Origin of the sequence: Sphingomonas sp. CCH5-D11 (assembly GCF_001557395.1) — a bacterium.
Taxonomy (GTDB): domain Bacteria; phylum Pseudomonadota; class Alphaproteobacteria; order Sphingomonadales; family Sphingomonadaceae; genus Sphingomonas.
Genome location: NZ_LSKH01000081.1, coordinates 1 through 54,862 on the forward strand (window position 1 = coordinate 1; position 54,862 = coordinate 54,862).

Genomic DNA, 54,862 nt, shown 5'->3' on the forward strand with positions numbered 1-54,862 from the left:
GTGGCGACATGCTCAAGCTGGCCGAGCATGATCCTGATTTCCGCCGGAGAGAGAGACCTGTCCTTTGGCACGAAGGTCGCGATCGACGCCGGGCCGACCTCGTCGGCCGGATTAGCGACCTTCTCGCCATGCAGGATGGCGAAGGCGAACACCAGTTTCACGATGTCCCTGACGTGGACCGCCGTCGCCGGCGCTCCTCGCTCCTTCACTTTCGCGCACAGCGCGCGCAAATCTTCGGGCAGGATCTCGTGCAGCAGCCGCTTGCGGAACACCGGAAGAATATCACGTTCGAAGATCGATCGACGCATGGCGCGGGTGCTGTCCGCCATCCGCGCTTCCTGAAGCCAGCGCTCGCCGAACTCACCAAAGCTCTTCGCCTCTTGGAGGCGGCGCTTTTCGCGCTGCTTCTCCTGTGCCGGTGAACGGCCCTCGGAAATGGCACGCCGGGCATCAATCAGTTTTTCCCGCGCTCGGGCGAGCGACAGGCCGGCCGGACCATAGCGGCCCAACGTCACCGTCTCGCGTCGACCGTTCAGCCGGTAGTCGAGCCGAAACACGATCACGCCCGACGGTTGGACGACAATGTACATACCGTCACGGTCGACAACCTTGTATAATTTATCTCGCGGTCTCAATGCCTTAATGGCGGCGTCGGTCAGCATAAGCGCCCTCCAGACTGATCAAAAAATGCCGGAGAGCAGCCAATTATACCGTCAGGCCAAAACAGGCCCAATATTTTGGTTTTTCCCTAGCAATTACAGCGCATTGTAGGAAAAAATATACCGTCAGGCGCTCTCACACGCCTGACGGTATCGGGGATTTCGAGAGGAGACAAGATGAGCCATACCGTCAGCCATGCCGCCACCCCGGAGGCTTACCCCGCGATAGATGGCGAAACACGTCGAGACGTTTATTCAGTAATTTCAGTTAGTTATGTCGAATTGTAGCGTGGTGCCGGATACCCTGGGACGGGCCTGAATCATTCCCACTCGATCGTGCCCGGCGGCTTGGACGTATAATCGTAGGTCACGCGGTTGATGCCCTTGACCTCGTTGACGATGCGCGTCGCCACCCGCGGCAGGAAACCACCGGGAAACTCAAACGCCTGCGCCGTCATGCCGTCCGTCGATGTCACGGCCCGCAACGCCAGCACGCTGTCATAGGTCCGGCCGTCGCCCATCACGCCGACCGACCGAACGGGGAGCAGCACGGCGAAGGCCTGCCAGATGGCATCGTACAGGCCGGCGTTGCGGATCTCTTCGAGATAGATCGCGTCCGCCTTGCGGAGAATGTCGCAACGTTCGCGCGTCACCTCGCCGGGAATGCGGATCGCAAGGCCGGGCCCGGGGAACGGATGGCGGCCGACGAAAACATCGGGCAGTCCGAGCTCGCGCCCGAGTTCGCGGACCTCATCCTTGAACAGCTCGCGCAGCGGCTCGACGAGCTTCATGTTCATGCGCTCGGGCAGCCCGCCCACATTGTGGTGGCTCTTGATCGTCACCGAAGGCCCGCCGGTGAAGCTGACGCTTTCGATCACATCCGGGTAAAGCGTCCCCTGCGCGAGGAACTCTGCACCACCGATCTTGCGCGCTTCGTCCTCGAACACTTCGATGAATGTCTTGCCGATGAACTTCCGCTTGGCCTCGGGATCGGTCACGCCGGCAAGGCCGCTCAGGAACAACGTCTCGGCGTTCACGTGGACCAGCGGAATGTTGTAATGACCGCGGAAGAGGCTGACGACCTGCTCGGCCTCACCACTGCGCATCAGGCCGTGATCGACAAATACGCAAGTCAGCTGATCGCCGATCGCCTCATGGATCAGCACCGCGGCCACGGCCGAGTCGACCCCGCCGGACAAGCCGCAGATCACCCTGCCCTTGCCAACCTGCGCGCGGATCTCGGCGATCTTGGTCTCGCGGAACTCGGCCATGGTCCAGTCACCGGTCAGCCCGCAGACATGGCGCGCAAAGTTCTTGATCAGCTTCGCGCCGTCCGGCGTGTGGACCACCTCAGGATGGAACTGCATGCCATAATACCGACGCTGCTCATCGGCCGTGATGGCAAAGGGCGCGCCCGCCGAGGATGCAACGGGAGCGAAACCGGGCGCCAGCTGGGCCACATGATCCCCGTGGCTCATCCACACCTGGTGCCGTTCACCTTCGCGCCACAGGCCGTCGAACAAGCCGCAGGCCGTATCCACCTGGACGAACGCTTCACCGAACTCGCCGGAATAACCCTTCTCAACCCGCCCGCCGAGCTGAGTGTTCATCACCTGCTGGCCGTAACAGATGCCGAGCAGGGGCACACCGCTGTCGAACACCGCCTGCGGCGCGCGCGGGCTTCCTTCGTCAACCACCGAAGCTGGGCCGCCGGAGAGAATCACGCCTTTTGGCTGCATCCGCTCGAAGGCCTCGGCGGCGGACTGGAACGGCGCGATCTCGCTGTACACGCCTGCTTCGCGCACGCGCCGGGCGATCAGCTGCGTGACCTGGCTGCCGAAATCGATGATGAGGATGCTGTCGGGGTGTTCCATGGCGGGCCTGTAGCGGCGCGGAGCGATTCCCGGAAGGGGCAGCGTGCGCCTTCCTCACCGCCGCCTGTGAAGCCAGACATGCGAAAGGGGCCGCCTCGTTTCCGAAGCGACCCCTTTCCTGTTTACGACGCGACGCTCAGGCGGCTTCGTCGAAATCCTCGTCGTTCATCACCGGACCGGAGTCCTGACCCTTGGCGGCCACGTCGCGATCCACGAACTCGATGATCGCCATCGGCGACGCGTCCGACGCGCGGATGCCGGCCTTGATGACGCGGGTGTAACCACCGTTGCGATCGGCGTAGCGCGGCGCCAGCACGTCGAACAGCTTCACCAGCTGTGCATCGTCAAGCAGACGGGCATGGGCGAGACGGCGGTTCGACAGGCCGCCCTTCTTGCCCAAAGTGATCAGCTTCTCGATGTACGGGCGAAGCTCCTTCGCCTTGGCGAGCGTGGTGGTGATCTGCTCATGCTTGATGAGCGCGGCCGACATGTTGCGGAACAGGGCGGCGCGATGCGCGGAAGTACGCTGAAGCTTACGACCGCCTACACGATGGCGCATGGTATTTCCTTCTCGTTCGTCAGGGGGCCGTTTGACGGAACCCCAAGCCGGGTGGGACGCGCGGGCCACCCAAATATCGTCATTCCGGTCTTGATCCGGAGTCCCGCTTAACCGTTAGCCGGGTGGCACCGCGACCAAGCCGCGCCGCCAATCAGGCTCGACATCGCCGAGTCACCGGCCAGGCCAGCTTCGCCCCCGGCGCAGCATTGCTGCACCGGGGATGAAATCAGCCCATGATTTCCTGCTCGAGCTTCTTGGCCATTTCCTCGATGTTTTCCGGCGGCCAGCCCGGGATTTCCATCCCCAGCCGCAGCCCCATCGAAGACAGCACTTCCTTGATCTCGTTCAAGGACTTGCGGCCGAAGTTCGGTGTACGCAGCATCTCGGCCTCGGTCTTGCCGACCAGATCGCCGATATAGATGATGTTGTCGTTCTTGAGGCAGTTCGCCGAACGGACCGACAGCTCCAGCTCGTCAACCTTCTTGAGCAGGTAACGATTGATCTGCTGCGTGTCGCTCGCCGGCTCGGCTCCTGCCGCGGGAGCAGCAACGCCAACCGGCGCAGAACGCGTGACGGCCGAGTCGTCGAAGTGCACGAACAGCGCCAGCTGGTCCTGAAGAATCCGGCCGGCATAGCCAAGAGCGTCTTCCGGCGTCACTGTGCCGTCGGTCTCGACCGTCAGCGTCAGCTTGTCATAGTCGAGGTCCTGGCCAACGCGGGTCGGATCGACCTTGTAGCTGACCTGGCGCACCGGCGAATACAGTGCGTCGACCGGGATGAGGCCGATCGGTGCGTCTGCCGGACGGTTCACCGTCGCGGGCACATAACCCTTGCCGGTGTCGGCGGTCAGTTCCATGTTGAACGTCGCGCCCTCGTCGAGGTGGCAGATCACCAGCTCCGGGTTCATCACTTCGATGTCGCCAGAGACTGCGATATCGCCAGCCTTCACCTCTGCCGGGCCAGTAGCCGACAGCTGCAGACGCTTCGGGCCCTCGCCCTGCATCTTGAGCGCAATCTGCTTCACGTTCAGGACGATGTCGGTGACGTCCTCGCGAACACCCGCCAGGCTCGAGAACTCGTGCAGCACGTTCTCGATCTTGATCGACGTGACGGCCGCGCCCTGCAGGCTCGACAGCAGCACGCGACGCAGCGCGTTGCCGAGCGTCAGGCCGAAGCCACGCTCCAGCGGCTCGGCAACGAAGGTCGCCTTGCGCTTGCCATCGCCGCCCTTCTTCTCGAGCGCGTTGGGCTTCTTAAGTTCCTGCCAGTTCTTTGCGTTGACGGACAAGGCTCGTGTCCCCTGATGTTGGGCCAGTCGTGGGGCGCGACCAGCCGGGAAAATAAAGGGCACCCCGACTCGTCAGCCGGGGGCCAGAAATCATCAGACGCGGCGGCGCTTCGACGGACGCACACCATTGTGCGGGATCGAGGTCACGTCGCGGATCGACGTGATCTGAAAACCAACCGCCTGCAGCGCGCGAAGCGCCGACTCGCGGCCCAAACCCGGACCCTTCACCTCGACCTCAAGGGTACGAACGCCGTGCTCGGCGGCCTTCTTGCCGGCGTCCTCGGCGGCGACCTGGGCGGCATAAGGGGTCGACTTACGCGAACCCTTGAAGCCCATCATGCCGGCCGACGACCAGCTGATCGCATTGCCCTGCGCGTCGGTGATCGTGATCATGGTGTTGTTGAAGCTGGCGTTGACGTGCGCCACGCCTGCGGTGATGTTCTTGCGCTCGCGACGGCGAATACGCTGCGGTGCCTGTGCCATTTGGTAATCCTGACCTTTGTTTCAAGCGGAGGCCGGGAGGCGTGACGCCTGCGACCGGCCCTCGACCGAAGAGAAAGCGTGAACGCTTACTTCTTCTTGCCTGCGATCGGCTTCGCCTTGCCCTTGCGGGTGCGCGCGTTGGTATGCGTGCGCTGGCCGCGGACCGGCAGGCCCTTGCGGTGGCGCAGGCCACGATAGCAGGCGAGGTCCATCAGACGCTTGATGTTCATCGCGGTTTCGCGACGCAGGTCACCCTCAACGGTGTAGCCGGCGTCGATCGCTTCACGAATCTGCAGCACTTCCTGATCGGTCAGGTCCTGCACGCGGCGCTCCGGCGCGATCGAAAGCTTCTCGGTGAGTTCCTTGGCCTTTGCCGGGCCAATGCCGTGAATGTACTGCAGCGCAATCAGGACGCGCTTGTTGGTCGGGATGTTGACACCCGCGATACGTGCCATGAAACTTTTCTCCTCGTGCTCCACGGGGTGCGGCATGGTTCACGCACCCCATCTCCTCGCAAGATTTCCACCACGCAGGAAAGCGGCAAGCGCGCAAGACGCTGCCGGTACCCGATTGATGGAAGGGCGGTCAACTAAGCAGGCGCAAACGCGATGTCAAGCGTCCGGTTCCGTCTCGCTGTCGGACATTTGCCTCACCGCAACGACTTGAGCGCGGCCGTCTTCAACCGCTGCAACTGCAAGGTCAGAACCTGATCTACGAGCGGCACCAGCTTCTCCGATCCGGCGCGCAGATGTCCGCTGACGAGATAGGTCATCTTGACCTGCGTGGTCCCCGCCTCCTGGGCAAGCAGCTCGAACGTGAGCACGCCCGTGACGGCCTCGGCCTGGAGCGGACCCAATCCGCCTTGCAATCGCAGAACCTGGGAGGGCTGGATATAGATGACCCGGGCGTGCTCGACACTTCCACTGCCCGGCAGCCGCTCGCAAAAACAGCCGCCGGCTTGCGCGCCCAGACTGAGGTTTGCCGAGTCGCCGGAATAGGTGTGCTCGGGCTCCCACCAGAGCGCCGGCGACTGCAATGTCGCCCACACCCGCTCCGCAGGGGCGGCAATGGACACGACAGCGGCCGTCTCAAAGCCGCCCGGATGAACCGCGATCACATCGCCTCGCGCCTGCCCCGCGGCCGTGGACAGCGCCGCGGCCGCGATCGCGCGTTCGAGTCTCGTCAGCATCCTCGTCCCTCCCGACGCACGGGATATATGGGACGACGTTACCTACCGTCGAGGATCGCCTCGATCGACCGGGTCACTTCGGCAATGTCCGCCATGCCGTCAACGCGGCGCACCAGCCCGCGCGCCTCGTAGATCGGCAGAATCGGCGCGGTCTTGGCGCGATATTCCGCCATGCGGGTGCGGACCGTTTCCTCATTGTCGTCGGGGCGACGCTTGAACTCATGCGCGCCACATATGTCGCAAGTGTCCGCGACCTTCGGCTGCTTGAACGTGTCGTGATAGCCCGCGCCGCAATTGGCGCAGGTAAAGCGGCCAACAATCCGCTCCACCAGCGCATCTTCGTCGACGGCGAGCTCGATCACATGGTCGAGCGTACGGGACCGCTCCTCGAGCAGAAGGTCAAGCGCATCGGCCTGCGCTGCCGTGCGCGGATAGCCATCGAAGATCGCGCCTTCACCCTGCACCAGGCGATCGAGATTCTCCCCGATCAACGCCGAGACGATCGCGTCGGAGACAAGCTCGCCCGCATCCATCACGGCCTTCGCCTGGAGACCCACCGGCGTGCCGGCCTTCACCGCAGCCCGCAACATGTCCCCGGTCGACAGCTGAACCATGCCGCGCTCCGCGACCAACCGTTCGGACTGAGTCCCCTTGCCCGCCCCCGGCGGCCCCAGAAGAATGATGTTCACGCGAAAACGCCTCCCCTGTGTGTGTTGTCGGCCCGCCTCAGCGCAGCCGGCCACCCTTCAGTTTCGCCTTCTTGATGAGATCGCCATATTGATGCGCCAGCAGATGCGACTGGATCTGCGTGACCGTGTCCATGGTGACGTTCACGACGATCAGCAGGCTCGTCCCGCCGAGATAGAACGGGATGGACAGCGCCGACACCAGATATTCCGGCAGCAGACAGATCACCGCCAGATACGCCGCGCCGATCACCGTGATACGGGTGAGGACGTAATCGAAATACTGCTCGGTGTTCTTGCCCGGACGGATGCCAGGGATGAACCCGCCGTAGCGCTTCAGATTCTCCGCCGTCTCTTCCGGGTTGAACACGACCGCGGTGTAGAAGAACGAGAAGAAGATGATGCCGGCACCGTACAGCAGCATGTACAGCGGGCTGCCGTGCTGGAGCCATTGGTTCAGCATGATGATCGTATCGCCCCACCAGCTCTCGCCCGACACGCGATTGCCGGCGAACTGCGTGATCGTCAGCGGAAGCAGCAGCAGCGAGGAGGCGAAGATCGGCGGGATCACGCCGGCCGTGTTGATCTTCAGCGGCAGGTGGCTCCGGTCCGCCTGCACCCCGCGCGCAGTCTGACGCTTGGGATATTGAATCAGGATGCGGCGCTGAGCGCGCTCCATGAAGCAGATGAAGAGGATCAGGCCGACCACCGCCAGGATGATCGCGATCACCACCGCCGGGCTCATCGAGCCGGTGCGGCCACCTTCGAGGAGGTTGACGAGCGTCGTGGGCAGGTGCGCAACGATGCCGGCCATGATGATCAGCGAAATGCCGTTGCCGATCCCGCGGCTGGTGATCTGCTCACCGATCCACATCAGGAACATGGTGCCGCCGATCAGCGAGATCACCGCAGCAACGCGGAACAGCATGCCTGGCTCGACAACCGCGCCCCCAGCCTCAAGACCGGTCGCGATCACATAACCCTGGATCGCCGTCAGCAGCACCGTGCCATAGCGCGTATATTGGTTCAGCTTCTTGCGCCCGCTCTCGCCTTCCTTCTTGATCGCGGCGAGCTGCGGCGACAGCGAGGTCGCGAGCTGCACGACGATCGACGCCGTGATGTACGGCATCACGCCGAGCGCGATCAGCGAGGCACGCTCCAGCGCGCCGCCCGAGAAGGTGTTGAAGAAATCAAGCACGCCGCCCTTGGTCTGCTGCGCCAGCGCGGCAAGCCCGGTCGGGTCGATGCCGGGCAACGGCACGTAGCTGAGCAGACGGAAGACGATCAGCGCACCGATCGTGAACCACAGCCTCTTCTTGAGATCGGTGGCCTGCGCGAACTTCGCGAGGCTGAGATTTTGCGCCATCTGGTCGGCTGCGGATGCCATAATAGCCTTGGGCCTTGGTCTGAAACAGAAACGGCGGAGAAGGTGCTGATGCCCCCGCCCCGCCGCTCATATAGTCGCGCTCGAAGGCTTGTCTAACCCACCGAGCAATTTCCGCTCCGGCAATGCCAGGAGCCCAGTCGCGAGCGGCCCGTAACTGGACCCCGGCCGTGGCCGGGGTGGCAGCTACGATTACTTGCCCTGCTTGGCAGCCTTGTCGGCGAGCCGCGCCTCGCGCGCCTTGCCCTTCTTCGCGGCAGCCTTTTCGGCAGCAGGAACAACCTCGATCACTGAGACGGAGCCACCCGCCTTCTCGATCGCCTCACGGGCGCTGGCAGACACGCCGGCGACGGTGAAGTTCAGCTTGGCCGTCAGCTCGCCCTTGCCGAGCACGCGCACGCCATCCTTGCCACCGCGTGCGAGGCCAGCGGCCTTCAGCGCTGCGTGATCGACGTCGGTTGCCGTCAGCTTGCCCGAATCGACAGCCTTCTGGATCGCGACGAGGTTCACCTCGGCATAATCCTTGGCGAAGATGTTGTTGAAGCCACGCTTCGGCAGGCGCATGTGAAGCGGCATCTGGCCACCCTCGAAGCCCGCGATGGACACGCCCTCACGGCTCTTCTGGCCCTTCTGGCCGCGACCACCGGTCTTGCCCTTGCCAGAGCCGATACCGCGACCGACGCGGATCTTGCGATGACGGGCGCCTTCGTTGTCCCGCAGTTCGTTCAGTTTCATGTGTGCACTCGCTTTCGCTGTTTTCGCGCTGGATAAAGGAAGGGGGGCCGATAGCCCCCCATCCGCATTTTGTCACTAGTCAGGTGAGGACGTTCAGTCCTGAACCTCGACCATGTGCTGCACCTTCCGGATCATGCCACGAACCTCGGGGGAATCCTCGAGCTCCGCAACCCGGTGCATCTTGTTGAGGCCCAGGCCGATCAGCGTCGCGCGCTGATCCTTGGTACGACGGATCGGCGATCCGGTCTGCTTGACCTTGATGGTTGCCATGTCGGCTTACTCCGTGACGGCCGCGGCTTCGGCAGCGGCGGTCTGCGCATCAGCGCCATGGCCGCGACCGAGCAGGTCGGCGATCTTCTTGCCACGACGCTGCGCAACCGACTTCGGCGAAGTTTGGCTGTTCAGCGCCTCGAAGGTGGCGCGGATCATGTTGTACGGGTTCGACGTGCCGATCGACTTGGTCACCACGTCGGCGACGCCCAGCGATTCGAAAATCGCGCGCATCGGACCGCCGGCGATGATGCCGGTACCCTGCGGCGCCGAGCGAACGGTCACGCGGCCTGCACCGAAATGGCCATTGCCATCATGGTGCAGCGTGCGGCCTTCCTTCAGCGGAACGCGAACCATTGCCTTCTTGGCAGCAGCCGTGGCCTTGGAAATCGCTTCCGGCACTTCGCGCGCCTTGCCATGGCCAAAGCCCACGCGGCCCTTGCCGTCGCCAACGACGACCAGCGCTGCGAAGCCGAAGCGCTTACCGCCCTTCACCGTCTTGGACACGCGGTTGATGTGAACGAGCTTCTCGATCAGCTCTTCACCGCCCTCGTCCCGGTTGCGGTCATCACGACGGCCACGGCCGCCATCACGTCCGCCGCGACCACCACGGTCACCGCCACGGCCGCGACCACCGCGACCGCGCGGAGCCTCACCGGCACCGGCATTCGCCTCAGGCGCTGCCGCCTGCACTTCGGTGTTGTTCTCGTCAGCCATGTCTTAGAACTCCAGTCCGGCTTCGCGCGCGGCTTCCGCCAGCGCCTTCACCCGGCCGTGAAAGAGGAAGCCGCCACGATCGAACACGACCTGCGTGACGCCAGCCGCCTTCGCGGCCTCGGCGATACGCTTGCCCACGGCCGAGGCCGCATCGACGTTCGACGTCGCGCCCTCGTGGCCCTGCAGGGTCGAGGCGGAAGCGACGGTGCGACCCTGCGCATCGTCGATCACCTGGGCATAGATGTGCTTGCCCGAACGATGAACCGACAGGCGCGGACGCCCACCGCTGCGCGCACGAAGCGCCGTACGGTTGCGGCGACGCCGCTTCTCGAAAAGCGAAAGGCCCTTGCTCACTTCTTCTTTCCTTCCTTACGGAAGATGAACTCGCCGTCGTACTTGATGCCCTTGCCCTTGTACGGCTCGGGCTTGCGCCAGCGGCGGATCTCGGCGGCCAGCTGGCCCACCTTCTGCTTGTCGGCGCCCGAAATCTCGACCGTGGTCTGATCCGGGGTCTTCACCTCAATGCCTTCCGGCACGTCGATGTCGACATCGTGGCTGTAGCCGAGCTGAAGCTTCAGCTTCCGGCCCTGCGCCGAGGCGCGATAGCCGACGCCGGTGATGACCAGCTTCTTGGTGAAGCCCTCGGTCACGCCGGTAACCAGGTTCTGCACCAGCGTGCGCTGCATGCCCCAGAAGGAGCGCGCCTGCTTGGAGTCGTTCGCCGGCTGAACCGAAATACCATCGGACTGGATGTCGTAGGTGATCAGGTCCGACATGGTCAGCGAAAGGGCGCCCTTGGGCCCCTTCACCGACAGCTGGTTGCCAGAAACGGTGGCGGTGACGCCAGCCGGAACCGGAACCGCCTTTTTACCAATGCGGCTCATCAGAACACCTCCGCCAGCACTTCGCCGCCGACGTTCTGCTCACGTGCTTCCGCATCGGAAAGCACGCCGCGCGGCGTCGAGACGATGGTGATGCCCAGGCCGTTCATCACGCGCGGCAGGTCCTGCGACCCGCTGTAGATGCGACGACCAGGCTTCGAGACGCGGGCGACATGCTTGATCGCCGGCTGGCCCTCAAAATACTTCAGCTCGATACGGACGCCCTTCACGGGGCCCAGATCTTCCTCGCTATAGCCACGGATGTAGCCTTCGCGCTGAAGCACGTCGAGCACGCGGGTCCGCAGCTTGGAAGCCGGCGATACGACGCTGTCCTTGCGCGCGCGCTGGCCATTGCGGATGCGGGTGAGCAGGTCACCCAGGGGATCGGTCACTGCCATCTTCGTGATCCTTACCAGCTCGACTTCGTCAGACCCGGGATCAGGCCCTTGTTGGCCAGATCACGCAGCATCACGCGGGCGAGGCGGAACTTGCGGTAGTAAGCGCGCGGACGACCGGTGATCTCGCAACGGTTGCGGACGCGGGTCGGGTTCGCGTTGCGGGGCAGCTCGGCCATCTTGAGCCGCGCGATGAGACGCTCGGTCTCATCCAGCGACTTGTCGTTCGCCTGCGCTTTCAGCTTCGCATACTTGCCGGCATATTGCTTCACGAGCTTCTTGCGACGCTCGTTCTTGTTCACGGAACTCAGTTTCGCCATGGACTTAAGCTCTCTCGTTCAATTCGTTGCCAAGGGGCTCACGCCGCCTTCTTCTCTTCATCCGCCTCATCCCGCGGGAACGGGAAGCCGAACAGACGAAGCAGCTCGCGCGCTTCCTCGTCGGTCTTGGCGGTCGTGGTGACGATCACGTCCATGCCGCGCACCTTGTCGATGCGGTCATAGTTGATCTCCGGGAACACGATCTGTTCCTTCAGGCCGCAGGCATAATTGCCACGACCATCGAAGCTCTTCGGGTTCAGGCCGCGGAAGTCGCGAACACGCGGCAGCGCGATCGTGATGAAGCGGTCGAGGAACTCGTACATGCGCTCGCGGCGAAGGGTTACCTTCACGCCGATCGGCATGCCTTCACGCAACTTGAACTGCGCGATCGACTTCTTCGCCTTGGTGATCACCGGCTTCTGACCAGCGATCAGCTCCATCTCGGACGCAGCCTGCTCGACGCGCTTCTTGTCCTGGGTCGCCTCACCGACGCCCATGTTCAGCACGATCTTCTCAATCCGCGGGATCTCGAGCACGTTCTTGTAGCCGAACTTCTCGACCATCGCCTTGACGATCGTCTCGTCATACTGCTTGCGCAGGCGGGGCGTGTAGCCATCAGCCATCGATCTTCTCCCCGGTCTTGACCGCAACACGAACCTTCTTGCCGTCCTGCGTCTCGAAACGGACGCGCGTCGGCTTGCCATCGGCAGTGACGTGAGCGACCTTCGAGATGTGCAGCGGCGCTTCAAAGCGGTTGAGGCCGCCCTGCGGGTTCATCTGCGACGGCTTGGTGTGACGGGTCGCGACGTTCACGCCGGCGACGACAACCTTGCCGTCCTTCGGCATGGCAGCGGTCACGGTGCCGGTCTTGCCCTTGTCCTTGCCGGACAGAACGATGACCTGATCACCCTTCTTGATCTTTGCGGCGGCCATTACAGCACCTCCGGAGCCAGCGAGATGATCTTCATGTGCTTCTTGCCGCGAAGCTCACGCACCACCGGGCCAAAGATACGGGTGCCGATCGGCTCCTCGTTCTTGTTGACCAGCACGGCGGCGTTCGAATCGAAACGGATGGTCGAACCGTCCGCACGATGAATGTCCTTGGCGGTGCGAACGATGACGGCGCGGTGCACGTCACCCTTCTTCACCTTGCCGCGCGGCTGCGCTTCCTTGATCGACACGACAATGATGTCGCCGACGCTGGCCGTGCGGCGCTTGGAACCACCAAGCACCTTGATGCACTGAACCCGCTTCGCACCGCTGTTGTCAGCGACGTCGAGATTGGACTGCATCTGGATCATTGATCCGCTTCCTTCTCGCTATGGGGTGGATACCGACCCAACCCCGCCTTAAAAAAATGACCCCGGCCGCGGCTCAGCGCGTCCAGGGGGAGCGGCCCGTTAGCCGCTCCACAGGAAAAAGGCAAGGCCCCGCGGGGCTGCACCTTTACCTGCTCTCGATCGCCCCTGCCCCTCGACTGGTCTCCGGCTTTACCCGGACCCTGGCCGATACTGACAAAGGCGCCCTGGTCTTCGACCCGGGCCTGCGGCTTACGCCGAGGCCGGCTCGTCGATCTCGACCCGCTCCGGCGTCGCATGGGTGTTGACCCGATCGACGACCTTCCAGGTCTTCAGCTTGGAGATCGGCGCGGTCTCTTCGATGCGCACGGTCTCGCCCTGCTTGTACTCGTTCGCCTCGTCATGGGCGTGGTACTTCTTCGAACGGCGGATGATCTTGCCGTAGAGCGGGTGCTTCACCTTACGCTCAACGTTCACCACCACCGTCTTGTCGCCCTTGTCGGAGACGATCAGCCCGGTCAGCACGCGCTTCGGCATGGCTGTGGTCCTCTTACTTGCCGGCGGCAGCGGAACGCTGCGCCTGCAGGGTCTTGATGCGGGCGATGTCCTTGCGGACCTCGCGCACGCGGCTCGGCTTCTCGAGCTGGTTGGTCGCCGCCTGGAAGCGCAGGTTGAACTGCTCGCGCTTCAGGTTGCCCAGCTGTTCGGACAGTTGGTCGTCCGACTGGCCGTTGAAATCGGTCTTGTTTGCCATCTCACTCGCCTCCGAGGTGCGACGTGTCGCCGAGGCGCGCCACGACCTTGGTCTTGATGGGGAGCTTCATTGCCGCGCGCTCGAACGCCTCGGCAGCGAGCGGCCCCGGAACGCCGTCCAGCTCGAACAGGATACGGCCCGGCTTGACGCGTGCCGCCCAGAATTCCGGCGAGCCCTTACCCGAGCCCATGCGGACTTCGGCCGGCTTGCCCGACACGGGCACGTCCGGGAACACGCGGATCCAGAGGCGACCCTGACGCTTGATGTGACGCGTGATCGCGCGGCGAGCCGCCTCGATCTGACGCGCGGTGATGCGCTCCGGCTCCATTGCCTTCAGGCCATAGGACCCGAAGTTGAGCGCGGTACCGCCCTTGGCGTCGCCGCTGATGCGGCCCTTGAACGCCTTGCGGAACTTGGTGCGCTTTGGTTGCAGCACTTCTTCTACTCCTTAGCGGCGGTCATCGCGCGCAGGGCGCACGCCGGAGGTCTGGGCCTCCATCATCAGGCGATCGGTCGCCGTCGGATCATGGCCCAGGATCTCACCCTTGAAGATCCAGACCTTGACGCCGCACACGCCATAAGCGGTGTGGGCCTGCGCCTCGGCATAGTCCATGTTCGCGCGCAGCGTGTGCAACGGAACGCGGCCTTCGCGATAGCTTTCCGAGCGCGCGATCTCGGCGCCGCCGAGACGGCCACCGCAAGCAACGCGGATGCCATCGGCACCCAGGCGCATCGCGGACTGAACCGCGCGCTTCATCGCACGACGGAACGCGATACGGCGCTCCAGCTGATCGGCAATGCCCTGCGCGACGAGCTTCGCGTCGACTTCCGGCTTGCGGATCTCGACAATGTTCAGCGACACGTCCGAGCTGGTCATCGCGCCGAGCGTCTTGCGCAGCTTCTCGATGTCCGAGCCCTTCTTGCCGATGATCACGCCCGGGCGCGCGGCGAAGATGGAGATGCGGCACAGCTTGGCCGGACGCTCGATCACTACCTTGGAGATCGCGGCCTGCGGCAGCGTCTTCAGGATGTACTGGCGGATCTTCAGATCCTCCAGCAGCAGGCGACCATAGTCGGCGCCGTCGGCGTACCAGCGGCTGTCCCAGGTGCGGTTGATCTGCAGGCGCAGACCGATCGGGTTGCTCTTGTGACCCATTAGGCTTCTTCCTGCTCGCGCACGACGATCCGCAGCCGCGAGAACGGCTTCAGGATACGGGTGGACTTGCCGCGGCCGCGCGTGGCGAACCGCTTCATGGTGATCGACTTGCCGACCGAGGCCTCGGCGACGACGAGTGCGTCAACGTCGAGGTTGTGGTTGTTCTCGGCGTTGGCAATGGCCGAAGCCAGCACCTTGCGCGCGTCAACCGCCATCGCCTTCTTGGAGAAGGCGAGGATGTTCATCGCGTCAGCAGCCGAACGACCGCGGATCAGGCCAGCGACCAGGTTCAGCTTCTGCGCCGAACCACGGATCTGCGTGCCGACCGAGAGCGCTTCCTTCTCGCCGACCTTGCGGGGGGACTGAGGCTTGCTCATCAGCGCTTGCCCTTCTTGTCAGCGGCGTGACCCGGGAAGTAGCGCGTCGGCGCAAACTCACCCAGCTTCATGCCAACCATCTCTTCGTTCACCGACACCGGCACGAACTTGCGGCCATTGTAGACATTGAACGTCAGGCCGACGAACTGCGGGAGGATCGTCGAACGACGCGACCAGGTCTTGATCGGACCTGCGCGGGTGCCCTGATCCTGCGCCACCTCTGCCTTCTTCAGCAGATGAAGGTCCACGAACGGACCCTTCCAGACGGAGCGAGCCATTACTTCTTCCTCGCGTGACGGCTGCGGATGATCATCTTGTCCGTCGCCTTGTTGTGGCGGGTGCGCGCACCCTTCGTCGGCTTGCCCCACGGGGTGACCGGGTGACGGCCGCCCGAGGTGCGGCCTTCACCGCCGCCGTGCGGGTGGTCGACCGGGTTCTTCGCGACGCCACGGGTCAGCGGACGCTTGCCCATCCAGCGGGTACGACCCGCCTTGCCGAAGTTCTGGTTCTGGTTGTCGGGGTTCGACACCGCGCCAACCGTGGCCATGCAATCGCTGCGGATGTAGCGCTGCTCGCCCGAGTTCAGGCGAACGATCACCAGCCCGCGATCACGACCAACGACCTGCACATAGGTACCAGCCGAACGCGCGATCTGACCGCCCTTGCCCGGCTTCATCTCCACGTTGTGGACGATGGTGCCGACCGGCACCTGGCCCAGCTCCATGGCATTGCCCGGCTTCACGTCGGTCTTCTTGCCGGCAACGATCTTGTCACCGACACCAAGGCGCTGCGGCGCGATGATATAGGCCTGCTCGCCATCGGCATAGCTCACCAGCGCGATGAACGCGGTGCGGTTCGGGTCATACTCGAGCCGCTCCACCGTCGCCTCGGCGTCCCACTTGCGACGCTTGAAGTCGATGTAGCGATACTTCTGCTTGTGGCCGCCCGCGATGCCGCGGCTGGTCACGTGACCCTTGTTGTTGCGACCGCCGCTCTTGCGCTTGCCCTCGGTCAGCGCCTTTACCGGCGCGCCCTTGTGCAGACCCGAACGGTCGATCAGCACCAGCCCGCGCATGGCGGGGCTGGTCGGGTTATAATGCTTGAGTGCCATCTTACTTGGCCCCCTCGGTGACGTCGATCGACTGCCCGTCCTTGAGCGTGACGATCGCCTTCTTCATGTCCGACCGGAAATAGGGCTTGCCCTTCCAGCGCTTCGTCTTGCCCTTCTGGACGATGGTGTTCACGCCCACGACGCTGACGTCGAAGATCGCTTCAACCGCCGCCTTGATCTCCGGCTTGGACGCGCCCGGCGCGACCTTGAACACAACCGCGTTCTGCTCGGAGAGAAGGGTCGACTTCTCGGTGATGTGCGGCGCGACGATCACGTCATAGTGACGGTTGTCGATCGCCTTCTGCTGCTTAGCCATTGAAGCGAGCCTCCAGCTTCTCGACCGCAGCGCGGGTCAGCACCAGCGTATCGGCCTTGATGATGTCATAGACATTGGCGCCAACCGCCGGCAGCAGGTCCACGCCCGGCAGGTTGTAGCCTGCGCGGAAACCCTCAGCCGTCTCGGCGTCGATGACGAGCGTGCGCTTGCCAACGTTCAGCGTCTCGAAATGGCCCTTCAGCTCCTTGGTCTTGGAGACCTGGAAGCCGTCCAAAACGATCAGCGAGCCAGCCTTGGCATGGCTCGAGAGAGCCATCTTGAGGCCGAGCGCACGAACCTTCTTGTTCAGACCCGGGTTGAAGTCACGAACGCGCGCACCGTGAGCCTTACCACCGCCGATGAAGACGGGAGCGCGGCGATCACCGTGACGGGCCACACCGCCGCCCTTCTGGCGACCAAGCTTCTTGCCCGAGCGGGCGACGTCCGAGCGCTCGCGCGTGCCACGGGCAGTGCCGCGACGCTTCTCGAGCTGCCAGGTTACGACGCGGTGCAGGATGTCGGCGCGCGGCTCGAGGCCGAAGACCTCGTCCGACAGCTCGACGTCCGCCGCTTCATTCCCGGCGAAGGAGGAAACCTTGACCTTCACGTTCAGCCCTCCTGGCCGTCGGTCGCTTCGGGTGCCGGAGCAGCCGCTGCGTTGTTGCTATTGGCAGCCTTCAGGCCGGCCGGACGCGGCGCGTCGGCATGCGGCTTCAGCTTCACGGCGTCCTTGACGAACAGCCAGCCGCCCTTCGAGCCAGGGACCGAGCCCTTGACGAAGATCAGGCCGCGCTCGACGTCGGTGCCGACGATCTCGAGGTTCTGCTGGGTGCGGTTCTTGTCACCCATGTGGCCGGCCATCTTCTTGTTCTTGAAGACGCGACCCGGATCCTGGCGGTTACCGGTCGAACCGTGCGAACGGTGGGACACCGACACGCCGTGCGTTGCACGCAGACCGCCGAAGTTCCAGCGCTTCATGGCGCCGGCAAAACCCTTACCCTGAGTACGACCCTGGATATCGACGAACTGGCCAGCAACGAAGTGATCGGCAGAAATCTCCGCGCCGACATCGAGGAGGTTTTCCTCGGTCACGCGGAACTCATGCACGATCGCCTTCGGCTCAACCTCGGACTTGCCGAAGTGGCCGCGCTGCGGCTTGGCGACATTCTTTGCCTTGGCGACACCTGCACCAAGCTGAACGGCCGTATAGCCGTCACGTTCTGTTTCGCGGCGAGAGACGACCTGAAGCCCTTCCAGCTGCAGGACGGTGACCGGCACGTGGCGGCCGTCGTCCTGGAACAGGCGGGTCATGCCCATCTTCTTCGCGATCACGCCGGTACGCATGATCCGTAGCTCCTCAACAGAGGCACCCATGGGCCCATCCCACAGGTGCTTGTGACACCCCCTTCAAGGGAGCATCCCATTTCCAACCCGGTATAAGCGAAGCGTGCCCCCGTCCCGGGCTGGTCGCCCCTTGATAGAGGCAGACGGGAGACGCTGTCCCAGCCATCGGGATGGCTGGCGGTATCTCTTGCTCTAGGTGCCCTTCTCGGGTCCTACGCGTTTCCATACCTGCGGAAACGACAAACCCGCGGGACTCACGTCAACCGCGGGAGGCTGGCCATTACGCCAGCTTGATCTCGACGTCAACGCCTGCCGCGAGGTCGAGCTTCATCAGCGCGTCGACGGTCTGCGGGGTCGGCTGAACGATGTCCAGCATGCGCTTGTAGGTGCGCACCTCGAACTGCTCGCGGCTCTTCTTGTCCACGTGCGGGCCACGGTTGACCGTGAACTTCTCGATTCGCGTCGGGAGCGGGATCGGACCACGAATAAGCGCACCGGTACGTCGGGCGGTGTCGGCGATGTCGCCGGTCGCCTGGTCGAGCACACGATGATCGAACGCCTTCAGGCGAATGCGGATGTTGCTGTCCATAATCCCTACCGATGCGAAAGAGCGGGCCACGTGAACGCGGCTCTTGCTGTTCGTGAAAACTTGCGAAGGCGCGGCCAATAACCGCGCTCTCATAAAAAGGCAACCGCCCGACACACCTATTGGCGTGCCGGGCGGCAGCTTTGCGGCGAACCGCAGATCTTAGGAAAAGATCTTACTTGGTGATGCCGCTGACGACACCGGCGCCGACGGTACGGCCACCCTCACGGATCGTGAAGCGCTGGCCCACGTCCATGGCGATCGGCGCGATCAGCTTGATGCCAAGAGCGACGTTGTCGCCCGGCATCACCATCTCGGTGCCCTCAGGCAGCTCGACGGTGCCGGTCACGTCGGTCGTGCGGAAGTAGAACTGCGGACGGTAGTTGGCGAAGAACGGCGTGTGACGACCACCCTCTTCCTTCGACAGCACGTACACTTCCGACGAGAAGTCGGTGTGCGGCTTGATCGAGCCCGGCTTGCAGAGCACCTGGCCACGCTCCACCTCGTCGCGAGCGACGCCGCGGATCAGCGCGCCGACGTTGTCGCCGGCCTGGCCCTGGTCGAGCAGCTTGCGGAACATTTCCACGCCGGTGACGGTCGTCTTGCGGACTTCCGGGTGGATGCCGACGATCTCGACTTCCTCACCAACCTTGATGATGCCGGTCTCGACGCGGCCCGTAACCACCGTACCGCGACCCGAGATCGAGAACACGTCTTCGATCGGCATCATGAACGGCTTGTCGAGCGGACGCTCCGGCTGCGGGATGTAGTCGTCAACGGCCTGCATCAGCTCGAGGACGGCGTCCTTGCCGAGCTTGTCGTCCGAACCCGAGAGCGCGGCGGTTGCCGAACCCTTGATGATCGGAATGTCGTCGCCCGGGAACTCGTACGAGGACAGCAGCTCGCGAACTTCCAGCTCGACCAGCTCGAGGATTTCCTCGTCGTCGACCAGGTCGACCTTGTTCATGAACACGACCATCGCCGGCACGCCGACCTGACGGGCGAGCAGGATGTGCTCGCGGGTCTGCGGCATCGGGCCGTCGGTTGCCGACACGACCAGGATCGCGCCGTCCATCTGCGCGGCGCCGGTGATCATGTTCTTCACATAGTCGGCGTGACCCGGGCAGTCGACGTGCGCATAGTGGCGATTGCCGGTCTCATACTCGACGTGCGCGGTCGAGATGGTGATGCCGCGGGCGCGCTCTTCCGGCGCCTTGTCGATGTTCTCGAAGTCGACCTTTTCCGACAGACCCTGGTCAGCCAGAACCTTGGTGATCGCTGCGGTCAGCGAGGTTTTGCCATGGTCGACGTGACCGATGGTGCCGATGTTCAGGTGCGGCTTGGTCCGCTCAAACTTAGCCTTAGCCATTGTTGTCCTACCTTCTGGATTTCCACTTGAGCCGCACGAGGACTCGCCGTGAAGGCGGCCCCATAGCGGCTGAATTGCGGTTTCGCAAACCCTCTCCGCCACCCGACGACGCCGGATGGCGGAGAAACGGGTCAGGCCATCTTGGCCTTCACTTCGTCAGCAACGTTCTGCGGCACTTCATCATAGTGCGAGAACTGCATCGAGTAGCTGGCGCGACCCTGGGTGAAGGAGCGCAGCTGATTGACGTAGCCGAACATGTTCGCGAGCGGCACCATCGCCGTCACCGCCTGCGCGTTGCCGCGCGTGTCGGTGCCCTGGATCTGGCCACGACGCGAGTTCATGTCGCCGATCACGTCGCCGAGATAATCTTCCGGCGTCACGACCTCGACCTTCATCACCGGCTCCAGCAGGGTGATACCCGCCTTGGCCGCCGCTTCGCGCATCGCGCCGCGGGCACAGATTTCGAAGGCCAGCGCCGACGAGTCGACGTCGTGGTACGCGCCGTCCGTCAGGTGAACCTCGAAGTCGATGATCGGGAAGCCGATCAGGTGACCCGTTTCCGCGGTCTCCTTGAAGCCCTTCTCCACCGACGGGATGTACTCGCGCGGAATGTTGCCGCCCTTGATCTCGTCGAAGAACTGGTAGCCCGAACCGCGCTCACCCGGCACCAACGTCGCCTTCACGCGGCCGAACTGGCCCGAGCCGCCCGACTGCTTCTTGTGCGTATAGTCGATGTCGACCTTCTTCTTGAGGTATTCGCGATACGCCACCTGCGGCGCACCGACGTTTGCCTCAACCTTGAACTCGCGCTTCATGCGATCGACGAGGATCTCGAGGTGAAGCTCGCCCATCCCCTTGATGATCGTCTGGCCCGATTCGTGATCGGTCGACACGCGGAACGAGGGATCCTCGGCGGCCAGGCGATTGAGCGCAATGCCCATCTTCTCCTGGTCGGCCTTGGTCTTCGGCTCCACCGACAGCTCGATGACGGGCTCGGGGAACTCCATGCGCTCAAGGATGATCGGCTTGGCCGGATCGCACAGCGTATCGCCGGTCGTGGTCTCCTTGAGGCCCGCGATGGCGACGATGTCGCCAGCGCGCGCTTCCTCGATGTCCTCACGCGAGTTCGCGTGCATCAGGAGCATACGGCCGATCTTTTCCTTCTTGTCCTTCACCGAGTTCAGATAGCTGCCCTTGGTGAGGACGCCCGAGTAGATGCGGGCGAAGGTGAGCGAACCGACGAACGGGTCGTTCATGATCTTGAACGCCAGCGCCGAGAACGGAGCCTCGTCCGAAGACGGACGCTCGTCCGGCGTCTCGCCGTCGAGCTTCACGCCCTTGATGGCGGGAACGTCGAGCGGGCTCGGCAGGAAGTCGACAACCGCGTCAAGCAGGGGCTGCACGCCCTTGTTCTTGAACGCCGAGCCGCAGACCACCGGCACGAAGGACATGTTCAGCGTGCCCTTGCGGATCAGCTTCTTGAGCTCGGCCGCGGTCGGCTCGGTGCCCTCGAGATACGCCTCCATCGCCGCATCGTCCTGCTCGACGGCCAGCTCGATCAGGTCGCTGCGATACTTCGCCGCCTTCTCGGCCATGTCGTCAGGGATCGGCTGATATTCGAACTTCGCGCCCAGCGATTCCTCGAGCCAGATGATCGCGCGGTTCTCGACCAGGTCGACCAGGCCCTTGAAGCCGCCTTCCATGCCGATCGGCAAATACAGGACAGCCGGCTTCGCGCCGAGACGATCGATGATCGACTGCACGCAGAAGTAGAAATCGGCACCGGTACGGTCCAGCTTGTTGACGAAGCACATGCGCGGCACGCCGTACTTGTCAGCCTGGCGCCACACCGTCTCGGACTGCGGCTCCACGCCGGCAACGCCGTCGAAGCATGCCACAGCGCCGTCGAGCACGCGCAGCGAACGCTCGACTTCGATCGTGAAGTCGACGTGGCCCGGGGTGTCGATGATGTTGATCAGGTGCTCAGGGCCCTTGCCCTCTTCGGCCTTCCACTTGCAGGTGGTGGCAGCCGACGTGATCGTGATGCCGCGCTCCTGCTCCTGCTCCATCCAGTCCATCGTCGCGGTGCCTTCATGCACTTCGCCGATCTTGTAGGACTTGCCGGTGTAGTAGAGGATGCGCTCGGTCGTCGTCGTCTTGCCGGCGTCGATATGCGCCATGATGCCGATGTTGCGATAGAGTTCGAGCGGATGGCTGCGGGCCATGTCGGGCTTTCCTTAGCGATGTGGGGAGCAGGCCCTCGGCCGGCTCCCCACGATATAGTTCAGGTGCGTTGCGCTTCCAAGACGGAAGCCGCAGCCATTACCAGCGGTAGTGGCTGAAGGCGCGGTTCGCTTCGGCCATGCGGTGCGTGTCCTCGCGCTTCTTCACCGCGTTGCCGCGGTTGTTCGAAGCGTCGAGCAGCTCGCCCGACAGACGCGCATCCATGGTGTTCTCGCTGCGGCCGCGGGCCGCGGCGATCAGCCAGCGGATCGCCAGTGCCTGCGCGCGCTCCGGACGAACCTCGACCGGCACCTGATAGGTCGCACCACCGACACGGCGGCTGCGGACCTCGATGCCCGGCTTGATGTTGTTCAGCGCGTCATGAAACACGCCCAGCGGGTCACGCTTGGCGCGGGTCTCGACGGTGGTCAGCGCGGAATAGACGATTCCTTCCGCGACGGACTTCTTGCCGTCCAGCATCACCGAATTCATGAACTTCGACAGAACCTCATCCCCGTAAACGGGATCAGGCAGGATTTCCCGCTTCTCGGGACGACGACGACGTGCCATCTGATATCTTCCTTCTAAACTTCAGCCGTATTGGTCGAACGTAAAAAGCCGACCGGCTTACTTCGGACGCTTCGCGCCGTACTTGGAACGGGACTGGCGACGGTCCTTGACGCCCTGCGTGTCGAGCACGCCGCGCAGCACGTGGTAGCGCACGCCCGGAAGGTCGCGCACACGGCCGCCGCGGATCAGCACCACCGAGTGCTCCTGCAGGTTGTGGCCTTCACCCGGGATGTAGCTGATGACTTCGCGCTGGTTGGTCAGGCGAACCTTGGCCACCTTGCGGAGTGCCGAGTTCGGCTTCTTCGGGGTCGTCGTATAGACACGGGTGCAGACGCCGCGCTTCTGCGGGTTCTGCTCCATCGCAGGGACCTTGCTCTTGGCCTTCTGCGGTTCGCGGCCCTTGCGGACCAGCTGGTTGATCGTCGGCATTGAAGCCTTCACCTTTCGTCTAGGTTACTTTGCTGGAGCCCTGACAGCACTTGGAATACGAAAAGGACCTTGGGGCGGCCGCATGTCAGCCTCCCGGGTCCTCTAAGCATCCAGCAATGTTCAAGCTTGCCCGGACGGGCGGACCCGACGCGAACGGGGGCGCCTATACGCGGGGAGTCGCGGAGGGTCAATGGTGAGGACGGGGCACCTCCCACTCTCGTTCGGCCCGATCAACGCTGAGCGACATGCCACACCCAGGAGCGCTTGCTGCCCATGCCTTGACGGCGCTCATCACAAACGGAAGGGTTCAGCGCTCAGCCGATCGTCGTCAGCAGCGTCGTCTCGAACCGGGCGGCATCCTCCACCTGCGGCGAATGGCCAAGGCCCTCCAGGCGAATCAGCGTGCCCTTGGGCATCTTGCGCACGGCATCGGGCGCGACCAGCGGGATCGCTTTCAGGAACTGTTGCAGCGAGGCCGGCGCCTGGGCACGGCCGAACGCCGTCTTGTCCAGTGTGCCGACGATCACCGTCGTTGCCGGCTTGATGCGATAAAGCTCGTGCGCGACCGGCTGGGTGCGGATCATTTCGCTGGTCTTCGCTTGGGCAAGCGCCACCGTGTCTCGCCCCTGCCCCGCATACATGCCCGCGAGCATCCACACCCAGCGATCGTACGGCGCCTTCCAGGTGTCGTGATAATAGTTCTTCTGCTGATACGCCTTGATCGAGGCGTAGCTGGTCTTCTTCTCGCCCGCCCAGAGCGTATCCACATCGGTGTAGGGCACGCCCTCTTCAGACCGGTCGACCAGCCCCAGGGGGTTGACCAGCACCAGGCGATCCACCGCTTCCGGGAACATGATGGCATAGCGCATCGCCAGCATGCCGCCCATCGAGTGGCCGACCACCGTCGCCCTGGCAACACCGCGTGAGGCGAGCAGGCGCTTGGTGTGCGTTGCCAGCATGGCGAAGCTGTATTGCGCCGCGCGCGGCTTGGAGGATTTGCAGAAGCCGATCTGGTCGGGGATGATCACGCGATAGCCCGCGCCGGTCAGCGCGCGCGCCGTCGAGCCCCAGGTGGCGCCGCAGAAGTTCTTGCCATGCAGCAGCACGACGGTGCGTCCGTTGGGTCGCTGCGCCGCCAGATCCATGAACGCCATGGTCGCGGGCTGGCCCGCCACGTCAACGGTCATCGTCTGCACCGGCCAGGGATAGGTGAAGCGCTCGAGATTGGGACCGAAATCGGGTTCGGGAGGGGTCGCGCCCATCAGCATCGCCGCGCCCGCCAATGCACCGATCACCTGCCATGCCCGCATCGTTCCGCGCCCCTTTGCTCAAGCTTTACGCCCGTTAACCACGTTTTGCGGCTGGTGCTATGGCTTGAGCGGGTCGTGGCCCCAATTCATGAGCGAATAGCGCCAGTTGCTATGCTCCTTGTCCTCTTCCGGGCCACCCTGCGCCATGTGGCGGCGAACATAGCCCACCACCTTCTTCATGTGCGCATAATCATCGTCGGTCAGATCGGCCTTCTTGGTGCGCTTGATCGCGACGATCCTGCGGCCAGAGGCGTGGCCGACGCTTTCACCCTCGCCCTGCCCGTCCTCGCCCTTCCAGCCGACGCGCTTGGACTCCGCCGTGTCGAGAAATTTCTCGATCTCGGCCGGCGGCATGTTCACCGCCTCGTTGAAATCCTTGTAGATCTGCTCGCGATCATTGTCGGCCATCGGCATGCTCCTTCACGCCGATGAACCGACGAGGACAGCTCCGGGTTCAGTCGACCCGCGCGCCGCCCTTGATCACGGCAACCGGGCGCTCCAGCACGGTCACGTCGGCGAGGGGATCGCCGGCCACCGCCACCATGTCGCCGTATCGGCCGATCGCAATCGCACCGACGTCTCTGCTGCGGCCGAGCGCCTCGGCAGCGGTGACGGTGGCAGCGCGGATCGCCTGGAGCGGCGTCATGCCATATTGGACCATGACGCGGAACTGCTTGCCGGCATCCTTGTGCGGCATGACGCCAGCGTCGGTGCCGAACACCATCTTCACGCCGGCCGCATTTGCCTTGCGGAAATTGTCGCGCTGGATCTGCGCCACTTCGCGATCCTTGCGAAGATTGTCCTCCAGCACGCCATTCTTCGCGCCTTCGGCCTGGGTATATTCGGTGTTGTAGATGTCCATCGACAGATAGGCGCCGCGCTCCTTGGCAAGGCGGATGCCTTCGTCGTCGATCAGGCTGGCGTGCTCGATCGTGTCGATGCCGGCGCGGATCGCGGCCTTGATCCCAGCGGCGCCATGCGCATGCGCGGCGGTCTTCAGCCCCCATTGATGCGCCTCGTCCGCGATCGCGCGCAATTCGCCCTCGGACAGCTGCTGCTGGCCAGGCTCGGTATTGTGGCTGAACACACCGCCGGTTGCGCAGACCTTGATCACCGCGGCGCCATATTTGCGCTGCTGACGAACGTGGGTGCGCAGCTCATCGGGCGTGTCGCCGACCGCCTTGCCGCGCTGGTTGAAGCTGGGCGGAAAGAACGTGCTGTCGCAATGCCCACCTGTCGCCGACAGGGCATGCGCCGCGGGCACGATGCGCGGGCCGATCATCAGCCCCTCCTCGATTGCCTGCTTGTAGGCGACGTCGTTGAAATTCTCCGAGCCGACGTTGCGCACGGTGGTGAAGCCGGCGCGCAGCATCGCCGCCGCATTGCCCACGCCCTGCACTGCCCAGAAATTGTCGGTGAACTGCAGCCCCGTATAGCCACCGTATAGCGGCGTGCTGTCGAGATGGACGTGCATGTCGATAAGGCCGGGGACAAGCGTCACGTCGCCGAGGTCGAGCCGCTTGGCATCCGCCGGCGGCGTGCCACCGATGGCGGTGATGCGCCCATCAGTGACGGTGATCGTCGGTCGCTGGACGATGGCCCCCTTCTCGACATCAAGCATCCGGGCGGCGGTCACGACCACCGTCTCGGCGGCAGCAGGAACGGCCGCCATGACAGCAGCGGCGGCAAGCAGCATCGACTTCAAAGAACACCCCCCATGGCGTCCATGACGCGGTGATACTCACTCGCGGCGCGGACGATATCAACGAAGAACCCGATCCACATCGCCATCAGCAACGCGGTGGAAACCAGATAGGCGAAGAAGCGCCATTGCACCTTCTTCGGCCCGATGTGGATAAAGCTGTGGATAACCCGTGCAAGAACGAACAGCCATGCAAGCGTCACCTGAATGTAGTTGGCCTGCGCGGTAAGGATCAGCAGCGGAACCAGCGCAAAATAGAGCACCGGCATCTCGAACAGATTGGCCAGATTGTTCGCCGGCATCTCGACCGGCCGGAAGTAGCGCAGCGCCGCCTCGCCGTTCACGAAATCGTCAGCCCGCGGCGGGTTGCGACGCATATGGCTCATGCGCTGGAAGAAGAGCGTGAACCATACGGCGAAGACCAGCGCCACCAATGCAAATGTCGGCCAGAGAATGTCGAGTATCGCCATATTTCGCCCCCTTTGGTGCTGAAGCATGGCGCGGATTGGGGGCGCGGGGAAGAGGCTCGTGCCGTCGATCAGGGTCGTGCGGGCGGCCGCGCCAAACGCCACGCCGTTCCGTCCTTGCGCCGGGATCCAAGGTACCGCCCAGCCCGGAGGTCGTGTGAGACCCTGCCCTCACCTCCCGGCATGCCGGCCCCGTCATGCCGGCCCCCTCATGCCGGCCTTGTGCCGGCATCCAGCGTTCGGCGAACACCCATAATCTGATGTGCGGACGGCTGGGTGCCAGGACGGGCCCGGCATGACGATCGTGGCTTGGCGATGTCGTGCGACTTGTTGAAGCTAGCGCCCACAGAACTTCGCGTTCCGGCCCACCACCGGCACGACGCTGCCACGCTTACTTAAGCGGGACGATCACCTCGTCAGGGTGCGCGACGTTCAGTTCGCGGCGCACCAGTTCATCGACCATGTCTGGATTGGCATGGCGCGGATCGAGCAGGGCGACGCGGTTGCGCAGCTTCTCGCGCTTATGGTCGAGCGCCGCATAATAGAGCTCACGCTTCGCCACCTGGCGCTTGTAATCCCCGAACGCCAGCAGGCCGTTCGCGCCAAGCACCGCATAGCCGCCGAAGAACGCCATTACCAACAACGCCGCCGCCGGCCATGCGGCCCGCTTGAGGACGGCGGGAAAGGATGAGGGCTTGCGGCGGTTCACTCTTAGATTCTCGCCGAAAGCCCCCGTGAATTCAAGGGATTTTAGCGCGTGCGCAGCACATCCCGGCCAGCATAGGCAGCAACCGTTCCCAGCTCCTCCTCGATGCGGATGAGCTGGTTGTATTTCGCGAGCCGGTCCGACCGCGCGAGGCTGCCCGTCTTGATCTGCCCGCAATTCGTGGCCACCGCGAGATCGGCGATCGTCGCATCCTCGGTCTCGCCCGAACGATGGCTCATTACGGCGGTATAGCCGGCGCGCTCGGCCACCCGGATCGCCTCAAGCGTTTCGGACAAGGTGCCGATCTGATTGACCTTCACCAGTAGCGAATTGGCGAGCCCACGCGAGATGCCGTCCCGCAGGCGCGCCGGGTTGGTCACGAACAGATCGTCGCCGACCAGCTGGACCTTGCCGCCCACTGCATCGGTCAGCGCCTTCCAGCCCTCGAAATCGTCTTCCGCCATGCCGTCCTCGATTGAGAGGATCGGATAGCGCGCGACCAGGTCGGCAAGATAATCGGCCATGGCGCCCGGTTCGAGCGTGAGGTTCTCGCCGGAGATGACGTACTTGCCGTCCTTGAAGAACTCGGTTGCGGCGCAATCAAGCGCCAGCATGACGTCCTCACCCGGGGTGTAACCAGCCTTTTCGATCGACTGCATGATGAAGTCGAGCGCGTCGGTGGTGCTGGCCAGGTTCGGCGCAAAGCCACCCTCGTCGCCCACAGCCGTCGCCAGGCCCTTTTCGTGCAGGCCCTTCTTGAGCGTGTGAAAGATTTCCGAACCGCAGCGAACCGCCTCAAGGATGCTGTCCGCACCCACCGGCATGATCATGAATTCCTGGAAGTCGATCGGATTGTCAGCATGTTCGCCGCCATTGATGATATTCATCATCGGCACCGGCAGGACATGCGCGCCGACCCCGCCGACGTAGCGATAGAGCGGCAGGCCACGCGCGTCCGCCGCCGCCTTCGCCACCGCCAGGCTGACGCCCAGGATCGCATTGGCGCCCAGCCGCCCCTTGTTCTCGGTGCCGTCCAGCTCGATCAGCGCAGCGTCGATCTCGATCTGGTCCTCGGCCTCAAGCCCGCGGATGGTGTCGGCAATCTCACCGTTCACCGCCTCGACCGCATTGTCCACGCCCTTGCCGAGCCAGCGGCTCTTGTCGCCATCACGCTTCTCGACCGCTTCGTGTGCGCCGGTCGATGCGCCCGACGGCACGGCTGCCCGACCGAAGCTGCCGTCTTCCAGGAACACGTCGACTTCCACCGTGGGATTACCGCGGCTGTCGATGATCTGACGGCCCTGCAGGTCGATGATTGCGGTCACGTAATGATCCTTCTACGATGGCGAAGTCGGGTTCGCCATGCCCGATAACGAGCCCGGAGCGCTGCGGCAATTCGGGATGGAACCCCGATGCGCACAGCGGGGTTTTCCCGATCGATCAAGGAAGGATTCTTCGATGGCCGACGACACCCCCAAGCCAATGACCGACAAGGACGTCGCGCCCGTGGTCGCCGATCCGTTTGCTGCGACGGACGCGCTCCAACCGAGTGACCCGCTGAAGGGCAAGGACAGCGACGCCGGCGATCCACTGGCAAACCCTTCGACCGCCAGCACGAGCGCCGGCGGCGGGAGCAGCGGCCAGACGGGCGGCACCACCAACGACGGTGGATCAACGTCCGCTCGCCAGGCGCTCAGCGACGGCATCGTCAAGCTGAAGAGCGAAGCCGGCGATCGCGCGCGCACCTATGCCGATCAGGGCAAGACCAAGGCGACGGGCGCGCTCGACCAGCTGGTGTCGATGCTCCACGATGCCGCCGGTCAGGTCGATGAAAAGCTGGGCGAGCAATATGGGCAATATGCCCGCAGCGCTGCCGAGCAGGTGCAGGGCTTTTCGTCCTCGCTGAACGACCGCAGCGTTGAGGAGCTGCTGGACGACGCCCGTGATCTCGTGCGCAAGAGCCCGGCGGCGGCGCTCGGCGTCGCGGCAGCGGTGGGCTTTGTGGCGGCCCGCCTTGTCTCTTCCGGGCTCGACCATCGCGACAAGGCATAAACCTGATGTTGCTGGAAAGAGCCGGCGCACAGGACACGGGTATCAGCCAGCTTGTATCGCAGCTCGCTGGCGACGCGAAGGAGGCGGCGCAGGCTGAGGTCGCGTTGGTCAAGGCACGCGCCGGCTTTGCCGTTACGCGCTACAAATGGGCTGCGGTATATTTCGGCGCGGCCGGCGTGCTGGCATTTGCCGGGCTCATCGCGCTGTTGGTGGGCCTCATCATGTCACTGGCCACCCTGATTGGTCCGGGATGGGCCACGTTGGCAGTGGTGCTGGGCGTAATCGGCATTGCGGGCGTGCTCGGCCTGCTGGGCAAGGCGCAACTGGCGCGGAAGGTGACGTCTTGAGCAGCGATCCGCAGGCGGCAACCGTCGCCCTGGCAGAGCAGCGGGCGGCCGCCGCGCGCGAGCGACTGACAGACAGCCTCGCTACCTTGCAAGCGCGCCTCAGCCCGCGCGTTGTAGCGCGCGACGCCGTCGAAAACCTTCAGGAAAGCGGGGAGAAGGTGCTGCGCGCCGGTGTTCAGCGCGCCCGAGCCCATCCGGATCACATGGTCTGGGGTGCCGCGCTGGTGATCGCCTGGCTCACCCGTCGACAGATTGCGGCAGCGCTCGGCCGAAAGCGGCCGAAACAGGCCGAAACCGCCGCGCAGCTAGCGCGTTCAATCCCCGGTGACTGGCCGCAGATGGCCGAGAGGAACAACAGATGACCGACGCTCATAACAAGACAGCCGGCACGAACGGCGGCAATGACCAGCAGGAAACGCTGCGCGACCGCGCGACTCACGCTTATGAGAACGCCGTCGCGCGCGCCGGAGAGACCGCCGATCACTCGCGCGAGGCAGTGCGTGACGCCGCCCACCAGGCGGGTGACTTCGTGGAAAGCAACCCCCTAGGCGTCCTGGCAGGCGGTCTCGCACTCGGTGCCCTGGTCGGTGCACTGCTGCCCCGCAGCGAGCGCGAAAAGCAGCTGCTAGCGCCCGTCGGCAAGAAGGTCGGCATGGCTGCGGTTGCGGCGTTTGCGGCCGCCAAGGAAGCCGGAAAGGGCGAGCTCGAAGGGCTTGGCCTGACCAAGGACGGCGCGCAGGAGAAGGCAAAGTCGCTGCTCCAGGGCGTTGCTACGGCAGCGTCGCATGCCGGTAGTGCGGCAGCAGAGGCCGGACGCGAGCATATCAAAACGGCGCATTGAAGGGTTCAAACCCGGGCGCCTAGACAGTAAGGGAGCCGCCATGAGCAAGCTTCACCTCGTCTTCGGCGGTCGGGTTTCCGACCCGCGCACCCTTGATTTCGCCGATCTGAAATCGATCGACATCGTGGGTGTGTTTCCAGATTTCGCGTCGGCTGAAAAGGCTTGGCGCGCTGCCGCGCAGCGCACCGTCGATGACGCGGAAATGAAGTATGTGGTGGTGCACCTGCACCGCCTGCTCGAACCGGACCTCCTGAAGCCCGCTGCTCAGTAAGTTCGGCTCAGAAGGCGCCGTTCGCCTCGCGGCGAACAACGCGCCCTACGGCTCACACCTAACATCCCGGCCCAGGGCCGGGATGCACATTCTGAAGAAACCTGCCGCCTCTCCGACGCGCGATGATCGCTGCGGCGGACCGCGGCCTCAGATGAACTCGATCTTTGAGACGACGTAATAGCGGTCGCCGGCCGGCACCGACACTTCCACCTCGTCATCGACGCTACGCCCGATCAGCGCGCGCCCCATGGGAGAGTTGTAGCTGATCCGCCCGGACTTGGCATCCGCCTCGGTCTGACCGACGATCTGATACTTGATTGGCTTGTCGTCCTCATCGAGCAGCGTGACGGTCGCGCCGAATACCACCTTGTCACCCGACAGGTCGCGCGGATCAATGATTTGCGCACGCGACAGCTTGTCCTCGATATCGGCGATGGTCGCCTCAATCTGGCCCTGCCGCTCCTTGGCGGCATGATATTCGGCGTTCTCGGACAAATCGCCATGGGCACGTGCTTCCTCGATCGCATCTACGATCTGAGGCCGTTCGATCTTCAGCCGTTTCAGTTCTGCATTCAGCTTCTCATAGCCTTCCTGCAGCATCGGCATCTTCTCGACGGTCGCCATCGCGCCTTATCCTTCGTCCAAACCTTGAACCCCGAGCGACCCTTCCGGGTCGCTTCGCACGTCATCGTAAATTGTCGGGGGTCAATTGTGCGGTTGCGAATAATAGGATTGAAGCGGCCGTACTTCAAGGTTTCGCGTGGCAGATCCAATTGCCTTGGCCGCCTGCAGGCTGGCCTGCGCGGTCGTGAAGTAGGGGATCTTCTGGTTTACCGCAGATGCACGGATCGGCTGGGAGTCCTTCAGGCTCTGCCACCCTTCCGTCGTGTTGAAGATCAAGCCGATATCGCCGTCCTTGATCCGGTCAACGATGTGCGGCCGACCCTGCGCGACCTTGTTCACCAGTTCCACCGGCAGCCCTGCGCGCTGCAGGTGATCGGCGGTGCCGCCGGTCGCGACGATGGTGAAGCCGGCATCGACCAGCTCACGGATCGCCGGGACGATTGCCGCCTTGTCGCCGTCCTTCACGCTGACGAACATGGCGCCGCTGGTCGGCAGCACGTTGCCGGCGGCCAGCTGTGACTTGGCAAAGGCGGTCGTGAAATCGCGATCGATCCCCATCACTTCGCCGGTGGACTTCATTTCCGGCGAGAGCACCGGATCGATCCCGGGGAAGCGGTTGAACGGGAACACCGCCTCCTTCACCGCGACATAGTCGATGTGACGGTCGATCCGCGGCAGATCCTTCAGCTTCTCGCCGGCCATTACGCGCGCGGCGATCTTGGCGATGGGCGCGCCGATTGCCTTGGCGACGAACGGCACCGTTCGGCTGGCGCGCGGGTTCACCTCGATGAGGTAAACCTTGCCGTCCTTCACCGCGAACTGGATGTTCATCAGGCCGCGCACGCCAAGGCCACGCGCCAGCGCCTCTGCCTGACGCTCGATCTCGGCAATGATCTCGGCCGGCAGCGAATAGGGCGGGATCGAACAGGCGCTGTCGCCCGAGTGCACGCCGGCTTCCTCGATATGCTGCAGCACGCCAGCCACCACGACATCGTCGCCGTCGCAGATTGCGTCCACGTCCACCTCGATGGCATCGCGCAGATACTGGTCGATCAGCACCGGCGCGTCGCCCGACACCTGAACCGCGGTCTGGATATAATCCTCCAGCTGCTGCGGCCCGTCGACGATCTCCATCGCGCGCCCACCCAGCACGAAGCTGGGCCGCATCAGCACCGGATAGCCGACGCGCTCGGCCACGGTCAGCGCTTCCTCGCGGCTGCGGGCGATGCCGTTCTTGGGCTGGAGCAGGCGAAGCCTGTCGACCAGCGCAGCGAACTGCTCGCGATCTTCCGCCAGGTCGATCGCGGAGGGCGACGTGCCAAGGATCGGGATCCCCGCCGCCTCGATCGCGCGTGCCAGATTGAGCGGCGTCTGCCCGCCGAACTGCACGATCACGCCGACCAGCTCGCCCTTCGACTGTTCGACATGCAGGATTTCCAGAACGTCTTCGGCCGTCAGCGGCTCGAAATAGAGCCGATCCGACGTGTCATAGTCGGTGCTAACCGTCTCCGGATTGCAATTGACCATGATCGTCTCGAAGCCTGCATCCGCCAGCGCGAAACAGGCGTGGCAGCAGCAATAGTCGAATTCGATCCCCTGCCCGATCCGGTTCGGCCCGCCGCCCAGGATCGCGATCTTGCGCCGTTCGGACGGCAGCGCCTCGTTTTCCGGCTCGCCGAAGGTCGGCGCCTCATAGGTCGAGTACATGTACGGCGTCTTGGCGTCGAATTCCGCCGCGCAGGTGTCGATGCGCTTGAAGACGGGGCGCACGCCGAGCTTGTGGCGATGCTCGCGCACCTCCTGCTCAGTCACGCCGCCCGTCATGGCCTTCACCGCCTCGTGGATGAGGCCGGACCCTTGCGCGATACCGCGGCGCATGCCCCGGAGGTTGGCGGACTGAAGTGCAAGCCAGGCCAGGCGTTTGTCGGAAAAGCCCATCGCCTTCAGGCGGCGCATGCCGGCCGGATCGATCGGCAGGCCGTTGCGGCAAACCTCTTCCTCCGCCCGCACGATCTCTTCGATCCGCTCCAGGAACCAAGGATCGTATTTGGCGATCGCGTGCACCTCGGCGACGGTGAAGCCCTCCCGCAGCGCCTGGGCGGCCACCAGCAGGCGGTCGGGCGAGGCCACGGCAAGCGCCGCCTCGATCTCGGCTCGCGGCGCACCAACCAGCCGCTCGACACGGTCGAAGCCGCTGAGGCCCGTCTCCAGACCGCGCAGCGCCTTCTGCATCGATTCGTGGATATTGCGCCCGATCGCCATCACTTCCCCGACGCTTTTCATCGCGGTCGACAGCACGGCTTCCGCACCCTTGAACTTCTCAAAGGCAAAACGCGGAATCTTGGTGACGACATAATCGATCGTCGGCTCGAACGACGCCGGGGTCGCCCCCGTGATGTCATTCTCGATCTCGTCGAGCGTATAGCCCACCGCCAGCTTCGCTGCGACCTTGGCGATCGGGAAGCCGGTCGCCTTGGAGGCGAGCGCCGAGGACCGCGACACGCGCGGGTTCATCTCGATCACGATCAGCCGGCCGTCCTTCGGATTCACCGCGAACTGGACGTTCGACCCGCCCGTCTCCACGCCGATCTCGCGCAGCACCGCGATGCTGGCGTTGCGCATGATCTGATATTCCTTGTCGGTCAGCGTCAGCGCCGGCGCGACGGTGATCGAATCGCCCGTATGGACGCCCATCGGATCGACATTCTCGATCGAGCAGATGATGATGCAATTGTCCGCCCGGTCGCGGACCACCTCCATTTCATATTCCTTCCAGCCGAGCAGCGACTCCTCGATCAGCACCTCGGTGGTCGGCGAGGCATCCAGCCCCTTGCGCACGATCTCCAGGAATTCCTCGCGGTTATACGCGACGCCGCCGCCGGTGCCGCCCAAAGTGAACGACGGACGAATGATCGCCGGCAGCCCGGTGACCTCGAGCCCGGCGAGCGCCTCCGCCTCGGTATGCGCGACTACCGAACGGGCGCTTTCCAGCCCGATCTTGTCCATCGCATCGCGGAACTTCTGCCGATCCTCGGCCTTGTCGATCGCCTCCGCATCGGCGCCGATCATGGTAACGCCGAACTTCTCCAGCGTACCGTCGCGGAACAGCGCCAGTGCGGTGTTCAGCGCGGTCTGGCCACCCATCGTCGGGAGGACGGCGTCGGGCCGCTCCTTTTCGATGATCTTTGCCACGATCTCCGGCGTGATCGGCTCCACATAGGTGGCGTCGGCGAGCTCGGGATCGGTCATGATCGTTGCCGGATTCGAATTGACCAGGACGATGCGATAGCCCTCTTCCTTCAGCGCCTTGATCGCCTGCGTGCCCGAATAATCGAACTCGCACGCCTGGCCGATCACGATCGGACCCGCGCCAATGACGAGGATGGAGGAGATGTCGGTGCGCTTGGGCATTATGTCTCTCTTGGTCCTACTCGGCCGCCCCTGCCCCGGCGCCGATCGGCGTCAGGCTGGCTCCCGAAATCTTCTTCACTTCGGCGGCGATGCAAGCGGCGGCACGTTCGGCAGCCGCCACTGGCATGTCGCCCGGCAATTCCATTGTCACGTCAGAGGCGGAGGTCGCTCTCAGCCGCGCTCCGTCTACCCCGCAGGTGTTGGGGATCGACGAAAGCCGCGCTTGCAACTGGTGCTGGTTCGCCGGAGCCGCCTGCGAACAGCCAGCGAAGGCGAGGATCAGCACTGGGGCGGCAAGCCGGCCCGGCCTGATCACCGCAGCGATCCGACAAACCGCTCGAACAGATAAAAGCTGTCCTGCGGCCCTGGGCTTGCCTCGGGATGGTATTGCACGCTGAACGCGGGCTTGTCGGTCAGCTCCAATCCGGCGTTGCTGCCGTCGAACAGCGAGACGTGCGTCTCACGCGCATTGGCCGGCAGGCTGTCGCGCTCGACCGCAAAACCGTGGTTCATGCTGGTGATCTCGACCGCGCCGTCGGCGAGGCGCTTGACGGGATGATTCGCACCGCGATGGCCCTGGAACATCTTGGTCGTGCGCGCGCCAACCGCGAGGCCGAGCAGCTGGTGGCCGAGGCAGATGCCGAACATGGGCTTCCCGGTATCGAGCAGCTTCTGGATCACCGGCACGGCATATTCACCGGTCGCAGCAGGATCGCCCGGACCGTTCGACAGGAAGATGCCGTCGGGGTTCAGCGCCATGATCGCGTCGTAATCGGTCTCGGCCGGTACCACGGACACCTTTGCCCCGGCCTGCACCAGATTGCGGAAGATGTTGTGCTTGCTACCGTAATCGATCGCGACGACATGGGGGCGATGTTCCGGGGCACGTGCTTCGACAGGCTCAGCACGAACGCAGTTAAGAGGATCACCCTTCTCCTCCGTTTGTCCTGAGCTTGTCGAAGGACGGATTTCATAACCGAACCCCAGCCGCCAGATGCCGCCGCTGCGATCCTCACCCCACGTACCATGCGTCTCGCGGGTCACTGCCTTGGCGAGGTCCATGCCCTCCAACCCCGGCCATTCGCGCGCCATCGCCAGCAGCAGGTCCAGGTCAAACTTGCCCTCCGCCGAGTGCGCGATCACGCCGTTGGGGGCGCCGCCACTGCGGATCCGCCGCGTCAGCGCGCGCGTGTCGATTCCGGCCAAGCCAATGCGCGCGTGACGCTTCATCCAGCCGGACAGGTTCTCCGCCGCGCGAAAGTTTGACGGCGCGGTCGGATCCTCGCGCACGATCATGCCCAGAGCGTGCGGCTCGTCCGCTTCCACATCATCGGAATTTGCGCCGACGTTGCCGATATGCGGAAAGGTGAAGGTGATGATCTGACCGGCGAAGCTCGGATCGGTCATGATCTCCTGATAGCCGGTCATGGCGGTGTGAAAGCACACCTCGCCGACGGCCTGACCCTCAGCGCCAAAGCCATGGCCCCACAATACGTCGCCCGATGCGAGAACGAGGACGCCGGTGGCGCCATCGGGTTGAGGCGCGTGCGAGGGCTTGGCGTCGGCCATGGGGGCGGGCACTCCTGGGTAAGCGGCGATGTACGTTAAGAGCGGCGCGCTAAACCCCACCCTCGGCCACGTCAATCTGATATGGGCGGGCGCACCATGATTCGAGACGATATCAAGCAAGCCCAGATCGCCGCCATGAAGGCCGGCGATAAGGAAACCCGCGCCGCGATCGGCCTGATCCAGGCCGCGATCAAGAATCGCGACATCGAGGCCCGCACCGCCACCCAGGCGCCCGACGACGATTCGCTGGTCGTGGAGGTGCTCCAGAAAATGAAGAAGCAGCGGATCGAATCGATTCAGATGTTCCGCAGCGGCGGCCGCGAGGAACTGGCGGCGGCGGAAGAAGCCGAGGTCGCGGTGATCGACCGCTTCCTGCCCAAGCAAATGGACGAGGCGGAAACGTCGGCGGCGATCGAGGCGATTAAGGCGGAAATCGGCGCTTCGGGAATGAAGGACATGGGCCGGGTGATGGCCGAGCTGAAAGCGCGACACGGAAACGTCCTGGATATGTCCAAGGCAAGCGGGTTGGTGAAGGCAGCGTTGGCTTGAGGGCGGGTTAGCGTCCAGGAGACGTGCTTCGACAGGCTCAGCACGAACGGGTTTCTTGCGGCGTTCCACCTTCTTGTCGTACGCCCCTCTCCCGTTCGCCCTGAGCTTGTCGAAGGGCGTGTTCCACGCGCCGCCCTCTCGACCGGTCCAATACTATCTGGCAGACAGGTGGGATGCCGTTCTGGGCCTATCTGCTCCGCTGTTCGGACGGCAGCTTCCATGCTGGGCATACGGATGCCTTGGAGCACCGCATCGGCCAGCATCTGATCGGGCGTGGCAGCGACTATACGGCGCGACGCGAGCCCGTTTCGCTGGTGTGGTGTCAGGATTTTCCCTCGCGGCTTGAGGCGCTTGAGGCCGAGCGCCGCATCAACGGATGGTCTCGGGCGAAGAAGGAAGCGCTCATCGCCGGAGATTGGGAACGGGTGTCGCAACTGGCTGTGGGGTATGGGGCACGTCCTTCGACAGGCTCAGGACGAACGGAATTAGATTTGGCAGCCCCCTCGCCCGTTCGTCCTGAGCTTGTCGAAGGACGTGCCAAGCAGACCGAACAACCATGTCCCTGACCCCCGCCTTCCTCGACGAGCTCCGCGCGCGCACGTCGCTCAGCACGCTGATCGGCAAGACTACCAAGCTCACCAAGGCCGGGCGCGAGTATAAGGGCTGCTGCCCGTTTCATAACGAGAAGACCCCGTCGTTCTACGTCAACGACGACAAGGGCTTCTACCATTGCTTCGGCTGCTCGGCGCATGGCGACGCGATCCGCTGGATGACCGATCAGCGCGGTCTGCCTTTCATTGATGCGGTGAAGGAACTGGCGCAGGCCGCTGGCATGGAGATGCCCGCGCAGGACAGGCGCGCCGCCGAGCGGGCGGAGCGGGCGCAGTCGCTGCATGATGTGATGGCGGCGGCGGCCGATTGGTTTCGCCAGCAGCTCGACGGCCTCGAAGGCGCGCCCGCGCGCGACCTGCTGGAGCGGCGCGGTATTTCCGACGCGACGAAACGCAATTTCGGCTTCGGCTTCGCGCCCGATGCCCGCGGCAAGCTGCGCACCGCGCTCAAGCAGTTCGGCGATGCCATGCTGATCGAGGCCGGGCTGCTCATCAGTGTCGAAGGCAAGGAGCCGTATGATCGCTTTCGCGGCCGCCTGATGATCCCGATCCGCGATGCGCGAGGGCGTGTGATCGCCTTCGGCGGGCGGATCATCGGCGATGGGGAGCCGAAATATCTGAACTCCCCCGACACCCCGCTCTTCGACAAGGGACGGACGCTCTACAACCTCGATCGCGCCCTGCCTGCCGCGCGCAAGGCCGACCGGGTGTTCGTGGTCGAGGGGTATATGGATGCGATCGCCCTGGCACAGGCGGGGATCGGCGAAGTGGTCGCGCCGCTCGGCACCGCGCTGACCGAGCATCAGCTTGAACGACTGTGGCGGATCGCCGACGTGCCGACCCTTTGCCTGGACGGCGACAATGCCGGACAGAAGGCGGCGATGCGGGCGGCTCACCGGGCCCTGCCGTTGCTCGCGCCCGGCCGCAGCCTGCAATTCGTGACCTTACCCGACGGGCAGGATCCGGACGACCTGATCCGCGCGAAGGGCGCGGGCGCCCTCGAGGCGCTGGTCCGGGAGGCGTCGCCGCTGGTCGATCGCCTGTGGGCGCACGAGCTCGCCGCCGAACCGCTCACCACGCCCGAGCAGCGCGCCGGCTTTCGCGCGCGCATGGGTGAGCTTGCCAAGACGATCGGCGATCCCGTGGTGCGATCGGAATATCACGCCGAATTTCGCCGCCGATATGACGAGCAATTCAGCAATCAGCGCCGTCCTTTCGAGCGCGGCCGCTCCTTCGAGCCGCGCCAGCCGTTCGTGCCGCGCCGCCCGGGGCAGAAATGGACGCCGCCTCCCGCCCCCGTCACCGAAGATGCCAAGGCGCTCCATGCTGCCGGCAACATTGATCGTGTTCTCGCCAAGGCCGTTCTGGCCGGGCTGATCCGCCACCCGGTGGAGATTGCCCGCCATATGGAGGTGCTGGGATCGCTTCGGATGGCGGACGGCGCACTTGGCCGGCTGTTCGAAGCTGTGGTCGATGTCGCCTTGGAGGATCGGGAGCTTGATAGCAGCCGCCTTGTCACCATATTGGCCGACAGTGGCTTCGAGGCGGTCGCTCGCGACCTGCTGAGAGCAGATAGAATGCCCTATTCCTTCACGCAGCCGACGGGGGATGTGACGCGCGCCAGGGAAGACCTTGACGAAGCGATCGCGATCCTTGTCGCCCAGCCTGAGGTGGATGCGGCACTGGCTGATGCAACGTCCGCCATGCAGGCGCGCTTCACTGACGAGGCGTTTGAACGGCAGGTGGCGTTGTTGAGAGAGAAACAGGCGCTGGAGCTTCGGCTTGCAAATCTCGTTCAGTCGAACGAAGACGCCCGCGCTTTTGATTCCGAGGACGATTGATGGCGAAGGTTAACGGTAGCGGTGCAGATGAAGGCGCAGAAGTGGCCGATGCCCCGCTGATCGACCTCAATGACGCGGACATCAAGAAGATGATCGCCCGTGCGAAGAAGCGCGGGTACATCACCTACGAACAGCTGAACGCCGCTTTGCCGCAGGATCAGATGTCGAGCGACCAGCTCGAGGACATCATGTCCGCGCTCAACGAAATGGGCGTGAACATCGTCGAGAACGAGGAACAGGGCGAGGACGGCGAGGAACAGGAGCAGGCCGAGGACGAGGTCGAAGCCGTCGACGGCGAGCCGGACAATGCGCCGGTTCCTGAAAAGAAGAAGGAAACGGTCGACCGCACCGACGATCCGGTGCGCATGTACCTGCGCGAGATGGGCGCGGTGGAGCTGCTGTCGCGCGAGGGCGAGATCGCCATCGCCAAGCGGATCGAGGCCGGCCGCGACACGATGATCATGGGGCTGTGCGAATCGCCGATCACCTTCAACGCGATCATCGACTGGTCCACCCAGCTCAACGAAGGCACGATGCAGCTGCGCGAGATCCTCGATCTCGATGCGATGCTTTCCAAGGGGCCGTCGGCCGAGCAGGTCGAGGGCGCCGAGGAAGACGATAACGGCGAGATCAGCGAAAAGACCGCCGGCGCCAGCTTCAAGGAAGAAGACGAGCCCGAGGAAGCGTCATCGGACGATGACGACGACATGACCGAGCGCCGCGCGCCGCGGCCGTCGGACGATGAGGAAGAGGACAACACCCTCAGCCTCGCGCAGATGGAGGAAACGCTCAAGCCAATGGCGCTTGAGAAGTTCGCCAACATCACGTCGATCTACAAGAAGTTCTCCAAGATGCAGCAGGGCCGGCTCGACGCCATGGGCGGCGGCACCGAGCTGACCACGGCCGACGAGCGCAAGTATCAGAAGCTGCGCGAGGAACTGACTGCGGAAGTCGAAAGCGTTCAGTTCCACAACGCGAAGATCGAATATCTCGTCGATCAGCTCTACAGCTACAACCGTCGCCTCACCGCTCTGGGCGGGCAGATGCTGCGTTTGGCGGAGCGCCACAAGGTCAGCCGCAAAGATTTCCTTGATCGCTACATGGGCCATGAGCTGGACGATACGTTCCTCGCCACGGTCAACGGGCTCGACAAGAAGTGGACCGCCTTTGCCACCAACGAGGCGGGCACGGTGGAGCGCATCCGGACTGAGATCGCCGAGATATCGCAGCAGACCGGCATGGCGCTTGGCGAGTTCCGTCGCATCGTCAACATGGTTCAGAAGGGCGAGCGCGAGGCGCGCATCGCCAAGAAGGAAATGGTCGAGGCCAACCTGCGCCTCGTGATCTCCATCGCCAAGAAGTACACCAACCGCGGCCTGCAGTTCCTGGACCTCATCCAGGAGGGCAACATTGGCCTGATGAAGGCGGTGGATAAGTTTGAGTATCGCCGCGGCTACAAGTTCTCGACCTATGCGACGTGGTGGATCCGCCAGGCGATCACGCGCTCGATCGCCGATCAGGCGCGCACCATCCGTATCCCGGTGCACATGATCGAGACGATCAACAAACTGGTCCGCACCAGCCGCCAGTTCCTGCACGAGCAGGGCCGCGAGCCCACGCCCGAGGAAATGGCGGAGCGCCTCTCCATGCCGCTGGAGAAGGTGCGCAAGGTGATGAAGATCGCCAAGGAGCCGATCTCTCTCGAAACGCCAATTGGCGACGAGGAGGATTCGCACCTGGGTGACTTCATTGAGGACAAGAATGCCGTCATCCCGGTGGATGCCGCGATCCAGGCGAACCTCAAGGAGACGGTTACGCGCGTGCTGGCGTCGCTCACTCCGCGTGAAGAGCGCGTGCTGCGCATGCGTTTCGGCATCGGCATGAACACCGATCACACGCTGGAGGAAGTAGGCCAGCAGTTCTCGGTCACGCGCGAGCGTATCCGCCAAATTGAGGCAAAGGCGCTGCGCAAGCTGAAGCACCCGAGCCGCAGTCGGAAGATGCGCAGCTTCCTCGATCAGTAAGTCTGCCTCTGAAAGCGTTTCGATAGGGCGGGAAGAGCAATCTTCCCGCCTTTTTTTCGTCACCGGCGCCGTCAGCGGATGACCAGGAGTGGCGCCGTCACAAGCCGTTGGCTTGTGGCGCGACGGCTGGAGTGGGAGCTCGCCGCCGCGCCACGTGCACACCGGTTCAGCGGAGGGGACCATCTCCACTCGAACCGGACCGAACCGTCCAAAGGACGCTTTCGGTGGCAGTGAAAGCGGCGGACCGGCGGGGGACGAGAGCGGGTCGGCGCGTTCACTGGCAAGGAGAACGGGTAAACCGCTCTCCCATGCAGAATTATTCGTCGCAAAACCTTACAATTTGACGGCGCGGCGGTGCCGGCCAATATCAGCAAATACGTAAAACTTAGCTCGCGAAGTATCTCGGCGCTGACGAGATATCTGCACCGTTTTGGCAGCGATCTCGAATTCACGTCCCCTGCTCATGCCAATTCGGCATGATCTACTTGTCCGGCACGATTCGGTCCCACAGTCTGCAACCATGGCCAAACACGCTTCTCAAACCGCCGGGATCGAACAGCAGGTGACGGCGTCGGATCTCGTCCGCCACTTCGGGATCTGGCAGGATCGGGCGACGCGCGCGCCTGTATACATCCTTCACCGTGGACGGCCGCGACTGGTCCTGACCTCGCTGGATGTCATGGATGCGCTATGTGCGCCTCATACCAGCAAGCCTGTCAACGGCAGTCACCTCAAGACGTTGCTGGAAGCCGTTGCCGAGATGATTGTCCTGCTTGGGCCGGAGCACAATGTGGTCGGCGCCAGTCGCGGTGCCCGCGGGTATTTCGGTGACTTGGTGGAGAATGGCGCACCGTTGACCGGCCTGTGCGCGCCTTCCGACGAGGCACTGCATACGGCCGTGATGCGTGTTTCCGAGTCTGGCCTGTCCGAAACGGTCGAATGTCGCTCCGCCCGATTTCCCGATCGCCTGTTGGCCTTCACCATCAACAGCGGCCCCGGCGGCAGCGTTCTGCAGGTTCAGGACGCGACGGCGCTGGAGGAACGCCAGCATTGGCGCGACCGGCACGAGTCCCTCTTCCGGGCCAGCGAGGCTGCCGGGGGTGCGGCGGCGATCGTCAACCTGCGTGGCCGGATCGATTATGCCTCACCAAAGCTGGCGTCCCTCACCGGCGCAACCGTGGAGGCGCTGACGGCAGCCCGCCTCGTCTCGCTCGTCACCGTGGGAGATCGCAGCCGGCTGGGCGATGCGTTTGAGGCGGCTATCGATCAGCGATCACCGCAATCGCTGGAGGGCTCCGTCCTTGTCGGCGGTGCCGCCTTGCGCCGCGTCATGATCGGCCTGGCACCGCTGCTCAGTGCCGGCCATGTCGTGGGGGTGACGGTCGTGATGAACGCCTCGGAAGCTTAATGAGCTGTTAACCTTGTTGTGACACCCACCCGTCCGGACTTCACCGGGAGGGCAATGAAGCGTGGCGTCGAATGCGGGAGTTGAAGGCAATCGCTGGTCGCTCGATCAAATCGTGGATCGAGAAGGAACGCTGTCCTGCAATCATGCTGTTGCGATCTGCACCTCTAACGTCGCGACGCGGGATCTTGCGGATGCCGTCCATGCCTTGTGCCAGCTTCACGGATCGGCGCCCGGGATTGTCGAGCTGGCGTCGCGGGCGGACAGCGCAGCATCGGCTATCCCCTGGCTGGCGGAGGCTGCGGCCGTTTTTGACCAGGAACGCAACCTTCTGATCACCCTTACGGCCGCCGTGGGGCCGATCCCGTCCACGCCGCGTCATGCGCAATCGGAAGCGGCGATCAGCGCACAGCGTCACGCCCTGGGCATATTGGCGCAATCGAGCCGTGCGGGCTGCGCAATCGGAGCCGCATTGGCGCTGCTTCTGGAATGGCATGCAATCCGGCAGATACTGACGGCCGCGGCCCGGCGGACCGGCGTCGCTCTGTTGCCGCACAACCTGCCCACCCGCGACGCGCTTGTCGTCGCTGCACAGAGCATCGCCACCAATCCTGCGCACGGTCGTGCGCTCGCCTTTGGCGCCGAGCAACTCGCGCTGCAGCATCATGGGCTCTGGCAATTGCTTGCGTCCCGTGCGGAGGCACGCAACGCGCTTTGATAGCGTTCGACGGCAAGCTGCTTGCACCTGCCGATATTTTCCCGCATCCCAAACCGGATATTCGAACGAGACGGGATGAGGGCATGAAGCGTTTCGAAGGCACGCAGAGCTATGTCGCGACTGACGATCTGAAGGTCGCGGTAAATGCCGCCGTCATGCTGCGGCGGCCGCTGCTGGTGAAGGGCGAGCCGGGCACGGGCAAGACCGTACTCGCTTACGAAATCGCCAAGGCGACCGGCGCGCCGCTGATCGAGTGGAACGTGAAGTCCACCACCAAGGCACAGCAGGGCCTCTACGAATATGATGCTGTCGCCCGTCTGCGTGACGGTCAGCTCGGCGACGAGCGCGTTCACGACATCTCCAACTACATTCGGAAGGGCAAGTTGTGGGAAGCGTTCACCGCGCCGCAGCTTCCCGTCCTGCTGATCGACGAAATCGACAAGGCCGATATCGAATTCCCAAACGACCTGTTGCAAGAACTCGATCGCATGGAATTCCACGTCTACGAGACGAAGGAGACCGTGCGAGCCGCCGAGCGGCCGATCGTTGTCATCACCTCGAACAATGAAAAGGAGCTTCCCGACGCTTTCCTGCGCCGTTGCTTCTTCCACTATATTAAGTTCCCGGATCGCGAGACGATGCAGGCCATCGTCGATGTCCACTTCCCCGGGATCCAGCGCATGCTCGTAAGCAAGGCGATGGATATCTTCTACGAGGTTCGGGACGTGCCGGGGCTGAAGAAGAAGCCGTCGACCAGTGAGCTGCTCGACTGGCTGAAGCTGCTCCTGCACGAGGATATGCCGCTTGAGGTGCTGCAGAATCGCGATCCGACGAAGGCAATTCCGCCGCTGCATGGCGCGCTGCTGAAGAATGAGCAGGACGTGATGCTGTTCGAACGGCTCGCATTCATGGCCAAGCGACAGGCGAACAAGGGCTGAGCCGCTGCGCCGATGATCGCTAGGGCTCTGCCGCTGCGATCATCGGCGATCACATAGGCAGTGGGTGGCGGGCGCCATTCCTGCCCGCCTCGAACTTTCCTATGGTGGTCGCCACTCGCGCCGCTACACAAGCCTGTGTTTCTGGCCTTGCTCCTTGCCGCTGCCACCGCCGCAGCGCCCCTGCCCCCCATCTCGCCCGCCGCGCAGCCGCGGGGGAGCTCGGCGCTGGCGCCGGATGCCGAAAGCCGCTGGGTTCCCTTCGATCTTACCCCTGGCAACCAGCTGCGCTTTTCCGTCGAGATCGACGGGCGCGCCGCCACCGCCATCCTTGACACCGGCGTCAGCTATTCGGTGCTGTCGCGCCGCTTTGCGGAACAAGCGGCCCTGAAGGTTACCTCCGGTGGCAGCGCCACCGCGATCGGCGGCATCGTGTCGATCGGCTGGACGGCCACGCGGAAGGTAAGCTTCGGTAGCCTGACGCGACAGGGCGGTGGCCTGGCCGTGGCCACGCTCCCCGCGCTGGCGACCGGTAGCGCGGAGCCGGTCGACCTTCTCGTCGGCCGTGATCTCATCGAGAAATTCGCACTCGATCTCGACTATGCCGGCCGCCGCTTCCGCCTGTTGCCCAGTGGGCGGATGCCATTCCGCGGGTTCACGGCACCTTTGACGATCTCCCGCGATCGCCTGGTCTATGTCAGCGCGCTCAGCCTTGGCGCCGCTCATCTTCAGCCGATGATTGTGGATACAGGCGACGGATCATCCGTCACCGTCACCGATGCGGGATGGACAGCGGCGAAGATCGCCGGGGTGCGCACCACCACCACCATTTCCTTCGGCCTGGGAGGAACGGTCACCAGCACCATTGGGATCGTGCCAACGCTCCGTCTCGGTGAGCTAACGGCGCGCAACGTGGAGGTGCGGGTAGAGCGCGCCGGGGGCTTTTCCGAAACGATCCAGTCAGCCGGAAGGATCGGATCGGGCTTCCTCCAGAACTATCGCGTGCTTCTTGATCCGGCCGCGCGTCGCATGATCCTGGCGCCGGGAGCCACCGCTGATCGGCCGCCCCTGCGCTCCACCAGCGGCTTGCTGGTCGGATCCGATCGTGATCGTCTGCGCGTCCTCCACGTCATGCGCGGCGGCCCTGCGGAGCGGGATGGCTGGTCGGCGGGGGAGACGATCTGCGCGATCGACGGTCAGCCGATCCCGCGTGATTACGCGACCAACCCCCTTGCCACCTGGTCCGCGGGCACACCGGGCCGCATGGTCCGGCTGCGCTTGTGCGATGGCCCGGAGCGGCAACTGACGCTGCAGCATTTTTACTGACCTGGCCGCCGCTCGCCCTCACTGGCGAAACGCCCGGTTGAACTGATCGATCAGCGGCTTCACCAGATAGCTCATCAGCGTGCGCCGCTGGGTCTGCATATAGGTTTCCACCGGCATGCCGGCCTTCAGGGTCAACCCGCCCAGCTTGCGCACCTCGGCTTCCGGCACGCGCAGACGTATCTGATAAAAGGGCGCACCGGTCCTCTCGTCGCTCTTTCGATCCGCGCCGATGTAGAAAACATGCCCCTTCAGCTCCGGCGTGGTCTGGGCGCTGAATGCGGAAAAGCGCATCCTTGCCTCCTGCCCGACGTGAAGCTGGTCGATGTCGGTGGGATCCACCGCGACATTCACGATCAACGGCTCGAAATCAGGTACGATCTCCATGATTGTTTCGGCCGGAGGCACTACGCCGCCGATCGTTTGATAACCCAGATTGTCGACCACGCCATCATAGGGCGCGCGCAGCAGCGAGCGTTCGGACGCATCGCTCGCGGCAATGGATCGCACGCGTTGATCGCCAAGCTGCGCCACGACGCCAGCCAGCTCCTGCCCAGCCTGCACGCGGGCGTTGCGTTCCGCCTCGATGGCCGACTGGCGCAGTTCCGCGATACGGGCTCGCTTTTCCGCGATCCGCGCGCGCAGCGCCGCAATGCTCCCGTTCAGCTCGGCCGCCGTCCGTTCGAGCTGGTTGACCCGTGCCACCGTGACGAGCTGGCGGGCGTATAGGCCGCGTAGCGCCTCCAGTTCCGGAGTGAGAAAGGTGCGCTGGTTCTCCGCGCCCTGCAGCTGTGCGCCGGTCGCCGCGACATCCTGCTGCGCCTGATAGATCCTCTCGCGAATGGCGTCCTGCTCCGTCGCGCGAAGCGATCTACGCGCGGCGAACAGACGATCGGCCTCCGCCATGGCCATCCGGGCTGAGCCCTCGCCGCTGGCGACAAGCGCCTGCGGATAATGGATCGCCGCGGCTCCGTCGCGCTCCGCGGTCAAGCGCGCCTGCGCCGCCAGTAATTGCTCCAGCGACTGGCCTAGAGTCGCCGCACTGTCGCCGCTCACGCGATTGTCAAAGCGCATGACCGGCTGGCCCTTGCGGACCCGGTCCCCCTCTCGGACGTACAATTGCGCGATCACGCCGCCGCTCGGATGCGCCACCCGCTTGACGCTGGATTCAACTGATAGCCGGCCGTTGCCGATCACGGCCCCGGTCACCCTGATCACCGACGTCATCATTGCGATAATCAGAACCAGCACCAAAATCAGGATCACCGCCTGGCGCAGGCTGCGATCAAGCGCCCGTTGCGGATCATGCGAAGCAGTCGGTTCGAACAGCGACGATCCGGATAGATCCAGGGCGATTTCTCCTGACATGGCCATCACTCCACCAGCGGCGCATCGGCCAGCGTTTCCCGGGGCTCGGCAAAGACTGACACGCTCGCCAGGCGTTCCGCCTCGCGCCGCTGTCGCTCGACCATCTTTCCGCGCACCTCTTCCGTCGTGCCAAATTCGAGCACGCCGCCATGCCGCAAAACAAGAACGTGGCTGGCACTATCGATGATCGACGCCGCATCTCCCGTAACGATCGTCACGGCGCCTCGCGCCCGAAGGCGGGCGAGGCAGCGGCGCAGTGCGAGATGGCCGTCATTGTCCTGAAAAGAGGCTGGATTATCCAGCAACACGAGAAAGGGCTCGCCAAACAGCGCGCGCGCCCAAGCGATCCGTTGCTGCAGCGACAGCGCCAGCGGCAGCGCCCCCGGCTCAGCGATCATCGTGTCATAACCATCGGGCAAGCGGACGATATCGTCGTGCACGCCGGCCACCTGCGCCGCGCGGATGATGGCCTCGCCAAGTTCGGACCCGAAACCCGAGATGTTCTGCGCGACGGTGCCCCGCAGCAATCCGGGAAGCTGCGGGAGATAGCCAACATGCTGGCGCAGCGCAGCGCGGTCCCACTGGTTCAACGCCGCACCGTCCAGCCGCACATAGCCGGACGCATTGGGGATCTGACCGATTAGCGCTTCCAACAGCGTCGACTTCCCGCCTGCCGCCGGCCCGATCACCGCCACCACATCGCCGGCCGTAGCATTGAACGTCACGTCCTGAAGCGTCAGTCGCCGCGTTCCGGCTACCGGCACAGTGAGGCCGCTCACGTCAAGCTCTCGCGCCGGTCGGGGCAACGCGACCATGGCGGTGGCGGCATTGGGTTGCGCCTCCGCCGCGAGCAAAACCTTCCACTCCGGCGCTGCGAACATCAACGTCGGAAGATGAGCCGCGAGGCGACGCAGGGGCTGAAAGACAAGACACGTCATCAGCAATGTGACGGCAAGCGCGCCGATGCTCGCGGCGTCGCTGGCAACGATTGACGTTGCCGCCGCCGCCGAACCGGCGAGGGAGAAGCCGGCCAGAAGACTGATGGCGCCAAGCGCCCGCCCCTCCGCCGCAGCAGCCTCGGCATCCGACAGCGCGACCGTGCGTCGGTGGGAGCTCGCGACCGCCATCGCCCGCTCGTACAATCCGAGCTGCCCGAGATATTGGCGATTGGTCGACACGATCAACGCCGCACCATCGCGCGTACGGCGAGCCACATCGAGCCGGCCGAAGCGTCTGACGGCATTCGCCTCGATCGACAGGATGACTAGGCCGAGAACAGCTCCGACCAGCGGGATTGCCGCTATCCAGCCGCCGATCAGGGCCAGGCCGCCGATCACGAGCGGGATTGCCGCAGCATCGACGAAAGCCGCCGCGCCGCCGCGGAGGAGAGCCTCGCGCAAAGCATCCTGCTCGATGTGGTTCAGTCGTTCTCCGGCCGCGTCACAGGCCGCGGCCAAGGCCGCGAGCGCCTGTCGTCTTGTCTGCAAGACATACGCGTGACCAATCACGAGCACGCCTGCCATGGCCGCCAGCCCCGCCAGCGTCTCTCCGCTCCTTCCAGGAAGCGCGACGTCCAGCAGCAGCATCACGTACAGACAATAGCCTGCCAGGATCACCCACATCGCCAGGGTAAGCAGGGCCACCGACATGGCGGCGGTTCGGCCTGAGGCGCGAACGGTCTGGCTGCTCCGGGCGCTTCCGGTCAGGACGGGCTTCAGCAGCCGCGGCATGCATGATCCTTCGCTATCCCGCGCCTCAAGATCAGGCTTGGTCGCGGGCTGTGACAATGCGAAGAGGGACGCCACACGAATGCAGCGCCCCTCCCGCCGGGGGACCTGATTGTGATTCAAACGGGCGAGAGCTCGCTCACGAAGGCGTTGTAACCCTGGCTGATGCGGAGGGTCTGCGTACACCCAGCGCCATTGTCGAAGCTGATCATCAGGAGATCCGCCCCGGCGCTGCCGGTGAAGGTGATGCGCCCTCCCGAGGCCTCACAGGCGGCGGCAAGCCCGGCAAAGCTGGAGATGATCGCCGAGTCACCAGCGGCAAAGCCGTTCAGGCCAGCCGCGTCCGTGTTGAACAGGCCATTGTACTTGCCGAAGACCAAAGTATCGCCATCAGCGAAGTTCAAATCGTAGATTGCGTCTACGTCCGTCGGATCTGTCAGACTGCCGATCTGGTCGCCAAAGAACCGGAACTGATCGCCACCAGCGCCGCCCCAAAGCTTGTCTTCGCCCGCGCCGCCGATCAGAATGTCAGCGGTTTTACCACCACGAAGAACGTCATTGCCGTCCCCACAGGTGACCATTGATCCGGAAACGGATGCCCGCAGATCATCGTCTGTAGCATCGTTCCCAGCGACATAATCCACCATGTTACCCTCCTGAACCATTAACGTGAACGGCCTTCCCGCTCGAGGACGCGGCACCTACCGAGTCTTCAACAACACTATGCCGTTGAAATAAATGCCGACCAGAGAGGGACGTATCGATAATGGACGCAACACTTCGTCAATTACGCTTCCTGATGTTTTCGGGGACAGCCGTTGATGTATGTTTCCCTATTCTGCTTGTGTTCCTTGGAGAATACTGGCCGGCTGCGGACCGTAGGATAGGGCTCGTCCATCCCGCAGCATCAGAACATTGTCCACCGCCACCAGAACGGAGGGTCGGTGTGCCACCAGCACCACGATGGCCCCTCGCGCTTTGACGGAGCGGATCGCTTGGATCAGCGCTGCCTCACCGACAGAATCCAGGTTCGCATTGGGCTCGTCGAGGAGGATCAGGAACGGGTCGCCATAAAGCGCGCGGGCGAGCGCAATTCGCTGCCGCTGCCCTCCTGACAGTCTCCTGCCGTCGATCCCGACCTCGGTATTGTAACCGTCGGGTAGCGCCTGGATCATGTCTCCAACGCCAGCCTGCTCGGCGGCAGCGATGATCCGCTCCGGGGTGCTGGACGGATCGAAGCGGGCGATGTTCTGGGCGATGGTCCCGGGAAGGAGCTCCACGCTCTGGGGAAGATAGCCGATACCGCGGCCAAGCACTTGGCGCGACCATTGAGACATCATCGCCCCGTCCAGCCGCACCGCGCCGCTGAGCGGCGGAAGGCTTCCCGCCAGCCCGCGCAATAGCGTCGACTTGCCCGAGCCGCTCGGCCCCAGGATTGCTACTGCTTCACCGGCATAGGCGAGGAAGCTTATGCTCCACACCAGCGGCTTGTCGCTGCCGGGCGGGGCTAGGGTCAGGGCTTCGGCGGAAAGCGATTGCGATGGCGGGGGCAGCATCTGGACAGGCTGCCGTTCTCCATCGAACGCCATGATGTCGCCCAGTCGCCGCCAGCTCTGGCGGGCAGCGACAAAGCCGCGCCAGTTCGCGATGGTCGCCTCGATCGGCGCCAGCGCGCGCGAGGACAGGATCGAGCTGGCGAAAATGACGCCGCCACTCGCCTCTCCACTCAGCACCAGCAACGCGCCGACGGTCAGCACGCCTGATTGCAGGAAGAGGCGGAACATCCGGCTGGCGGTGACCAAAGCGCTGGCCTTGCCGCTCATCGTCACCTGCGCGTCGCGATAGGCTCCGTTGGCCTCGCGCCAGATGCCTTGCAATTGCCCCTGCATCCCCATGGCGTGGATCGCCTCGGCGTGACGGCGGCTGGTATCAATGGCTTGCTGGCGATTCCGGTTCAGCCGGACAAGCTCCGCCATGGTTGCCTGGGTGGCGCGTTCAGACAGCAGCGTCAGCGCGATCAGCACCCCCGCCCCCAGCAGCACCGTTGCCCCTAGCCATGGATGCAGCAGGAACAGCACGCCAACGAAGAACAGCACCCATGGCAGGTCGACCAGTGCGACGGGTCCCGGCCCGCCCAAAAAGCCGCGCACCTGATCGATGTCCCGGATCGGTTGTCCCGGATCCTGCGCCGGATAAAGCCGGGCCAGCGTGACCACCAGGTCGTGCGCCTTTGCTTCCAGCTGCAGGTCCACGCTGCTCGCCAGATGGATCAGCAATTGCCCGCGCACGGCATCGAGCAGGCCCTGGAACACGTAAGCCGCAATGACCATCAGCAGCAGCCCGATCAGCGTCGGTATGCTTCTGCCGGGGATAACGAAGTCGTAGACCAGCATCATGTAAAGCGAACCGGCAAGCAGCAACACGTTCAGAAATGCGCTGACGATCCCTATGCCCAGAAAGGTTCGGCGTAGCAGCGGCATGATTGGCGCGAGTCGATGGTCGGAACCGCCGGCGAAGTTGCTCTTCATCATGTTTCGCCGAAATCCGCAGCAAAGTTTACGTGCACACTGGTTGCGCTTGTACCAGTGATAAACGCCCGGAACGGATCTCCGGGCAAGATACGCTGCCAGCAGTGCCGCCATTTCGGACACTTCTATTCACATCCAGGCAACCGAAGGCGCTATGCCGTTACGGCAATGATCGCCGACGAACGAAGCAGGTTCGCGCGATACTTCGGGGGAGTAAAGTCACCGTGCTTCGTCTGCGCACATCTATTGGTGATATTGCACCCTGGGCCTCCACCCTGCATCGCCGTGATGGCGACGGCGATCGCAGGGATTTGCGACTTGCCTTGTGCGCGTCAGGCGGCGGTCATGTTCGGCAGCTACTGGATCTCGAGGATGTCTGGCGCTCGCACGACTTCTTCTTTGTCACGGAAGATCTTGCGCTTGGTCGCTCCATCGCCGATCAACATCCGACGCACTTTGTTTCCCATTATGCTCTCGGCCAGGCACGTCTTGGCGCCCCCTTTCGGATGCTGCTGGCCGCCATCCGAAATCTCCTTCAGTCATTCCTGATCGTCATACGCCAGCGGCCGGATGTGGTTCTGACGACCGGCGCTGGCTCCATGTTCTTTGTTCTGCTTTTCGCGCGACTGGCGGGCGCGAAGGTCGTCCTTGTCGACAGCTTTGCCCGTTTCCGGGCGCCCTCCGCCTTTGCGCGTATCGCCGGTCCGCTGGCCCATGTGCGCGTGTCGCAATCGGCCGCCGCTGCCGATCAATGGAAGGCGACCAAGACGTTCGACCCGCTTCAAGTGCTGGACGGCGAGCGGCCCGTAAAAGAGCCTCTGGTCTTCGCCACCGTCGGAGCGACCCTTCCTTTCGACCGGCTGGTGCGCATGGTGGAAGATGCCAAGCGCGAGGGCGTCCTGCCGGAGCGGGTCATCCTCCAGATCGGCGAGTCAGCCTATGAGCCGCGCGGCGTCGAGGAGGTACACGCCTCCATTCCGTTCGGTGAGGTGAAGGACATTTTGCGCCGGGCTGACATCGTCGTCTGCCACGGCGGAACAGGGTCGTTGATCACGGCGCTGCAAAACGGTTGCCGGGTCGTTGCCGTGCCTCGCCTGTTCGACCTTGGCGAACATTATGACGATCACCAAATGGAGGTCACTTCCGCCTTTGCGGAACGCGGGCTTCTCGCAGTAGTGGATCAGAATCAGGATTTCGCCACGGCGCTCGCCAAGGTTCGTGCAACCACGCCGGTGATGGCGACGACAGAGCCGGCTGCGCTTCGCGAATATCTGGGCGGCCTTCTCGCGCGCTGGTCATCGCGACCCCGGCGCTCTGCCGACGCGGTGTTCAGTTCCGAGGTGCAGCGCAGCTAGTCAGAGCGCCTACGGCTGCGCTTTTCGCGCGCCACAGCGAGCGCGCGGCTGCAACGGAGTCCGATCCCAAGCCCTCCAATCGCCCTTGCGCCAGGCGGGTAAGGCCGAATGCGGCCACCGCCACCGGAAGTATGCAAGCTGCGCCTATTGTTACCATCGGAACGGTGACCAGAGCAGACAATGGGCGCTGACGAGCGGGCGCTGCCAGACGCGCAAGGTCCTTCATCAGGCCGGTGCTTGCTTGCTGTTCCATCAATTCCACCGATGAGCGAATGCCCGCCGTCGCGCAACATCGTAGTTTCACAAGGGAGCTTTGTGACGGTTCGGTGATGATTTCGTTCCTGAGCTCTCCTGGACGAGGGCGAAACCTTCGCACGGCCCACTCCTTCATGCCGGACGTGCCGGCTCCCAAAGCGCCGCAGACCTCAGTACTGGCGTTTTTGGGATAATGGACTTTAGCATGAGCCCTTGCTGAGCAACGCGGCAGGCGACCTGTGGTGACGTGAAAGCATTCACAAAGGCTCCACAAGAAGGCTTCAGAGAGACGCTCTCCCCCTAAATTGCCCCCGACAATCGCCAGAGCTGTAAATCGGGTGACGGTCCACCGCGCGAGAAGCGCCCCAGACTACGCCGCCGCGCCGCCGCCCTCGCGCCGCAGACGCCGCTCCACACTATGCGCCGGAAAAGCCGCGCCGCACCGCCAGCGACCGCAACTCCTCTTCGCGCCCGGGTGCCAGCTTCGCCATGCGCTCCTGAAAACCTGCCACAATCGCCTCCCCCGCCCGGTCAGGTGTTCCTGCGTCAAACGGCGGCGCCGGGTCATATTCTAGGCTCAGCTGCACGGCCTGGGCATGCATCTCCCCTCGGATCAGCGCGGTGAGCGAAAGCGCAAAGTCTATTCCGGCGGTCACGCCGCCGCCGGTTACCCGGTTGCGATCGATCACGACCCGCTCCGCCACCGGGGTAGCGCCGAACAGGGGAAGCATGTCCCGCCACGCCCAATGCGATGTGGCGCGATATCCCTGCAGCAATCCCGCTGCACCAAGGATTAGCGACCCTGTACAGACGCTGGTCACCCACTCGGCGTCGGCGCCGATCTGCTTCACCCAATTCATCGCGTCGTCATCCGCGATGACAGCGTTCACCCCGATACCGCCGGGAACGCAGAGGATATCGGCTGATTGAACCGTATCGAATGTTGCCGTCGGCACCATGGCGAAGCCAGCATCCGTCATCACCGGATCGATCGTGCGCCAGACAAGATCCAGCCTGGCGTCACCGCCTAGGCGGGCCAGCACCTGAGCCGGTCCGGTCAGGTCAAGCTGGGTGATCGAGGGAAACAGCAGGAATGCAATGCGCATCGGGCCTCTCCTTGCCGGAAGTGACATGCCCAGGCGCGCGGCAGCAAAGCCGTGCTCCCCTGCGGTGCTCCGCATTTGCGCCAGTCACACAGCCCGCCGCCAGAATAGGCCTGTGGGACCGCTCTGATCAATAGCCCGGTTGGGCGGAACTGCCTGCCAACTCCGCAGCACCCCCGTTCGCGACGCACGGCGTTGCCAACTCGTCCCCTGCGTGGCGCCGATCAATAGGGGCTGAGGTCGGGTGTGGCCGCCTTGTCGCGCGCCTGCGATTCGGTCTTTGCCCGCCGGGCATTCTGCACGAAGCATCCCGTGCCGCCGCCGGCTCCAACGGTCGTACAGGTGCCGATGCCGACATTCCCGACATCCTGGTTGCCCTTCTCACGCGCCGCCCAGCTTTCGTTCTCGGGCGTGATCTCCAGCGTCCGCACTTCCTTGGGGATACGAAACTGCTCCTGGGCACTGCGCCGCTGGCACACGACGATCTCTTCGCCGTTGCTATTCGTGGGGCAGCGTTCATTGCCGTAGAGTACCACCACGCCATTCACTGGCGCGTTGCGGGAGGTTTCGGCCGAAATCGTCTGACGGCTGGAGCGCGGCGCACCCGGCAGCGCCACCGGCTTCGACGGGGGTGGCAGGATCACGACCTTGGACGGGGACACCACCGCCTGGCTCACTTCCTGCGCCGAAAGAGGAGCCGCCATGGCCAGCATGGCGAGCACCGATGATCCGATCAATCGCATGCCGTTCATCCTCTCAGATCCGCTTGGCCGTCGCGATCGCAACCCGACAGCCAAGCCGGATCGCCGCCGACAGCAGCGGATAGGCCGGCGCATCCTCCGCGCCG

The 54,862-nt window shown here is 64.0% G+C and carries 65 protein-coding genes and 1 riboswitch (1 of these 66 cut by a window edge); of the genes, 14 read left to right on the plus strand and 51 right to left on the minus strand.

What is annotated here, in order from left to right:
* The 40 genes from AX702_RS04635 to eno all read right to left on the minus strand — a co-directional run.
* Window positions 1-662 (minus strand): tyrosine-type recombinase/integrase (locus AX702_RS04635; protein WP_156455362.1); only part of this gene is annotated, 662 nt, incomplete at its 3' end.
* 317 nt (window positions 663-979) lie between these two features.
* Entirely contained in the window at window positions 980-2,533 is a 1,554-nt protein-coding gene (gene guaA, locus AX702_RS04640; RefSeq protein WP_066776719.1) for a glutamine-hydrolyzing GMP synthase, read from the minus strand.
* 136 nt (window positions 2,534-2,669) lie between these two features.
* Window positions 2,670-3,092, minus strand: a complete 423-nt coding sequence (rplQ, locus tag AX702_RS04645; RefSeq protein WP_066776723.1) for a 50S ribosomal protein L17 — start codon at window positions 3,090-3,092, stop codon at window positions 2,670-2,672.
* 226 nt (window positions 3,093-3,318) lie between these two features.
* The gene (locus AX702_RS04650) at window positions 3,319-4,380 is read right to left on the minus strand and encodes a DNA-directed RNA polymerase subunit alpha (protein ID WP_066776726.1); all 1,062 of its coding nucleotides are present in this window, start codon (window positions 4,378-4,380) and stop codon (window positions 3,319-3,321) included.
* Between the two features lie 93 nt (window positions 4,381-4,473).
* Window positions 4,474-4,863, minus strand: a complete 390-nt coding sequence (gene rpsK, locus AX702_RS04655) for a 30S ribosomal protein S11 (protein WP_066776728.1) — start codon at window positions 4,861-4,863, stop codon at window positions 4,474-4,476.
* Between the two features lie 86 nt (window positions 4,864-4,949).
* A complete protein-coding gene (gene rpsM, locus AX702_RS04660) occupies window positions 4,950-5,318 on the minus strand; it encodes a 30S ribosomal protein S13 (protein WP_066777085.1) in 369 nt (122 codons plus the stop codon).
* Window positions 5,319-5,512: 194 nt separating this feature from the next.
* On the minus strand, window positions 5,513-6,052 hold the full coding sequence (locus AX702_RS04665) for a hypothetical protein (protein ID WP_066776730.1): 540 nt from the start codon (window positions 6,050-6,052) through the stop codon (window positions 5,513-5,515).
* A gap of 38 nt (window positions 6,053-6,090) precedes the next feature.
* Window positions 6,091-6,741 (minus strand): adenylate kinase, encoded by a 651-nt coding sequence (locus AX702_RS04670; protein ID WP_066776732.1) that lies wholly within the window; start codon window positions 6,739-6,741, stop codon window positions 6,091-6,093.
* A gap of 37 nt (window positions 6,742-6,778) precedes the next feature.
* Entirely contained in the window at window positions 6,779-8,125 is a 1,347-nt protein-coding gene (gene secY, locus AX702_RS04675) for a preprotein translocase subunit SecY (protein WP_066776737.1), read from the minus strand.
* Window positions 8,126-8,314: 189 nt separating this feature from the next.
* Window positions 8,315-8,857 carry a 50S ribosomal protein L15 gene (rplO, locus tag AX702_RS04680; protein WP_066776740.1) on the minus strand — a complete coding sequence of 181 codons (543 nt, stop codon included), beginning with the start codon at window positions 8,855-8,857 and terminating at the stop codon, window positions 8,315-8,317.
* Window positions 8,858-8,950: 93 nt separating this feature from the next.
* A complete protein-coding gene (gene rpmD / locus AX702_RS04685; RefSeq protein WP_066776743.1) occupies window positions 8,951-9,127 on the minus strand; it encodes a 50S ribosomal protein L30 in 177 nt (58 codons plus the stop codon).
* Between the two features lie 6 nt (window positions 9,128-9,133).
* Entirely contained in the window at window positions 9,134-9,844 is a 711-nt protein-coding gene (rpsE, locus tag AX702_RS04690) for a 30S ribosomal protein S5 (RefSeq protein WP_066776746.1), read from the minus strand.
* Window positions 9,845-9,847: 3 nt separating this feature from the next.
* On the minus strand, window positions 9,848-10,198 hold the full coding sequence (gene rplR, locus AX702_RS04695) for a 50S ribosomal protein L18 (RefSeq protein ID WP_066776749.1): 351 nt from the start codon (window positions 10,196-10,198) through the stop codon (window positions 9,848-9,850).
* Window positions 10,195-10,728: a 50S ribosomal protein L6 gene (gene rplF, locus AX702_RS04700; RefSeq protein WP_066776752.1), complete on the minus strand. Its 534-nt coding sequence runs from the start codon at window positions 10,726-10,728 to the stop codon at window positions 10,195-10,197. The genes rplR and rplF overlap by 4 nt, the downstream gene beginning before the upstream one ends.
* Entirely contained in the window at window positions 10,728-11,123 is a 396-nt protein-coding gene (gene rpsH / locus AX702_RS04705) for a 30S ribosomal protein S8 (RefSeq protein WP_066776755.1), read from the minus strand. Before rpsH ends, rplF begins: the two co-directional genes overlap by 1 nt.
* Before the next feature lie 11 nt (window positions 11,124-11,134).
* Window positions 11,135-11,440, minus strand: a complete 306-nt coding sequence (gene rpsN, locus AX702_RS04710) for a 30S ribosomal protein S14 (RefSeq protein ID WP_066776758.1) — start codon at window positions 11,438-11,440, stop codon at window positions 11,135-11,137.
* A gap of 38 nt (window positions 11,441-11,478) precedes the next feature.
* Window positions 11,479-12,063, minus strand: coding sequence for a 50S ribosomal protein L5 (gene rplE / locus AX702_RS04715; protein ID WP_066776763.1), 585 nt, complete (start codon window positions 12,061-12,063; stop codon window positions 11,479-11,481).
* Window positions 12,056-12,373: a 50S ribosomal protein L24 gene (rplX, locus tag AX702_RS04720; protein WP_066776767.1), complete on the minus strand. Its 318-nt coding sequence runs from the start codon at window positions 12,371-12,373 to the stop codon at window positions 12,056-12,058. The genes rplE and rplX overlap by 8 nt, the downstream gene beginning before the upstream one ends.
* Window positions 12,373-12,741 carry a 50S ribosomal protein L14 gene (gene rplN, locus AX702_RS04725; RefSeq protein ID WP_066776773.1) on the minus strand — a complete coding sequence of 123 codons (369 nt, stop codon included), beginning with the start codon at window positions 12,739-12,741 and terminating at the stop codon, window positions 12,373-12,375. The genes rplX and rplN overlap by 1 nt, the downstream gene beginning before the upstream one ends.
* 249 nt (window positions 12,742-12,990) lie before the next feature.
* Complete coding sequence (gene rpsQ / locus AX702_RS04730; protein WP_046408562.1) at window positions 12,991-13,275, minus strand: 30S ribosomal protein S17; 285 nt, start codon at window positions 13,273-13,275, stop codon at window positions 12,991-12,993.
* Between the two features lie 13 nt (window positions 13,276-13,288).
* On the minus strand, window positions 13,289-13,492 hold the full coding sequence (rpmC, locus tag AX702_RS04735) for a 50S ribosomal protein L29 (RefSeq protein WP_066776776.1): 204 nt from the start codon (window positions 13,490-13,492) through the stop codon (window positions 13,289-13,291).
* Between the two features lies 1 nt (window position 13,493).
* A complete protein-coding gene (gene rplP / locus AX702_RS04740; protein ID WP_066776779.1) occupies window positions 13,494-13,928 on the minus strand; it encodes a 50S ribosomal protein L16 in 435 nt (144 codons plus the stop codon).
* Window positions 13,929-13,940: 12 nt separating this feature from the next.
* Window positions 13,941-14,648 (minus strand): 30S ribosomal protein S3, encoded by a 708-nt coding sequence (gene rpsC, locus AX702_RS04745; RefSeq protein WP_066776782.1) that lies wholly within the window; start codon window positions 14,646-14,648, stop codon window positions 13,941-13,943.
* Window positions 14,648-15,025, minus strand: coding sequence for a 50S ribosomal protein L22 (rplV, locus tag AX702_RS04750; RefSeq protein ID WP_046408556.1), 378 nt, complete (start codon window positions 15,023-15,025; stop codon window positions 14,648-14,650). The genes rpsC and rplV overlap by 1 nt, the downstream gene beginning before the upstream one ends.
* Window positions 15,025-15,303: a 30S ribosomal protein S19 gene (gene rpsS, locus AX702_RS04755; RefSeq protein ID WP_066776785.1), complete on the minus strand. Its 279-nt coding sequence runs from the start codon at window positions 15,301-15,303 to the stop codon at window positions 15,025-15,027. Before rpsS ends, rplV begins: the two co-directional genes overlap by 1 nt.
* Complete coding sequence (gene rplB / locus AX702_RS04760; RefSeq protein WP_066776787.1) at window positions 15,303-16,136, minus strand: 50S ribosomal protein L2; 834 nt, start codon at window positions 16,134-16,136, stop codon at window positions 15,303-15,305. The genes rpsS and rplB overlap by 1 nt, the downstream gene beginning before the upstream one ends.
* 1 nt (window position 16,137) lies before the next feature.
* A complete protein-coding gene (locus tag AX702_RS04765; RefSeq protein WP_066776789.1) occupies window positions 16,138-16,452 on the minus strand; it encodes a 50S ribosomal protein L23 in 315 nt (104 codons plus the stop codon).
* Complete coding sequence (gene rplD / locus AX702_RS04770) at window positions 16,445-17,059, minus strand: 50S ribosomal protein L4 (RefSeq protein ID WP_066776791.1); 615 nt, start codon at window positions 17,057-17,059, stop codon at window positions 16,445-16,447. The genes AX702_RS04765 and rplD overlap by 8 nt, the downstream gene beginning before the upstream one ends.
* Before the next feature lie 2 nt (window positions 17,060-17,061).
* A complete protein-coding gene (gene rplC / locus AX702_RS04775; RefSeq protein ID WP_066776794.1) occupies window positions 17,062-17,796 on the minus strand; it encodes a 50S ribosomal protein L3 in 735 nt (244 codons plus the stop codon).
* Between the two features lie 280 nt (window positions 17,797-18,076).
* Window positions 18,077-18,388 carry a 30S ribosomal protein S10 gene (gene rpsJ / locus AX702_RS04780; protein ID WP_443026283.1) on the minus strand — a complete coding sequence of 104 codons (312 nt, stop codon included), beginning with the start codon at window positions 18,386-18,388 and terminating at the stop codon, window positions 18,077-18,079.
* 169 nt (window positions 18,389-18,557) lie between these two features.
* On the minus strand, window positions 18,558-19,751 hold the full coding sequence (gene tuf / locus AX702_RS04785) for an elongation factor Tu (protein ID WP_066776798.1): 1,194 nt from the start codon (window positions 19,749-19,751) through the stop codon (window positions 18,558-18,560).
* A gap of 131 nt (window positions 19,752-19,882) precedes the next feature.
* Window positions 19,883-21,976 carry an elongation factor G gene (fusA, locus tag AX702_RS04790; protein WP_066776801.1) on the minus strand — a complete coding sequence of 698 codons (2,094 nt, stop codon included), beginning with the start codon at window positions 21,974-21,976 and terminating at the stop codon, window positions 19,883-19,885.
* Between the two features lie 97 nt (window positions 21,977-22,073).
* Window positions 22,074-22,544 (minus strand): 30S ribosomal protein S7, encoded by a 471-nt coding sequence (gene rpsG, locus AX702_RS04795; protein ID WP_066776806.1) that lies wholly within the window; start codon window positions 22,542-22,544, stop codon window positions 22,074-22,076.
* A 57-nt stretch (window positions 22,545-22,601) separates the two neighbouring features.
* Complete coding sequence (gene rpsL, locus AX702_RS04800) at window positions 22,602-22,973, minus strand: 30S ribosomal protein S12 (protein WP_029936467.1); 372 nt, start codon at window positions 22,971-22,973, stop codon at window positions 22,602-22,604.
* A 314-nt stretch (window positions 22,974-23,287) separates the two neighbouring features.
* Window positions 23,288-24,283: an alpha/beta fold hydrolase gene (locus AX702_RS04805; protein ID WP_066776808.1), complete on the minus strand. Its 996-nt coding sequence runs from the start codon at window positions 24,281-24,283 to the stop codon at window positions 23,288-23,290.
* A 57-nt stretch (window positions 24,284-24,340) separates the two neighbouring features.
* On the minus strand, window positions 24,341-24,691 hold the full coding sequence (locus AX702_RS04810) for a DUF3140 domain-containing protein (RefSeq protein ID WP_066777087.1): 351 nt from the start codon (window positions 24,689-24,691) through the stop codon (window positions 24,341-24,343).
* Window positions 24,692-24,737: 46 nt separating this feature from the next.
* Window positions 24,738-25,979 (minus strand): Xaa-Pro dipeptidase, encoded by a 1,242-nt coding sequence (locus tag AX702_RS04815; RefSeq protein WP_082745986.1) that lies wholly within the window; start codon window positions 25,977-25,979, stop codon window positions 24,738-24,740.
* 5 nt (window positions 25,980-25,984) lie between these two features.
* Window positions 25,985-26,455, minus strand: a complete 471-nt coding sequence (locus AX702_RS04820) for an MAPEG family protein (protein WP_177179055.1) — start codon at window positions 26,453-26,455, stop codon at window positions 25,985-25,987.
* A 388-nt stretch (window positions 26,456-26,843) separates the two neighbouring features.
* Window positions 26,844-27,161 carry a septum formation initiator family protein gene (locus AX702_RS04825; RefSeq protein WP_066776816.1) on the minus strand — a complete coding sequence of 106 codons (318 nt, stop codon included), beginning with the start codon at window positions 27,159-27,161 and terminating at the stop codon, window positions 26,844-26,846.
* A 41-nt stretch (window positions 27,162-27,202) separates the two neighbouring features.
* Window positions 27,203-28,483, minus strand: coding sequence for a phosphopyruvate hydratase (gene eno, locus AX702_RS04830; protein WP_066776819.1), 1,281 nt, complete (start codon window positions 28,481-28,483; stop codon window positions 27,203-27,205).
* Between the two features lie 133 nt (window positions 28,484-28,616).
* Between eno and AX702_RS04835 the strand changes: the two genes are divergently transcribed.
* From AX702_RS04835 to AX702_RS04855, 5 genes are read left to right on the plus strand one after another with little or no spacing between them, the layout of a single operon-like run.
* A complete protein-coding gene (locus tag AX702_RS04835; RefSeq protein WP_231731724.1) occupies window positions 28,617-29,210 on the plus strand; it encodes a hypothetical protein in 594 nt (197 codons plus the stop codon).
* 5 nt (window positions 29,211-29,215) lie between these two features.
* Window positions 29,216-29,557, plus strand: coding sequence for a phage holin family protein (locus tag AX702_RS04840; protein WP_066776821.1), 342 nt, complete (start codon window positions 29,216-29,218; stop codon window positions 29,555-29,557).
* Window positions 29,554-29,919, plus strand: a complete 366-nt coding sequence (locus AX702_RS04845) for a hypothetical protein (RefSeq protein ID WP_066776822.1) — start codon at window positions 29,554-29,556, stop codon at window positions 29,917-29,919. The genes AX702_RS04840 and AX702_RS04845 overlap by 4 nt, the downstream gene beginning before the upstream one ends.
* On the plus strand, window positions 29,916-30,398 hold the full coding sequence (locus AX702_RS04850) for a DUF883 family protein (RefSeq protein ID WP_066776827.1): 483 nt from the start codon (window positions 29,916-29,918) through the stop codon (window positions 30,396-30,398). Before AX702_RS04845 ends, AX702_RS04850 begins: the two co-directional genes overlap by 4 nt.
* A 40-nt stretch (window positions 30,399-30,438) precedes the next feature.
* On the plus strand, window positions 30,439-30,669 hold the full coding sequence (locus AX702_RS04855; RefSeq protein WP_066776830.1) for a DUF4170 domain-containing protein: 231 nt from the start codon (window positions 30,439-30,441) through the stop codon (window positions 30,667-30,669).
* A gap of 147 nt (window positions 30,670-30,816) precedes the next feature.
* On the opposite strand, the gene greA is transcribed toward AX702_RS04855, so the two are convergent.
* From greA to carA, 4 genes are all read right to left on the minus strand, one after another.
* Entirely contained in the window at window positions 30,817-31,293 is a 477-nt protein-coding gene (greA, locus tag AX702_RS04860; RefSeq protein ID WP_066776833.1) for a transcription elongation factor GreA, read from the minus strand.
* Between the two features lie 81 nt (window positions 31,294-31,374).
* Window positions 31,375-34,704 carry a carbamoyl-phosphate synthase large subunit gene (carB, locus tag AX702_RS04865; RefSeq protein WP_066776836.1) on the minus strand — a complete coding sequence of 1,110 codons (3,330 nt, stop codon included), beginning with the start codon at window positions 34,702-34,704 and terminating at the stop codon, window positions 31,375-31,377.
* Window positions 34,705-34,720: 16 nt separating this feature from the next.
* A complete protein-coding gene (locus tag AX702_RS04870; RefSeq protein WP_066776840.1) occupies window positions 34,721-35,020 on the minus strand; it encodes a hypothetical protein in 300 nt (99 codons plus the stop codon).
* Window positions 35,017-36,273 (minus strand): glutamine-hydrolyzing carbamoyl-phosphate synthase small subunit, encoded by a 1,257-nt coding sequence (gene carA, locus AX702_RS04875; protein WP_066776841.1) that lies wholly within the window; start codon window positions 36,271-36,273, stop codon window positions 35,017-35,019. Before carA ends, AX702_RS04870 begins: the two co-directional genes overlap by 4 nt.
* 96 nt (window positions 36,274-36,369) lie before the next feature.
* Here carA and AX702_RS04880 point away from each other — a divergent pair, with 96 nt between their 5' ends.
* The 8 genes from AX702_RS04880 (at window position 36,370) to AX702_RS04915 (ending at window position 45,682) form a co-directional block, all read left to right on the plus strand.
* Window positions 36,370-36,822 (plus strand): GatB/YqeY domain-containing protein, encoded by a 453-nt coding sequence (locus AX702_RS04880; protein ID WP_066777093.1) that lies wholly within the window; start codon window positions 36,370-36,372, stop codon window positions 36,820-36,822.
* A 173-nt stretch (window positions 36,823-36,995) separates the two neighbouring features.
* Window positions 36,996-37,388 (plus strand): GIY-YIG nuclease family protein, encoded by a 393-nt coding sequence (locus tag AX702_RS04885; protein ID WP_082745984.1) that lies wholly within the window; start codon window positions 36,996-36,998, stop codon window positions 37,386-37,388.
* A complete protein-coding gene (dnaG, locus tag AX702_RS04890; RefSeq protein ID WP_066776844.1) occupies window positions 37,379-39,274 on the plus strand; it encodes a DNA primase in 1,896 nt (631 codons plus the stop codon). Before AX702_RS04885 ends, dnaG begins: the two co-directional genes overlap by 10 nt.
* Window positions 39,274-41,298: an RNA polymerase sigma factor RpoD gene (rpoD, locus tag AX702_RS04895; RefSeq protein ID WP_066776847.1), complete on the plus strand. Its 2,025-nt coding sequence runs from the start codon at window positions 39,274-39,276 to the stop codon at window positions 41,296-41,298. The genes dnaG and rpoD overlap by 1 nt, the downstream gene beginning before the upstream one ends.
* Window positions 41,299-41,818: 520 nt before the next feature.
* Entirely contained in the window at window positions 41,819-42,706 is an 888-nt protein-coding gene (locus AX702_RS04900; RefSeq protein WP_066776849.1) for a PAS domain-containing protein, read from the plus strand.
* A gap of 61 nt (window positions 42,707-42,767) precedes the next feature.
* Entirely contained in the window at window positions 42,768-43,421 is a 654-nt protein-coding gene (locus AX702_RS04905; RefSeq protein ID WP_066776855.1) for a DUF6975 family protein, read from the plus strand.
* A gap of 83 nt (window positions 43,422-43,504) precedes the next feature.
* The gene (locus AX702_RS04910) at window positions 43,505-44,359 is read left to right on the plus strand and encodes an AAA family ATPase (protein WP_066776858.1); all 855 of its coding nucleotides are present in this window, start codon (window positions 43,505-43,507) and stop codon (window positions 44,357-44,359) included.
* Window positions 44,360-44,494: 135 nt separating this feature from the next.
* The gene (locus AX702_RS04915) at window positions 44,495-45,682 is read left to right on the plus strand and encodes an aspartyl protease family protein (protein WP_231731725.1); all 1,188 of its coding nucleotides are present in this window, start codon (window positions 44,495-44,497) and stop codon (window positions 45,680-45,682) included.
* Window positions 45,683-45,700: 18 nt separating this feature from the next.
* Here AX702_RS04915 and AX702_RS04920 read toward each other — a convergent pair whose 3' ends face one another.
* The 4 genes from AX702_RS04920 to AX702_RS04935 all read right to left on the minus strand — a co-directional run bounded on the left by AX702_RS04920 (window position 45,701) and on the right by AX702_RS04935 (window position 51,302).
* On the minus strand, window positions 45,701-47,047 hold the full coding sequence (locus tag AX702_RS04920) for an HlyD family type I secretion periplasmic adaptor subunit (protein WP_197420495.1): 1,347 nt from the start codon (window positions 47,045-47,047) through the stop codon (window positions 45,701-45,703).
* A 5-nt stretch (window positions 47,048-47,052) separates the two neighbouring features.
* Window positions 47,053-48,777 (minus strand): ATP-binding cassette domain-containing protein, encoded by a 1,725-nt coding sequence (locus AX702_RS04925; RefSeq protein WP_066776870.1) that lies wholly within the window; start codon window positions 48,775-48,777, stop codon window positions 47,053-47,055.
* Between the two features lie 116 nt (window positions 48,778-48,893).
* The gene (locus tag AX702_RS04930) at window positions 48,894-49,421 is read right to left on the minus strand and encodes a hypothetical protein (RefSeq protein WP_066776874.1); all 528 of its coding nucleotides are present in this window, start codon (window positions 49,419-49,421) and stop codon (window positions 48,894-48,896) included.
* A gap of 186 nt (window positions 49,422-49,607) precedes the next feature.
* Window positions 49,608-51,302: a type I secretion system permease/ATPase gene (locus AX702_RS04935; RefSeq protein ID WP_066777099.1), complete on the minus strand. Its 1,695-nt coding sequence runs from the start codon at window positions 51,300-51,302 to the stop codon at window positions 49,608-49,610.
* Window positions 51,303-51,625: 323 nt separating this feature from the next.
* Between AX702_RS04935 and welK the strand changes: the two genes are divergently transcribed.
* A complete protein-coding gene (gene welK / locus AX702_RS04940) occupies window positions 51,626-52,657 on the plus strand; it encodes a beta-1,4-glucuronosyltransferase WelK (protein WP_443026284.1) in 1,032 nt (343 codons plus the stop codon).
* Window positions 52,658-53,328: 671 nt separating this feature from the next.
* Here the strand turns inward: welK and AX702_RS04945 are convergent.
* The 3 genes from AX702_RS04945 to AX702_RS04955 form a co-directional block, all read right to left on the minus strand.
* Window positions 53,329-54,018, minus strand: a complete 690-nt coding sequence (locus tag AX702_RS04945) for a DJ-1/PfpI family protein (RefSeq protein ID WP_231731727.1) — start codon at window positions 54,016-54,018, stop codon at window positions 53,329-53,331.
* 20 nt (window positions 54,019-54,038) lie between these two features.
* Window positions 54,039-54,116: riboswitch (ZMP/ZTP riboswitch) on the minus strand.
* 123 nt (window positions 54,117-54,239) lie between these two features.
* Complete coding sequence (locus AX702_RS04950; protein WP_066777105.1) at window positions 54,240-54,758, minus strand: hypothetical protein; 519 nt, start codon at window positions 54,756-54,758, stop codon at window positions 54,240-54,242.
* A 13-nt stretch (window positions 54,759-54,771) separates the two neighbouring features.
* Window positions 54,772-54,862, minus strand: the 3' end of a protein-coding gene (locus AX702_RS04955) for a demethoxyubiquinone hydroxylase family protein (RefSeq protein ID WP_066776880.1). Its footprint extends 443 nt past the window's final position; only the last 91 of its 534 coding nucleotides appear in the window; its start codon lies beyond the right edge, outside the window; it ends in the stop codon at window positions 54,772-54,774.

Coding starts and splice junctions, on each gene's coding strand:
- AX702_RS04920 (WP_197420495.1), bottom strand. CDS start 47,047: ATGTCAGGAGAAATCGCCCTGGATCTATCCGGATCGTCGCTGTTCGAA.
- rplN (WP_066776773.1), bottom strand. CDS start 12,741: ATGATCCAGATGCAGTCCAATCTCGACGTCGCTGACAACAGCGGTGCG.
- rpoD (WP_066776847.1), top strand. CDS start 39,274: ATGGCGAAGGTTAACGGTAGCGGTGCAGATGAAGGCGCAGAAGTGGCC.
- rplC (WP_066776794.1), bottom strand. CDS start 17,796: ATGCGTACCGGCGTGATCGCGAAGAAGATGGGCATGACCCGCCTGTTC.
- AX702_RS04850 (WP_066776827.1), top strand. CDS start 29,916: ATGACCGACGCTCATAACAAGACAGCCGGCACGAACGGCGGCAATGAC.
- rpsE (WP_066776746.1), bottom strand. CDS start 9,844: ATGGCTGACGAGAACAACACCGAAGTGCAGGCGGCAGCGCCTGAGGCG.
- carB (WP_066776836.1), bottom strand. CDS start 34,704: ATGCCCAAGCGCACCGACATCTCCTCCATCCTCGTCATTGGCGCGGGT.
- tuf (WP_066776798.1), bottom strand. CDS start 19,751: ATGGCTAAGGCTAAGTTTGAGCGGACCAAGCCGCACCTGAACATCGGC.
- rpsK (WP_066776728.1), bottom strand. CDS start 4,863: ATGGCACAGGCACCGCAGCGTATTCGCCGTCGCGAGCGCAAGAACATC.
- AX702_RS04885 (WP_082745984.1), top strand. CDS start 36,996: ATGCCGTTCTGGGCCTATCTGCTCCGCTGTTCGGACGGCAGCTTCCAT.
- AX702_RS04945 (WP_231731727.1), bottom strand. CDS start 54,018: ATGCGCATTGCATTCCTGCTGTTTCCCTCGATCACCCAGCTTGACCTG.
- rpsC (WP_066776782.1), bottom strand. CDS start 14,648: ATGGGTCACAAGAGCAACCCGATCGGTCTGCGCCTGCAGATCAACCGC.
- dnaG (WP_066776844.1), top strand. CDS start 37,379: ATGTCCCTGACCCCCGCCTTCCTCGACGAGCTCCGCGCGCGCACGTCG.
- AX702_RS04810 (WP_066777087.1), bottom strand. CDS start 24,691: ATGGCCGACAATGATCGCGAGCAGATCTACAAGGATTTCAACGAGGCG.
- rpmC (WP_066776776.1), bottom strand. CDS start 13,492: ATGGCAAACAAGACCGATTTCAACGGCCAGTCGGACGACCAACTGTCC.
- AX702_RS04950 (WP_066777105.1), bottom strand. CDS start 54,758: ATGCGATTGATCGGATCATCGGTGCTCGCCATGCTGGCCATGGCGGCT.
- AX702_RS04805 (WP_066776808.1), bottom strand. CDS start 24,283: ATGCGGGCATGGCAGGTGATCGGTGCATTGGCGGGCGCGGCGATGCTG.
- AX702_RS04665 (WP_066776730.1), bottom strand. CDS start 6,052: ATGCTGACGAGACTCGAACGCGCGATCGCGGCCGCGGCGCTGTCCACG.
- guaA (WP_066776719.1), bottom strand. CDS start 2,533: ATGGAACACCCCGACAGCATCCTCATCATCGATTTCGGCAGCCAGGTC.
- rpsM (WP_066777085.1), bottom strand. CDS start 5,318: ATGGCACGTATCGCGGGTGTCAACATCCCGACCAACAAGCGCGTCCTG.
- carA (WP_066776841.1), bottom strand. CDS start 36,273: ATGGCCGACGCCAAGCCCTCGCACGCGCCTCAACCCGATGGCGCCACC.
- AX702_RS04935 (WP_066777099.1), bottom strand. CDS start 51,302: ATGAAGAGCAACTTCGCCGGCGGTTCCGACCATCGACTCGCGCCAATC.
- AX702_RS04880 (WP_066777093.1), top strand. CDS start 36,370: ATGATTCGAGACGATATCAAGCAAGCCCAGATCGCCGCCATGAAGGCC.
- fusA (WP_066776801.1), bottom strand. CDS start 21,976: ATGGCCCGCAGCCATCCGCTCGAACTCTATCGCAACATCGGCATCATG.
- secY (WP_066776737.1), bottom strand. CDS start 8,125: ATGGCATCCGCAGCCGACCAGATGGCGCAAAATCTCAGCCTCGCGAAG.
- rpsL (WP_029936467.1), bottom strand. CDS start 22,973: ATGCCGACGATCAACCAGCTGGTCCGCAAGGGCCGCGAACCGCAGAAG.
- AX702_RS04855 (WP_066776830.1), top strand. CDS start 30,439: ATGAGCAAGCTTCACCTCGTCTTCGGCGGTCGGGTTTCCGACCCGCGC.
- AX702_RS04930 (WP_066776874.1), bottom strand. CDS start 49,421: ATGGTGGATTATGTCGCTGGGAACGATGCTACAGACGATGATCTGCGG.
- AX702_RS04840 (WP_066776821.1), top strand. CDS start 29,216: ATGTTGCTGGAAAGAGCCGGCGCACAGGACACGGGTATCAGCCAGCTT.
- AX702_RS04900 (WP_066776849.1), top strand. CDS start 41,819: ATGGCCAAACACGCTTCTCAAACCGCCGGGATCGAACAGCAGGTGACG.
- rplB (WP_066776787.1), bottom strand. CDS start 16,136: ATGGCACTCAAGCATTATAACCCGACCAGCCCCGCCATGCGCGGGCTG.
- AX702_RS04835 (WP_231731724.1), top strand. CDS start 28,617: ATGGCCGACGACACCCCCAAGCCAATGACCGACAAGGACGTCGCGCCC.
- rpmD (WP_066776743.1), bottom strand. CDS start 9,127: ATGGCAACCATCAAGGTCAAGCAGACCGGATCGCCGATCCGTCGTACC.
- rpsN (WP_066776758.1), bottom strand. CDS start 11,440: ATGGCGAAACTGAGTTCCGTGAACAAGAACGAGCGTCGCAAGAAGCTC.
- AX702_RS04910 (WP_066776858.1), top strand. CDS start 43,505: ATGAAGCGTTTCGAAGGCACGCAGAGCTATGTCGCGACTGACGATCTG.
- rplE (WP_066776763.1), bottom strand. CDS start 12,063: ATGGCTGATGGCTACACGCCCCGCCTGCGCAAGCAGTATGACGAGACG.
- AX702_RS04765 (WP_066776789.1), bottom strand. CDS start 16,452: ATGGCTAAGCAGCAGAAGGCGATCGACAACCGTCACTATGACGTGATC.
- rplQ (WP_066776723.1), bottom strand. CDS start 3,092: ATGCGCCATCGTGTAGGCGGTCGTAAGCTTCAGCGTACTTCCGCGCAT.
- rpsS (WP_066776785.1), bottom strand. CDS start 15,303: ATGGCTCGCTCCGTCTGGAAGGGTCCGTTCGTGGACCTTCATCTGCTG.
- AX702_RS04925 (WP_066776870.1), bottom strand. CDS start 48,777: ATGCCGCGGCTGCTGAAGCCCGTCCTGACCGGAAGCGCCCGGAGCAGC.
- rpsH (WP_066776755.1), bottom strand. CDS start 11,123: ATGGCAGTGACCGATCCCCTGGGTGACCTGCTCACCCGCATCCGCAAT.
- AX702_RS04815 (WP_082745986.1), bottom strand. CDS start 25,979: ATGCTGCTTGCCGCCGCTGCTGTCATGGCGGCCGTTCCTGCTGCCGCC.
- rplO (WP_066776740.1), bottom strand. CDS start 8,857: ATGAAACTGAACGAACTGCGGGACAACGAAGGCGCCCGTCATCGCAAG.
- rpsG (WP_066776806.1), bottom strand. CDS start 22,544: ATGGCACGTCGTCGTCGTCCCGAGAAGCGGGAAATCCTGCCTGATCCC.
- rplX (WP_066776767.1), bottom strand. CDS start 12,373: ATGGCCGCCGCAAAGATCAAGAAGGGTGATCAGGTCATCGTTCTGTCC.
- rplV (WP_046408556.1), bottom strand. CDS start 15,025: ATGAGCAAGCCTCAGTCCCCCCGCAAGGTCGGCGAGAAGGAAGCGCTC.
- rpsQ (WP_046408562.1), bottom strand. CDS start 13,275: ATGCCGAAGCGCGTGCTGACCGGGCTGATCGTCTCCGACAAGGGCGAC.
- rplF (WP_066776752.1), bottom strand. CDS start 10,728: ATGAGCCGCATTGGTAAAAAGGCGGTTCCGGTTCCGGCTGGCGTCACC.
- AX702_RS04820 (WP_177179055.1), bottom strand. CDS start 26,455: ATGGCGATACTCGACATTCTCTGGCCGACATTTGCATTGGTGGCGCTG.
- greA (WP_066776833.1), bottom strand. CDS start 31,293: ATGGCGACCGTCGAGAAGATGCCGATGCTGCAGGAAGGCTATGAGAAG.